Consider the following 57,246-nt stretch of genomic DNA (forward strand, 5'->3'; position numbering starts at 1 on the left):
GTCGACGCGTTGTACCCGGGGCGGATCGATCTGGGTATCGGCCGCAGCGGCCAACGGCGGGTGGAAGCGCTTCGAGCCGTTGCCGCCGGCAAGACCGTGCCTGGTGCACCCAGGGAGACAGTGGTGCGTGAGGGTGTTGTGATCCCGGCGCCGTTCGATATTTCCGGACTGCTCACGTCACCGCGTCTGCAGGCGTCGCTGGAGGCCTTGGCATTTCCCGGCGCACAGGCCCCCGAGTTCGAGGAGCACGTCGGCGAGATCCTGGCCCTGTTGAACGGCACCCACCGCACCCGTGACGGCATCGAATTGCACGCGAGTCCTGGCGAAGGCGCCGACGTCGAGGTGTGGGTGTTCGGCAGCAGTGCCGGGCCGAGTGCGGAGCTCGCGGGAAAGCTCGGGTTGCCGTTCGGTGCGAATTACCATGTGGCGCCGTCGAGCACACTCGAAGCGGTGCAGGCTTACCGCGCCGCGTTCCGTCCCTCGGACACGCTGGCGGAGCCGTATGTCGTGGTCTCTGCGGATGTCGTCGCGGCGGAGGACGACGCCACAGCGCGGGAGTTGGCGTCCACCTTCGGGCATTGGGCGCACAGCATTCGCAGCGGTGCCGGAGCAATTCCGTACCCGGATCCCGCGACTGCGCTCCCGTTGCCCGAGCGCGAGCGCGCCTTGGTGGAGGACAGGCTGATCACTCAGTTCGTCGGCTCGCCCAGCACCGTTGCGGACCGGCTCGAGCGTCTGCAGAAGCTGACCGGTGCAAACGAATTGGTGATCACCGGCGTTACTCATAGGCATGAGGACCGACTGCGCTCGTACCAGTTGTTGGCCAGGGAGTGGGGACTGCCCGCGCTGCTGGCGGCGTGAGTGCGGCGAGTGAGCATAGGTTTCGGCAAGTGAGCAGCCCCTCCTGCAGACGGGAAGGGTTGCTCACTGCGCAGAACCTATGTCAGCTCTTCAGCAAACCCGACTCCTACGCTCCGATCGCCCCCGCGATCATCGGCCAGGACGCGCGCATGTCCGCTTCGAAGAGCCCCCACGTGTGGGTGCCCTCGGGTCGGTAGCTGAATGTGGCCGGTATGCCGAGTTGTGCGAACCGCCCCTGCAGCGCAGCGGTACACAGTTGAGTGATCCCTTCGAGCACGCTGCCGGGAATGACTCCGGCGATCGCGGGGATCGAGTTGATGCCGTCCACCGGTCCGGGGATACCGTTACCCGTGGCGATGAAGAGCTGTGTGCCGCGGAGCTTTTCGGCGTTGACCAACGGGTCGTGGGCAGCCCACTGCGGTCCGCCCGGCCGGCCCCACATGTTGTGGACGTTGCCGCGTCCGAGAACTTCCACCATGGATCGAACCGCCATCTGTCCCAGCCCGTCGACGGTTCGAGGGCAACCACTGTACGAACCGACAGCGCGGTACAGTCCCGGCGCTTGAATGGCGAGGTCCAGTACCGGCCCGCCGGCCATCGACACTCCGCCGAGAGCGTTCACCCCGGTTGTGTTGTAGCGAGAGTTCACCGCCGCGGGGAGTTCCTGCGTCAGGTACGTCTGCCATTTGTTGCGGCCGAGCGCCGGGTCGTCGGCATTCCAGTCGGTGTACATGCTGTACTTGCCGCCGATCGGCATCACCACGTTGACGTGTTTGTCGTCGAAGAAATCGCGAACCCCGGTGTTGTTGAACCACGAGATCCCGTCTTCGCCGCCGCCGACCCCGGTCAAGAGGTAGAACGTGGGCGCTGGGCCCCCGCCGGCGGGGGAGATGACATCGTTGCTGATCCACCGGTCCATGGACGGTGAATAGACGTCGAACCTCGTGACCGTGGACTGTGCCGACGCAGTAGGGGCGGTCAGGCTCAGAAAGCCTGCGACCATTACCGCCGCCATCGTGAGATGATGGATACCGAAGTGTTTCCCGAATCGCGTCACGATCACGTCTCCCCACGTTTGATGCTGACGGTTGCTGCTCGTCCCGGCGAATTGTGTATACCAACAGTGGCACAATGCGAAGCAGAGTAACGAATGTCCGTTATTCAGCTGGATGAGTGGTGGAGGGCGGTCTCGTGGGTGCACAACCGGATCGACCTGCGCCCGATCTTGTGCGTCTGGGCTTCGGATTGGCGTCGATCACGCTTGCCACGGCCCGGCGAGCGGCGACTGCCGTGTTGGACTCCGTTCCGCGGATTCCGATCGTCGGAGAGCCGCTGGACCACGCAATTGTTCAGGTGAGTGCCCTCGGCAACGACGCAATCGCCTCTACCGCCGCGTTTGCCGACACAACCTTGCGGACGGTGATCAAGGCCGTGGTGGCAGCGGCGCTGGACGAAGTCGACATCACCAAGATCGTCATCGACAACGTCGACCTCGACACTATTGCCGAAACCATCGACGTCGACAGGATCGCCGAACGTGTGTCGCTGGAACCGATCATCGATCGCATCGACGTGGACGACATTGCGCGGCGATTGGATGTCGAAGCAGTGATCAATCGGCTCGACCTCGACGGCATCGTCGATTCCGTCGACATCGAACGGCAGATCTACCGGGTTGATCTGGTGAAGATCGCGGACCAGGTCATCGAGGGCGTGGATCTGCCACAGATCATCCGCGAGTCCACTGGGTCGTTGTCCACCGAAGCGGTCCAGGGTGCCCGCGTGCAGGGGATGCAGGCAGACGACGCCGTTGCTGATTTTGTCGGTCGACTCTTCGGACGCGACAAGACCGACAAGACCGACAAGAACAACGAGAACGCAGGGCAGGAGTAGTGGCGACATCCCAGAATTCGGGTCCCGCCGGAATTGTGACCCGCGGTATCGCCGGAGCGATCGACCTGGGTGTTGTACTCGTTCTGATGGGCGGTGGATACCTCGCGGTGGCCTTTGTGCGACTGCTGTTCTCGCCGCAGACGTTCACGTTCTCTCAGCCCGGGATCTTCCTGTCCACGACGGCATTCATCACGGTCTCGACTGTGTATCTGACGGTGTGCTGGGCGACCACCGGCCGAACTGTCGGCAATGTGGTCATGGGCTTGCGGGTCATCACGTCGGGGCATCGGCTGGTTCGCTGGCCGCTGGCACTTGTTCGGGCCGTGCTGTGTGTGCTTTTTGCCTTCGGGCTCGGCTGGGCGGTCATCGATCGGCGTCGACGCTCGTTGCAGGACATCGTGCTGCGGACGGCGGTGGTGTACGACTGGCGTCAAGATCCGGACATCGTCGTTACCCACGGAGTGGAGCACTCGTGACCGAACCCAATAGACCGGACGAACGATTCACCCTCGCCAGCGAGCGAACCTTCCTGGCGTGGATGCGAAGTTCGTTGGCGCTGTTGGCCGGTGGGATCGCGATAGTGCAGTTGGTTCCGGGGTGGAGTACCGGGTGGGTGCGCACCACGCTCGGTCTTGTCCTGATTGTGTTGGCGGCGGCAGCCGCACTGGTGGGGATGCGTCGGTGGTTGCAGGTGAAGAAGGCGCTCGAAGACGGAGCCCCGATGCCGGAACCGCACGCGCTCTGGCTGTTTGCCCTGGCACTGGCCGCCGTGGCGGTTGCGGCCGGAGTGGCAACGGTGGTTACGAGCCTCGCCCGCTGATCCACACGTAGAAGTCCTGGAGTGGCCTGGATAGTGTGCAGAGAAGGCGATTTACACGTCATAGCAAAACAAAGACGAAGAGGAGCACACAGTGGCGCAGGAGCTCAAGCTCGGATACAAGGCCTCGGCGGAGCAGTTCGGGCCTCGGGAGCTGGTGGAGCTGGCAGTTCTCGCCGAACAGCACGGCATGGATTCCGTTGCGGTCAGTGACCATTTCCAGCCGTGGCGACACAACGGCGGCCACGCACCGTTCTCACTGGCCTGGATGACGGCAGTGGGCGAGCGGACCGAGCGCGTGCAGATCGGCACGTCGGTGATGACTCCGACGTTCCGCTACAACCCGGCCGTTATCGCGCAGGCTTTTGCGACCATGGGTTGCCTGTACCCGGGACGCATCATGCTCGGTGTGGGCAGTGGTGAGGCGCTCAACGAGATCGCCACCGGATTCCAGGGCGAGTGGCCGGAGTTCAAGGAACGCTTTGCGCGGCTGCGCGAGTCGGTTCGGCTGATGCGCGAACTGTGGCTCGGTGACCGCGTCGACTTCGAGGGTGAGTACTTCACGACTCGCGGCGCCTCGATCTACGACGTTCCCGAGGGTGGTATCCCCGTGTACATCGCAGCCGGTGGACCGGTTGTGGCTCGGTACGCGGGCCGCGCCGGTGACGGCTTCATCTGCACGTCCGGCAAGGGCATGGATCTCTACACCGAGAAGCTGCTGCCCGCAGTGGCGGAAGGCGCTGCCAAGGCCGAGCGTGACGTCGCCGAGATCGACAAGATGATCGAGATCAAGATCAGCTACGACACCGATCCCGAAGCCGCGCTCGAGAACACCCGATTCTGGGCGCCGCTTTCGCTCACTCCGGAGCAGAAGCACAGCATCGAAGACCCCATCGAAATGGAAGCAGCAGCCGACGCGCTGCCCATCGAGCAGGTCGCGAAGCGCTGGATCGTCGCGTCCGATCCCGACGACGCCGTCGAACAGGTCAAGGCCTATGTCGACGCCGGACTCAACCACCTCGTGTTCCACGCACCCGGACACGATCAGCGCCGGTTCCTCGAACTGTTCGAGCGCGATCTCGCACCGCGGTTGCGCGCACTGGGCTGACGGACAAGCACATCCTTGACGGTGCCTGCCACTCGCCGCGTGGCAGGCACCGTTCGTCTGTCTCGGTGCCACCGGTGGGCTGATTCTCGGTGACGGTCACCACTCATTCGAGCAAGCTGGATAGGTGGCCCCACTAAGCTGTGGGGCATGTCCAGCGCGCCTGCACCCGTGTCGAGTGTCTACATTGCTTCTCCCGAAGGTGATACCGGGAAGTCCACCATTGCATTGGGCGTGATGCAGATGTTGTGCGCGACGGTCGCCCGCGTCGGCGTTTTCCGCCCCATCGCTCGGTCGACTGCCGAGACTGACTACATCCTCGAATTGTTGCTCGAGCACACCACAGCCGATTTGTCGTACGAGGATGCTCTCGGTGTCACGTACGAGCAGGTGCACGAAGATCCGGAGGCGGCGCTCGCGGACATTGTCGCGAAATACCATGAGGTGGCCGAGCGCAGCGACGCCGTGGTGATCATCGGCAGCGATTACACGGATGTCGCGAGTCCCAGCGAGTTGGGTTTCAACGCCCGAATTGCCGCGAATCTGGGTGCCCCGGTGTTGTTGGCGCTGAAGGGCGCTCGTCGCACCACACCGGAAATACTTCAGCTGGCGCAACTGTGCGCGTCCGAATTGTCCTCGAACCACGCGCATTTGCTGGCAGTGGTTGCCAATCGCTGTGATCCAGCCACGCTCGACGACGTGAATGCGGCATTGGCCGGCTTGGGTGTTCCGACCTGGAGCCTGCCGGAGATTCCGCTTCTCATCTCGCCCACGATGGCAGAGTTGATGGAGGCCACCGGTGGCGAATTCTATTCGGGCGATTCCGAATTGCTGCACCGCGAGGCATTGAAGGTGATGGTGGGCGGGATGACCGCCGAGCATATTCTCGAACGGCTCACCGAGGGAATGGTGGTGATCGCTCCCGGTGATCGCTCCGACGTTCTGTTGGCATTGATGAATGCGCATGAAGCAGAAGGGTTTCCCTCGCTGGCCGGCATCATCATGAACGGTGGAATTACCCCGCACCCGGCGATCGCCGCACTGATGGCCGGGCTCAAGCAGCGTCTGCCGATCCTGACGACAAAGCTCGGAACCTTCGACACCGCCAGTGCCGCAGCGCAAACGCGCGGCCGCGTCGCCGTCGGATCGCAGCGTAAGGTCGACACCGCGTTGAGTTTGATGGAACAGCACGTCGACGCCGCAACCTTGTTGGGCCGGATGGCATTACCGATTCCGTCGGTCATGACGCCGCAGATGTTCGAGTACAAGTTGATCGACCGCGCTCGCGAGAACCGCAAGCACATCGTCCTGCCGGAAGGTGGCGACGACCGTATCCTTCGGGCCGCCGGCCGAGTTCTGCAGCGTCAGGTTGCCGATCTGACCATTCTCGGTGACGAGGCAAGCGTGCGCCGACGGGCCGGTGAACTGGGCGTCGACATCAGTGCCGCTCGGATCCTGGCGCCGGCGCAGTCCGAGTACACGGAACGATTTGCGCAGGAGTACGCCGCGATTCGCGCCCACAAGGGCATGACCGTCGAACGGGCCCGCGACGTGATCGCGGACATCTCGTACTTCGGAACCATGATGGTGCACTTGGGAATTGCCGACGGGATGGTCTCCGGTGCCGCGCACACCACCGCGCATACGATCCGGCCGTCGTTCGAGATCATCAAGACGGCGCCGGGTGTGTCGACGGTGTCCAGCATCTTCCTGATGTGCCTGGCGGATCGTGTTCTCGCATACGGCGATTGCGCTGTCGTCCCGGATCCGAGTGCGCAGCAGTTGGCGGACATCGCTATCTCGTCCGCGCAGACTGCGAGCCAGTTCGGTATCGATCCGCGCGTTGCGATGCTCTCGTACTCCACCGGGGATTCGGGCTCCGGCGCCGACGTCGACAAGGTTCGTGCCGCAACCGCCCTGGTGCGCGAGCGACGCCCTGACCTGCTGGTGGAAGGACCCATTCAGTACGACGCCGCGGTCGAGCAAAGCGTCGCCGACCAGAAGTTGCCGGATTCACTGGTGGCAGGCAAGGCGACCGTGTTCATATTCCCCGACCTCAACACGGGCAACAACACGTACAAGGCTGTGCAACGCAGTGCCGGGGCGATTGCCGTCGGCCCCGTTCTGCAGGGGTTGAACAAACCTGTCAACGATCTTTCGCGCGGCGCGCTGGTTCAGGACATTGTCAACACGGTGGCCATCACGGCCATTCAGGCGCAGGGAGCGTAAGCATGAGCGACGGCACCGTACTGGTCATCAATTCCGGCTCCTCGTCCATCAAATTTCAACTCGTACACCCGGATACGGCGGAGTTGGTGGCACACGGACTCATCGAGCGCATCGGTGAATCCGACGGCCACATCGTCTACAACCACCGCACCGGAACCTCGGACCGCAACCTCCTCATTGCCGATCATCGCGCTGGACTGAAGATGGTTCTCGAGATTGTCGCCGAAGTGGGGCGGCCACTGAGCGAGGCCGGCGTCATCGCTGTCGGGCACCGGGTAGTACACGGCGGGAACGTCTTCTACGCGCCGACGCTGATCGACGATTCTGTTGTCAAGGCCATCTCCGACCTGTCGACCCTTGCGCCACTGCACAATCCGGCAAACGTGATCGGCATCGAGGTGGCCCGCGAGGAATTGCCCGACGTACCGCACGTCGCCGTATTCGACACTGCCTTCTTCCACACACTGCCGGCGGCCGCGTCGACGTACGCGATCGATCGGGACGTCGCCGAAGCCAACCAGATTCGTCGATACGGATTCCACGGCACGTCCCACGAGTACGTATCCGGCCGGGTCGCCGCATTCCTGGGCAAGGATCCGGCAGACTTGAATCAGATTGTCCTGCACCTGGGCAACGGTGCGTCGGCGTCGGCGATCAAGGGTGGCAAGGCAATCGACACCACGATGGGCCTCACTCCGCTCGAGGGCCTGGTCATGGGAACCCGCAGCGGAGATATCGACCCCGGCATCATTTTGCACCTCAACCGGAACTCGGGCATGAAGGTAGACGAGATCGACGACCTTCTCAACCGCCGCTCCGGGCTGAAGGGACTCTCGGGTGTCAACGACTTCCGGGCACTGCTCGAGCTGATCGCAGCCGGAGACCAGCACGCGATGCTCGCCTACGACGTCTACATCCACATGCTGCGAAAGTACATCGGCGCCTTCATCGTTCAACTGGGCGGCGTCGACGTCATCACTTTCACCGGAGGAGTTGGGGAGAACAACATCGACGTCCGCCGTGACAGCCTCGCGGGCCTGAGGCGTCTGGGCATCGAGGTCGACGCAGTACTCAACGAGACGAAGAGTCGCGACGAGCGTCGTATCTCTGCATCCTCGTCGGCCGTGGAGGTGCTGGTGATCCCCACCAACGAGGAATTGGCGATCGCGCGCGCGGCGCAGGCGCTGGTTTCCGAACTCCGGTAAATCTCGCACTGCCCGCTTCGTGATCAGAAATTACTGTGCGGCCGAACGCTGTTCGCGAGGTCGACCAGAGCATAGCGATGCGTTCGGGAGACGGTGGTACGGGCCAGCGTCCGAAGACACATTTCGGCACCCGTGCGCAAACCGCGCTCGGTGAAGGGCAGATCGAGGATGGGTTCGAGTTCGTCGTGCGCTCGGTTTCCGGCCCTGATCCAGTCCAGTGCCGTGCCCAGTACCAGGGTCCGCATCTGCAGGCAGCGACCCTCGTCGGCCGGCAGGGCGCGGACGCGTCTGGCAGCCTCTCGGAGAGTTGCCTCGTCGAGGTTTGCTATCTCGGTGCGCGAGAGCATCGTCAGCACGCTGGTCATGCGGGCAACGTTGTAATGGCGTGAGCTGGTGGGGACCTCGTCCAGCGCCGTGACCGCGGCACCGGTGTCGCCGCGTTCGGCAAGTTGGCGTGCCAACCCGAATGCCGCGCTGACGTAGTTGTGGTCGGTCCGCCACACCGTGCGGTAGTACTTACCGGCGAAGCGGCACCATTGATCAGGATCCTCGGAATCCCATTGTTGCAGTACTAATTCGGCGGTTGCGGCCAGCGCGAGTTTAGGCGCCAACTCGCCGGGCAAAGCCGTGAGAACCGATTCGAAATGGGTGAAAGCCGATTCGAATGCGCTCTGCTGCAATCCCACCAGTCCGCGGTACCACTCGATCTTCCAATGGTCGCCGATGGTGGAATGCAGGTCGTCGAGTATCTTCTGCGCGGCTTCGGGATCACTCAGGTCCAGGTGCGCTTTGGCTTCGGCCAGTCGGAACTCCCCGGAAAACGCCGCCTCGGTTGCTGAGGCAACCCGATCGATCCCACCCTCACGGGCGCGGCGGAGTGCGTCGAGGGTCTGGGACGGCTCACTGTGGACGGCCGCGGCCAGCAGTGGCGCACTCGGATCGGTGGGGTCGACCAAGGGGATGGGGAGTGCATGCGCAACCTCGAGTGGATCGAGACCGCTGTCGCGGGAATTGCCGTCGACGTACACGTCGGTCTGCGCAACCAGATCGTCGGTGCCGAAAGAGGTTCGTTGTCTACTGAATACGAGTGAGAGTCCCGGGTTTTCCTGGCCGCTCTGGTGCGCCAGTACCTCGTGGAGAACACCGACAAGTTGGCCGCCGATCTCGTCCGCAGACTGGAATCGTTTCTTCGGATCCGGATCGGTGGCGCGCAGAAGCAACCGGTGGAAGAACTCGTACTCGCTCAGCACCGGCTCGTCGGCGGGGTCGGGAAGACCGTCGAGGTAACGGCCGTGTTTTGAAGGCATGTCGAGAGTGAGCACGGCAAGTGTACGGCCGACGGTGTAGATGTCGGACGCAACCGTCGGCCCGGTCTCGATGATCTCGGGGGCCTGGTAACCCGCTGTGCCGTACAGGTATCCGAAATCTTCGATTCCCGACACGGCGCCAAGGTCGATGAGTTTCAACTGGTCCTCGGTGACCATGACGTTCTCGGGTTTGAGGTCGTTGTACGCCAAGCCGGTGGAGTGCAGATAACTCAGGGCGGGAAGAATTTCCAATACATACCCGATGGCCTGCTCGATCGGCATGTGACGGCCGTCGGGGAACGTAGCGAGTACTTCTCGGAGCGATCGCCCACCGACGTATTCCATGACGATGTAGCCCATGGGGGTGCCGTCGGGGCGAGGGTGCTCGACGAAGTTGAAGATCTTGACGATGCTGGGATGCGCTACTTCTGCGAGGAACTGCCGTTCGGCAACCGCGACGGCCTGTGCCTCGGAATCACCGAAGTGCAAGAGTCCCTTCAGAACTACCCAGCGGTCGCTGACATTGCGGTCGATCGCGAGATAGATCCACCCGAGGCCACCGTGAGCTATCGGCCCCTGCACCTCGTACTGACCGGAAACCAGTTCGCCTTCTTCGAGCAGCGGACGGAAGTCGAAAGTCGAACCGCACTTGGGGCATACACCACTCTGGCGCGCGGACGTGCCTGCCGCTTTGCGGCCCACAGGTTCTCCGCACTTCCAACAGAAACGTTTGCGTTCGGGAACCGTCGCATCGCTCATCACCGCCGACGCCGGGTCTACGTGGGGAACCGGGGGAACCTCGACCAGACCGCCGCCCAGACGGAGTTTGCGCGTCGAGCGTGATCGGCGGGAACGAGTGGACCGGCCCGTCGGCGTCGACACGGAGGAGGGAACGGACTCACGCAACTGCGCGGATGTCTGCTCGGGGCGGGCAGTGGCCGCGGTGAAATCCGGCTCGAATCGTGGCGCTGCCTGTGTGGCAGCATGATCGGGCTCGCCGTTCCGATCCCCGCCGTTCTGATCCTCGTCCTTCGGATCTCGAGATTCTGTCATGACCGCCTCAATCCCGATACGCGGCAGGTGGGGGACCAGGAGTCGGTCCGAGCATGGTGAGCCAACGGTCGTAGAGAGAGTTCCAGGTGCCGTCGGTGCGGATCCGGTCCAGGGTGCCGTTCACGAATCGGACCAGATCGGTGTTGCCCGCGTTGATACCGATCCCGTACGGTTCGGTGCCCAACGAACTTCCGACCATGTCGAGATACGGGTCCTGCGAGGCAAGTCCGGCAAGAATGGTGTCGTCGGTGCTGATGGCGTCGACCTGCCCTTGTTGAAGTACCACAAGGCAATCCGACCACATCGGCACAGTGACAACCGTGGCCGCGGGTTGTAGTTTCTGGATGCGGCTCAGTGACGTCGTCCCGTTCGCGACACAGACCCGTTTATCGGCCAGGTCGTCGATATTGCGAATATCGGATCCCCGGACGACCAGAATGCGTTGGCGCGCAGTGAAGTATTCACTGGAGAACTCGATCTTCTCCCGCCGCTCGCAGGTGATGGACATGGTCTTGACGACGATGTCCACGGTGGAATCCTGCAGGGCTTCGATCCGCTCGTCGGACGTCAGGATTCGGTATTCGATCTTCTCGGGATCGCCGAGGACATCGCGGGCAACTTCACGGGCGATGTCGACGTCGAAACCCTCGAGGCGTCCGGTTGCGGGATCGCGGAAGCTCATGAGGTTGCTGCCGGTATCGAGTCCGACGATGAGGCGGCCACGTTCGCGAATCTTGTCGACACTCGGCTGCGGCGGGCGAGGATTTGCGTCGGCCGGGACCGGACGCAGGCTGGCCGTCGGATCTCCACAGTCGGCCGACGTTGTCGGCGTAGGGGTGGGCGCGATGGTCGCTTCAGCAGGTAGCGGCGGCTGCGTGTATGGCGTGGTGGTGGACGAGATGAGCTCCTCGCCGGGTTGGCCGCCGCACGCAACCAGGAACAGCGCGGCCACACCTGCCGCAACCAGCGCACGCGCTTTTCCTCTGCCGCTCACTGATACTCCCGCAGCCGTGGCCAGAATCCGGCGGCGATACCGACAACGCCAAGTATGGCCAGCATCGTCACTCCCGGAGCCGACGCTGACAACACACGCGAGGCGTGTGAGATGTCGGCGCGAAGGCTCTCACGGGAATCCGTTATCGCTTCCCACAAGGCGTCGTCGAGCGCGCGGTACTCGGCAGCGGAATCTTCCGCACCCGATCCGACGGCGATGTTCGCAGCTCCCGTGAAATCTCCGACGCCGAGGCGCAGAGCCATCCGATCGTGCGCCGCCACCCATTGATCGCGGGCGTCGATCGCCTGCGTGAGCACGGCGGTATCAACTCCCGACCGCCCATTGCCTTGCAGCTCACGGAGAATGGCGTCGACGTTGCTCACCTTGTTGATGAAGATGTCGGTCTCGTCGCCGTCGGAATCACGCTGGGCCAAACCCAGAGTCTCAACTGTTCGCGCTTGCTGGGCCATGATGCGGGCCTCGGTCAACTCGTGCAGCGGACCCGCTCCCGCGTCGAGCGCGCGGGTGGTGGTGATCGCCGAGATCAACCCGACCGTCAACAGCCAGATCAGCGCTGCAGCAACAGATATCGAGGCGAGGATCAATCCGAGATTGAAGCGTCGACGGCTGTGTTGCGCGATGCGGATCTGGACTGCGATGAGCATGGACAATGCCAGTGCAAATGCGATGATCGGCCACCACGGTGGGCGGACAAAATCATTCTGAACCTTGGTGACCTGCGCTTCTTGTGCGGAATGCAGGTGCTGAGCCGTGGGAAGCAAGGACGTTTGCATCAGATTCGACGCCTCGCCGAGATACGCGGCGCCCACGGGGTTTCCGACGCGATTGTTGGCACGCGCCGTCTCGATCAGCCCGGTGTACACAGTGAGGTCGGTCGAGATGGAGGTGAGGGCGGCTTGGCCGGCCATGTCCACAGTGTCGAGTCCGGCGGACGCGTTCACTATTTCTGCCGACGCCTCGCCGATCGACTGTGTATAGCGGTCGCGCACCGCCGGCGGTTCCAGTCCACCCCAGATGAACGCGGTGGCTGCGGCCGCGTCCGCAACCGACAGTGCGCTGTAGAGATTCTGAGCGGAGTTGGCAAGCGGTTCGGTTTCCGTCAGGACGTTGCCCAGGCGCGCTTGACGGTTCTCGATAGTCGCGGCGGCCAGGAATCCCGCCGCCAGGGTGAGCAAGATCAGGACTATCCCGACGGCGGTGAGGCGCCCGGGGGTCGACGTCATGAAATCGCGAAGTTCGCTCTGGATCATCGGCCTGGAGGCGGCTGTATCCACCGGGTCCTCGTCAGGCGGAGCGGGTGCGGTGCGAGGTTCGAGGGAGGGTGTCACGCGGCTGACCATCGAACACCTCTCACTCTCTGCACTCGGGCTGGAGGATCACTGGATTGCGGCCTCTTCGCGAGCATATAAGTATGGTCCGCACCGAGGGCAGATTGAACGGGTTAGTGTGGGGCAGGATAGTGGCGAATTTAAAGGCAGGGCGAGGTAGTCGATGCGTGGTGACGGTGACGGTTGGTCGGTCGGATCGGACGGAACTCGGCATTGGGGGCGTCACGGCGCCGCCGGATTGTTGTTGCGTGCCCCTGACGTAGACGGAACTCCGATGGTGCTGCTCCAGCATCGTGCGGCGTGGAGCCATCAGGGCGGAACCTGGGCTTTGCCGGGTGGCGCGCGTGACTCGCACGAAAACACAACGCATGCGGCAGTTCGAGAAGCACACGAAGAAGCCGGAATCGACGAGTCGTCGGTGCGTGTGCGGGGAGACGTCGTCACGATGCGCGCAGAGAGCGGATGGACCTATACGACGGTGGTTGCAGACGTCGAAAGTCCACTCGAGACGGTCGCGAATGGTGAGAGCACCGAATTGCGGTGGGTGCGCGAGGACGACGTCGAGAGCCTGCCGCTACATCCAGGATTTCATTCGGCCTGGCCGAGTTTGCGAACGTCCGTGGTTCCGGCGGACGAGGGAACGGATCAAGGCGGTGCCCGGACTGTTGTATTGCCGGACGGACGATTCGGTTGGACGTCGGGTAGTGCGGATTCTCTACAAGACGCCTCGGAGGCATCTCGCGCCCAGGCGTAGGACGGCTTCTCGCGCTCAGGCGTAAGACACTCCCGAGAAATACAAGAAGGGTCGGACTCGTCAGAGCCCGACCCTTTTCGTTGTAGTTTCGGCGCGGGCGGCAACGCGAACGAAGGGTCCGCAGCCAGCCGAAACGGCGCTCAGCTGAGCGTGTTCAGCGCGGTGATGAAGGAAACGGCGGTGATGCCGAGCTTGAGCAGTTCGCTGATCTTGCCGAGGTTCAAGTCTTCGAGTGAAGCGGTGCTCAGCGAGGCGGTGTCGATCGATCCCATGAAAACTCCTAAATTCGAATTGTTAGCTGAAGGTAAGCTATATCAGGAGAGTGCTGAACGCGGGACCAATGGACAGATCTGTGACCAAAATCACTAATTGGGATCATTCGGGCTGGTTAACGGACAATCGTGCAGCTTGTTTCTTGTCGAACTGGACAAGTTGACCAGTCCGGAACTTGCAGCTGGACGCGAGCTGAACTGGAAGGTAACTAGAACACCATCATGTCGGCGAGGCGGCGCGCGGCTGCCTGCGGATCCGCGGCTTCCGTGATCGCACGAACGACGACAATTCGGGTGGCTCCGGCTTCGATGACCTCCGGAACGCGCGCCTCGTCGATGCCGCCGATCGCAAACCAGGGACGCGTCGGCGTTGCATCGGCAGTCGAGCGGACCAGATCCAAGCCGGCCGCGCTGCGGTTCGGCTTGGTCGGTGTCGCCCAGACGGGGCCGGTGCAGAAGTAGTCGACGCCCTCTTCGATTGCAGCCAAACTTGCCTGCGCGCGTGAGCTCGTGGAACGGCCGATGACAACGTCGTCGCCGACAACCGTCCGCGCGTAGGGGACGGGGATGTCGTTCTGACCCAGGTGCAACACATCGGCGCCTGACGCCATGGCCAGGTCGGCGCGGTCGTTGACGGCCAGGAGTGCGCCGTGACGCCTCGCGGCAGCCGAGAGAACGCCAAGCGCGATCAGCTCGTCCTTGGCTTCGAGCGGCCCGAACTCGCGCTCGCCCGCGGAGCCCTTGTCTCGGAGCTGAATGATGTCGACGCCACCGGACAGCGCGGCTTCCGCGAACTGTGCAAGGTCGCCTTTGTCGCGACGTGCGTCGGTGCACAGGTACAGCCGTGCTGCTGCCAGGCGCTCGCGCCGGTCGAAGAGGTTACTGGGATGTGTGGGGTGCACGAAGCAAACGGTAGCCTCTAGGAAGCAAGGTTCGACACGGGAGTCCCGAAACTGTGCTGTCGCATTTGTCGCGAAGGCAAAGTTCGTGGGGCTGAGAGGGGATCGCGGCAAAGATCCCGACCGTCAGACCTGACCCGGATCATGCCGGCGCAGGAAGAAAAGGGTGGAATTTGTCATGAGTACGCACGCACGCTCGGTTGCGGTGGTCGGCGGGGGAGTCATCGGACTGTCCATTGCCTGGTACGCAGCGCGCGACGGATGGGCAGTACAGCTGTACGACCCGGCGATCGGAACCGGCGCATCCTGGGTCGCCGGTGGAATGCTCGCCCCGCTGTCCGAAGGATGGCCAGGTGAGGAAACGGCATTGACCGTCGGCGCAGCCTCGTTGGAGCGGTGGCCGGATTTCGGCGCGCACCTGCAGAAGTTCGGACCGTCGGTGTTCACCACCGACAGTTCACTCACCGTCGCTCTCGACAGCGCCGACGCCCAGGACCTGGCGACCATCGCGGAATGGGTCAGCGCGCAGGGGCACGAACTACAGATCCTCGGCCGAGCGCAGATCCGTGAACTCGAACCGATGCTCGGCCGCGGCATTCGCTCGGGGCTCATGGCTGTCGGTGAATCCGCTGTCGACAATCGTGTGTTGCTGGCCGCTCTGCAGGCCGCGTGCGTGGCGTCGGGCGTCGAATTGATCAACCGCGCTGTCCACGATCTCGCGGAACTCGATACCGATCAGATCGTGCTGAGCGCGGGAATCACCTCACCGAAGCTGTGGCCAGGATTACCCGTTCGGCCGGTCAAAGGTGAGATCCTGCGTTTGCGCAGCCGGCCGGGAGTGACGCCGGCGCCCAGTCGAACCATCCGCGGCAGCGTCCACGGCCGACCCGCGTACCTCGTGCCGCGCGGCGACGGAATCGTGGTCGGTGCAACACAATACGAATCGGGCGAGGACACGCAGGTCACTATGGCCGGTGTGCGAGACCTGATCAACGACGCCGAAGCACTCATGCCGGCGATCGGTGAATACGAACTCTACGAGTGCGCGGCCGGCTTGCGTCCGATGACGCCGGATAATCTACCGCTGATCGGCCGGGTCTCGGAGCGTGTTGTCATCTCTACCGGGCACGGCAGGAACGGTGTGCTCCTGACTCCGGTCACCGCAGACGCGACACTCGCGTTGTTGAACGGCACATCATTGGTCGAGGTCAAAGGAACCGAACCCCAGCGGTTCGCAGCAGTGAAGGAAAATTCATGAGTGAGCAGGTCCCGATCGGGATCACCGTCAACGGCGAAGAACTCGAATTCGATCGAGCCGTCACGGTGACCGAACTTCTGACACACCTCGAACTGCCAAGCAAGGGAATTGCCGTCGCCGTCGACGGTGCGCTCTTCCCGCGTGGGCGCTGGGACGAATCCGTCTCGCGTGGTTGGGAAATCGAGATCCTCACGGCGGTGCAGGGTGGCTGAACACGATCTACTGACTATCGCGGGCCGTACGTTCGGCTCGCGGCTCATCACCGGCACCGGCGGCGCTGCCAACCTCGCAGTTCTCGAGGAAGCGCTGGTCGCGTCCGGCACCGAACTGACCACTGTCGCGATGCGACGCGTCGACGCTGCCGGCGGTACCGGCGTGCTGGATCTGCTTCGGCGCCTCGGAATCGAACCACTACCGAACACGGCCGGATGCCGCGGCGCGGCCGAAGCGGTGTTGACGGCGCAGCTGGCACGTGAGGCGCTCGAGACCAGTTGGGTGAAACTCGAAGTCATCGCCGACGAGCGAACCCTGCTGCCCGACGCCATCGAACTTGTCTCCGCTGCAGAACAATTGGTCGACGACGGATTTACCGTGCTGCCGTACACGACGGACGATCCGGTTCTGGCGCTTCGGCTCGAAGAGGTCGGTTGCGCGGCGGTCATGCCGCTCGGTTCGCCCATCGGGACCGGGCTGGGCATCGCGAACCCGCACAACATCGAGATGATCGTCGAACGCGCAGGCGTGCCGGTCATTCTCGACGCCGGAATCGGAACGGCCAGCGACGCAACACTTGCCATGGAGCTGGGCTGCGACGCAGTGCTTCTCGCAACGGCGGTCACCAGGGCCAAGAATCCCGCGCTCATGGCGTCGGCGATGCGTCATGCCGTCGTTGCCGGTTTCGAGGCCAGGCACGCCGGCCGGATCCCGAAACGATTCTGGGCGCAGGCATCCTCCTAGGGGTCTTCTCGGGGTGGTTCCCGGGGTCCACGTCCTACCTGGGTACCACGTCGAACTAGACCTGCGACCGATGTGCAGGCGGTGCCGGATCAGGCAGAGTTCTGCTCATGATTGAACTGAGGGGATTGACCAAGGTTTACGGACCGACCAAGGCGGTGGACGATCTGACGTTCACCGTTCGCCCCGGCATCGTCACCGGGTTCCTCGGACCCAACGGCGCCGGCAAGTCGACGACGATGCGGATGATCCTGGGGCTGGATCGCCCGACGTCGGGTGAGGCGCTGATCGAAGGCAAGTCGTACCGCGAGCTCAAGGATCCGTTGCGTACCGTCGGCGCTTTGCTCGACGCGAAGTGGGTTCATCCGAACCGCAGCGCCAGGGCGCACCTGCAGTGGATGGCCGCGTCGAACGGGATTCCGAAGTCTCGGGTAGACGAGGTTCTCGGCCTCGTGGGGCTGTCCGAGGTTGCGGGCAAGAAGGCCGGCGGGTTCTCGCTCGGTATGTCTCAGCGTCTCGGCCTGGCCGGTGCGCTGCTGGGTGACCCGAAGGTGCTCCTGTTCGACGAGCCCGTCAACGGTCTCGATCCGGAGGGCATCGTCTGGATCCGTAAGTTCATGCAGCGACTGGCTGCCGAGGGACGCACCGTGCTGGTGTCGAGCCACTTGCTGTCGGAAATGGCTTTGACCGCGGAGCAATTGGTTGTCATCGGTCGAGGTCGACTGATCTCGGACTCGACTGTCGCCGAGTTCGTCGATCGTTCGTCCGAGTCGACGGTTCGAGTGCGTAGTCCTCAGCTCGATGCATTGCGCAGCGTGTTGACGTCGCAGGGATTGACGGTGCGCGAAGACGGTTCGAGTGTTGTTCCCGCTCTGGTCGTTGTCGATTCCACCACCGAAATCGTGGGTAACTTGGCTGGTGCGCAGGGAATTGTGCTGCACGAGTTGGCTTCTCAGCGTGGTTCGCTCGAGGATGCCTTCATGAAGCTCACCGGCGACGATGTCCAGTACCACGCGACCGGGGTCACAGGCCCCGCCGTCGCGCAACCGAACGCTCACCAGAATGTCATGGGAGGTGCACTGTAATGGCTGTTCTCAGTGCTGAACGCATCAAGATCACCACGACCAAATCGCCACTCTGGTGCTCGGTCATCATCGTTGTTCTCGCTCTCGGATTTGCCGCCATCATGGGCACGGTAGCCAAGTCTGCGCTGACGTCGGACGCCCAAGGCGCCCCCGAACTCGACGCGGCACTTGCCACCGCCGGAATCTCGGGCTTCGGAATCATGGTCCTCATGATCATGGCGGCACTCGCGATCACCAGTGAGTACCGCTTCGGAACGATTCGCACCACATTCCAGGCAGTGCCCAATCGGGCATCGGTTCTCGCCGCCAAAGCCGGCCTGATCGGTGGATTCGGGGCAGTCCTGACCTTCGTTCTGGCATTCGGTGCCTACGCGATGGCCAAGGTCTTGGCCGGTGCCGACGCCAGCGCCGGCTTGACGCTGTCGAGCAGCTCTGACTGGCGCGCGATGTACGGCATCCCGATCTACGCGTTCTTCTGCGTCGTACTAGCCGTGGGTGTCGGTGCGATCATTCGTCAGTCGGCCGGTGCGATCGCCTTGCTGCTGCTGTGGCCACTGCTCATCGAGAGCCTCTTTTCACTGTTCGGCAGCTTCGGCGAGAAGATCATGCCGTTCCTGCCCTTCAACAACGCAAACCACTTCCTCAGCCCTGAAATGACGACCGGCGATTTCCACTGGGGACCGTGGGGCAGCCTGATCTACTTCGCGGTGTTCGTGCTGGTCATCTTCGGCATCAGCATTGTCCTGGTGAATCGCCGCGACGCCTGACCTCGACGCCTGACCTCGACGCCTGACACTGTGCGCCCTTGTCGACCGCCCGCGGTTGATAAGGGCGCACTGCCGTTTCCTTATCGGCTCCCGCGGTTACTCTTTCGCGCATGAGACTCCATCACGCGTTGGCAATCGGCATAGCCGGGGTTCTGGTGCTTGGTGGATGTTCGGCCGGGGCCAGGCCCGCAGACACGGCACTGATCGAACCGCAGGCCTTCTCGGGGACGGTCACCGTCGACGCGGTCATGGGCCATCTCGATCAGTTCGGCAAGATCGCAGCTGCCAACGGTAATACTCGGTCCACGGAAACCCCGGGGTACGACGCCAGCGTCGACTACGTCGCAAACCTGCTCGAAGACAATGGTTTCGACGTGGAAACCCCGGAGTTCGCGTTCAGCTCCTTCGACCCAGGAACCGAGCTGTTGACCTCCTCAGACGGAGTCGACTTTCCGGTCCGCGCATTGACCTACTCGACGTCCACCGGACCGGACGGGATCACCGCACGCGTCGTGTCGGTACCCGCAGACGAGACACCAGGTTGTGAAGCCTCCGACTACGACGGGCTCGATGCTGCGGGAGCTATCGTCCTCGTCACCCGCGGGGTGTGCCAGTTCGGCGCCAAGCAGACCATCGCAGCAGATCAGGGCGCCGCTGCACTGTTGGTGGTCAACAACGAAGACGCGATGTTGGGCGGCGGAACCCTGGGCGATCCGGATATTGCGCGGATTCCCACGGGAGGCATCAGCCTGTCGTCGGGGCAACAGCTTGCCTCAGAGGGCGGTGACGTCACTCTGGTGCTGGACACGGTCACCACCACAACACGCTCGCGCAACGTCATCGCGCAGACGAAGACCGGATCAAGCAGCGACGTTGTCATGGTGGGCGCTCACCTGGACAGCGTTCCCGAGGGGCCAGGTATCAACGACAACGGCAGTGGCAGCGCGGCCATTCTGGAGACGGCGCTGCAGCTCGGTAGTTCGCCGGACATCACTAACGCGGTGCGGTTTGCGTTCTGGGGCGCCGAGGAACTCGGCCTCGTCGGCTCGACCGAGTACGTTGCCGGGCTCAGCCCGGAGGAACAAGCGGCCATCGCGCTGTATCTGAATTTCGACATGCTCGGCTCGCCCAACCCCGGATATCTGGTGTACGACGGTGACAATTCGGATGGTCTCGGCGAAGGTCCTGGCCCGGAAGGCTCCGCCGGTATCGAACGCACCTTTGTCGACTATCTCGGCGGTCGCGGAATTCCGGCAGAGGGAACCGACTTCGACGGACGATCTGACTACGGCCCGTTCATCGAGATCGGAATTCCGGCAGGCGGCGTGTTCAGCGGAGCCGAGGAGCTGAAAACCGTCGAGCAGGCACTGAAATGGGGCGGCGAGCCCGGCGTGAGTTTCGATCCGAATTATCACACCGCCTTGGACAATCTCGACAACATCGATCGGGACGCACTCGCCGCGAATTCCGCCGCGGTGGCGTTTGCGGTGGCAACGTATGCGCAGGATATCGGGGGCCTCAACGGAGTTCCGGTAGGCGAGGCCAGAACCTTGGCTCGAACCCGGTGATCATGAGGCGCGCGGTGAGCAGCTCTAGGTTACTCTCGAGTAATGAGCGATCCGATCCCGAGCGAAGTACCCGGTGACGTGCGCGATGCCGCTCCTTCCGGCGTCCGCTCGGTCATCGGATCGGTGCTCAACACCGCGTCGGATCTGAACGGACACCAGCAGCTCATCGAGGCGCTACGACGTGTACGTCGGTTGCTTCCGGGCGACCCGGGGTTCGGCGACCCGCTCTCCCTGTCGGGGCCTGGCGGCGCACGGGCGGTGGCACGCGTCGCCGATCGTTTTCTCGACCACAAACCGGCCGCTACCAGGGAAATGAGCCTCGGCGCGTTGCAGGTGTGGCAGGCGGCCCTCGAGAAGATGGGCCGAGGCCGTGGTGATCAGGAACTGACTATCGTCTTCACGGACCTCGTCGGTTTCTCCACGTGGTCGCTCCACGCCGGCGACGGGGCGACGCTCGCGCTCCTGCGGGCGGTCGCGCAAGCTGTCGAAACACCCATCACGGATCGCTACGGTCACGTCGTGAAACGGATGGGCGACGGACTCATGGCAGTGTTCACCAGCCCAGACGCGGCAGTCTCCGCGGTCTTCGCGGCGCAGGAAGCCCTGGCGCAGGTCAACCTCGACGGCTATCGGCCCAAGATGCGCGTCGGCCTCCACACCGGAACACCCCGGCAACTGGGCGACGACTGGTTGGGTGTCGACGTCACCATCGCCGCCCGGATGATGGGATTGGGCGGCGACGGCAACGTCATGATGTCTGCGGCAACTCTCGAAGAACTTGCGCCGGGAACCCTCGAAGAGCTGAACCTGGAGATCCGTCCGTGGCGCCGCGGATTCTTTGCGACGACGCCGAACGGAGTACCGCAGGATCTGGGTATCTGGCGCGTGTGGCAGGCCTGATACTCCTACATTTCGAGCCGCCACAACGGTGACACGGGGCCGTGACCGGCTCCGAGGTCGTACGACGCCTCGAGGCACTTGGTCACCCATTCCTTGCCGAATGCGACGGCGTCGGGAACCGAATAACCGTGTGCCAGAGCGCACGTGATGGCAGCAGCCAGGGTGTCGCCGCCGCCGTGATCGTTGCCGGTCGCGATGCGGGGACTGCTGAACTCGAGGAAAGTGTCACCGTCGAACAACAGGTCGGTGCTCATGTCCGAGGTGCGCAGATGTCCACCCTTCACGATGGACCACTGAGCGCCCAAACCGTGAAGGGCCTCGGCTGCGCGACGTGCGGTGGCGTCGTCTTGGACGTCGATGCCGGTGATCAACCGAATTTCGTCGAGGTTCGGTGTCACAACAGTTGCGGCGGGGATAAGGACGTTGCGGACAGCGTCGAGCGCTTCCGCGTGCAGGAGAGGATCGCCGTGCATCGACGCACACACGGGGTCGACGACAAGCGGGATCGGCCGGTCGCGGCCGATCCCCACCTCCGCGGCAACCGCAGCTACCGCTTCGATGATGGTTGTCGACGCCAGCATGCCGGTCTTGGCGGCGCCGATGCCGATATCCGACACCACCGTCCGCACCTGATCGGCGACAACCTGCGGTGGAATCTCGTGGAAACCGCTGACGCCCACCGAATTCTGCACGGTGACGGCCGCAACGGCCACGCACGCGTGGACGCCGCACATTGCCATCGTGCGGGAGTCGGCTTGGATGCCGGCGCCGCCGCCGGAATCGGTGCCGGCGATGGTGAGGGCACGAATCGGCGTCTGGCCGGAGGGCGTCAGGGGAAGCAGGTTCACGTCGGAGAGCCTACCGATCGGACCTGGGGAAACCCCAGTTCGGTCCGGGCAGGTTCGGTTTCGAGGAGGTCCGCGTACTGACGGACGTCCGCCGAGATCCGCATCGAGCAGAACTTCGGACCGCACATCGAACAGAAATGCGCGGTCTTGGCGGGCTCGGCCGGAAGCGTCTCGTCGTGGAATTCTCGTGCCGTATCCGGATCGAGCGACAACGCGAACTGATCCAGCCAACGAAACTCGAAGCGCGCCTTGGACAGTGCGTCGTCCCGGGCCTGAGCGTTGGGGTGTCCCTTGGCGAGGTCCGCAGCGTGCGCGGCAATCTTGTACGTGATCACCCCGGTTTTCACGTCGTCGCGGTTGGGCAGGCCGAGGTGCTCTTTGGGGGTGACGTAACAGAGCATCGCGGTTCCGGCCCGCGCGATCATCGCTGCTCCGATGGCCGACGTTATGTGGTCATAGGCAGGCGCGATGTCTGTCGCGAGCGGTCCGAGTGTGTAGAACGGCGCCTCGTCGCACAGTTCTTCCTCGAGGCGGACGTTCTCTTCGATCTTGTCCATGGGAACGTGTCCCGGACCCTCGATCATGACCTGGACGCCCGCGGCTTTCGCGATCTGGGTGAGCTCGCCCAGTGTGCGCAACTCCGCGAATTGCGCGGCGTCGTTCGCGTCGGCGATCGAACCGGGGCGAAGACCGTCACCGAGGGAGAACGTGACGTCGTAACGCCGCAGGATCTCGCACAGTTCGTCGAAGTGGGTGTACAGGAACGACTCCTGGCGATGGTGCATGCACCACGCGGCCATGATCGCGCCGCCGCGAGAAACGATTCCCGTCACTCGGTTGGCGGTCAGAGCGATGTAGCCGATTCGCACACCCGCGTGGACGGTCATGTAGTCCACACCCTGCTCACACTGCTCGATTACCGTGTCGCGGTAGATCTCCCACGTCAGGGCGGTGGGGTCACCGTTGACCTTCTCCAGTGCCTGATAGATCGGAACCGTGCCAACCGGAACGGGTGAGTTCCGCAGAATCCACTCACGGGTGAGATGGATGTCCTTGCCGGTCGACAGGTCCATGATGGTGTCGGCGCCCCACCGGATCGCCCACACCATCTTCTCGACTTCCTCTGCCACAGAAGATGTTACGGCGGAGTTGCCGATGTTTGCATTGATCTTCACGGCAAACTTCTTGCCGATGATCATCGGTTCCAGTTCGCCGTGTCGATGGTTGGCCGGGATCACGGCCCGGCCTCTGGCTACCTCGGAACGAATGAGTTCCGCGGTAACACCCTCTCGGACAGCGCAATAGCGCATCTCCGGGGTGATCACGCCGGCTCTGGCGCATTCCAATTGTGTCGAATCTCGTGCACTCCGCTCCCACGCGTCACGCGTTCTGAGGAGGCCGCGGTCGAGATCGATCGTGGCGGCGGTATCGGTGTACGGACCTGACGTGTCGTACAGATCCAGATGCTCACCAGTGGTGAGGGTGACGCGTCGAAGCGGGATCCGGAGCGAATCCGATTCGAGATAGTGCTTGCTGCTGCCCTCGATCGGGCCGGTAGTCACAGCTGCCACGCCGTGGACAGCCTTGTTGGGGACAGTCTTGTTGACAGACTTCTCGTGCATTAATGCGCTCCCTACGCCGGCATTACCCGGTCAGGTTCATCCGGTCGACGGCCCTAGCCGTCCTCTCAGCCCGCTGGTGCGAGCCCCCGTGGTGGTCGTATGAAATTTTGTGCGCGTGCTGTCACAACGGCACCGGGCGACTGTATCTCAGTACCGAAAGAAAATCTCGGGTGCGATTGCGGTGGGGTCGTTTTCGGTGCGAAAATTGGGCGATCCCGGGACAGCGTCGTCGGCAACTGTTTCTATGAGTGTCATGGATCACAGTTTGGGTACCGTGCGTGCAGCAGTGGAGGTTTCCACCATGAACAACTCCGCCATGAATAACACCGACATCACGCTGATCGACAACCCGTCACATGAACGGTTCGAATTGCTCGCGGGCGACGAACTGGTCGGCATCCTCGGCTATCGCGACGAAGACGAGATCCTCGGGTGCGGCGCCGAAGCCGGCGATGTGGTGGCGTACATGCATACCGTCGTCAAGGAAGAGTACGGCGGCCAGGGAATGGCAGCCGTATTGGTGCAGTTCTCGATGGATTGCGCCCGCGAACGTGAGTGGTCGGTTCGCCCGGTGTGCTCGTACGTGCAGCGATACCTCGGCGAGCATCCCGAATATCTCGATCTGCTCGTCGAGGACTGACCGCGCCGCTCCCGCTTTTCAGGAACCCAGCTGTGCGATCACAGGGGCGTGATCGCTGGCGCCCTTGCCTTTACGCTCGTTCCGATCGATTTCGGCTGACTCGACGCGAGCCGCCAGTGCGGGCGAGCCGAGAATGAAGTCGATGCGCATTCCCTGCTTCTTGGGGAAGCGGAGCTGCGTGTAGTCCCAGTACGTGTACACGCCGGGACCGGGAGTGTGGGGGCGGACGACGTCCGTGAAACCGGACGAGATGAACGCGTCGAAAGCAGCGCGCTCGGCCGGCGACGTATGAGTCTTGCCTTCGAAGACAGCGGGATCCCAGACGTCCTCGTCGGTGGGTGCGACATTCCAGTCGCCGACGAGGGCGATCTGCTCGTCCGGGTTCTGCTTCAGCCAGCCTTCGGCGTCGTCGCGCAGCTTGGCGAGCCAATCAAGCTTGTACGCGTAATGGGGATCGTCGAGTTCACGGCCGTTGGGAACATACAGGCTCCACACCCGCACCCCGCCACACGTCGCGCCGATCGCGCGGGCCTCGCGCACCTGCTCCGCTTCGGGGTCCTTGGTGAAGCCCGGCTGATCCTCGAAGCCGATCTGCACGTCGTCGAGACCGACACGAGAGGCGATAGCGACGCCGTTCCACTGGCTGAGTCCGACGTGAGCGACCTTGTAGCCGATCTCCTCGAAACGTTCGTACGGGAACTGCTCGTCCTTGCACTTGGTTTCCTGCATCGCCAGGACATCGACGTCGGATCGGTCGAGCCAATCGATGATCCGGTCGGTACGGGCACGGACGGAGTTGACGTTCCAGGTAGCTATGCGCACGCGGGCAAGCCTAGCGTCAGGCACCGACAGGCGCGGTGGCGTACCGGTAGCGATGATGTTCGACGAAGCCGAGCGAGCGAGCTGTGGCGACTGCCGCGGCGTTGTCTTCGGGAACGGCCAGGTAAGCATGGGTTGCGCCCTGGATTCGACTCCACCCGAGCAAGTCAGTGCAGATCAGAGTGCCGATTCCGTGCCGTCGGTGCGCATCCGCCACCGCGAGATCGAGCAGACCTGCCCACCGACGGCCGTCGGGCGCGTCGCTGACGGCGACTCGTGCCGAAGCCAGGATCATCGTGTCGGCGCTGCCGATCGTTCCGGTGGCCACGCGCGTGAGAGTGTCCCCGGTGCGAGCGTCGTCGATGGTGGTCGTGAACTGTGGCGGCGTCGGGGCTACGTTGTCGAGGTCGGCGGCAAATATGATGCCCTCGCCGCCGGAAATCCACGTGGGCGGGGCAATTCCGAGGCGGTCGGGCAGCATCAGAGTGGTCGGACGTCCCCGACCTGCGAACCAGGAGCGGATGGCCGCCAGCGTTTCCGGGGTTCGCGACGCACTGCCGCCGGGTTCGCCGAGGGGGAGTGCCGAGTCCATGTCATGGGGCGAGTGCCCGATGCGCAGCAGCCAACCGTCGATCCGAGCCTGCTCGGTTCCCGGTGAACCGGCGGCCGCCGCGATCTCGAGGTTGCGGATGTCGCCCACCCGAATGGGCCGCGCTGCAAGAAGTTTGAGCGCGATTACCTGATCCGCCGATACGGTGACAACACGCCCGTCGTTGCCGCGAACCGTGATCGGGTCCGCGGATTCGAGGGTGCCGATCACGTCGGTCATCGGATGCGAGTAGCCGGGTGGGAGCTTGTACCGCAGCACCACCCGGCTACCGATCGAGATGGGCAAATGTCTCAGTCTTCGTCGTCGTGGCCGAACGGATCGTCGACCGTACCCGGAGTCCAGGTCAATCCGGGCTTACCCCAACCGGACTGCTTGATGGCCTTCTTCGCGGCGCGCGCATTCCGGCCGATCAGAACGTCGGTGTACAGGAAGCCGTCGAGGTGGCCGGTTTCGTGCTGGAGCATCCGGGCGAAGAATCCGGTGCCCTCGTACTCGACAGGGTTGCCGTCGGCGTCGGTTCCGGTGACCTTGGCCCAGTCGGCGCGGCCGGTGGGGAACTGCTCGCCGGGAACGGAAAGGCAGCCTTCGAAGTCGTCCTCGGGATCGGGCATCGTCTCGGGGATTTCCGACGTCTCGAGGACGGGGTTGACCACAACTCCGCGTCGGCGGGTGTCGCTACGATCGTCACCTGGGCAGTCGAACACGAAAAGACGCAGCGAAACACCGACCTGATTGGCCGCGAGGCCGACGCCGTTGGCGGCGTCCATCGTCTCGTACATGTCGGCGATCAGTTCGGCGATTTCCGCCGGAGACTGCGTGACCGGCTTTGTGGGCTCGTGCAGTACCGGGTCGCCGACGATTCGGATGGGGAGGATAGCCATGGCGTCAAGGATAGTGCGGCGCGCCCGCGTGGTTATCGCGGCCCGCCCGATACCTCGTGGTTCAATGGTTGCTGAAGAACAACGATGTGATTTGTTGCTCGGTCGGGCCACGCACCCGGGGGAACGCGGGCAACAGGGGGACACAGTCTCACTGACGGCGAATACAGCAGTCGAGGAGTGACATGGACAGCGCAGTTGCGCGTAGTCGAAGCCGGACCGATGGCGCCGAGGTCGAAGATGCTGCGGGCGTCAGCTCTGCCGGAATCAACGATGTCGGCGAAGACGGGCTTACTCGCCGAGAACACGACATTCTTTCCTTCGAACGCCAATGGTGGAAGTACGCCGGCGCGAAGGAAGTAGCGATCAAAGAGTTGTTCGACATGTCGGCAACCCGCTACTACCAGGTGCTCAATGCACTCGTTGATCGCCCCGAATCGTTGGCGGCCGATCCGATGCTGGTCAAACGCCTGCGCCGGTTGCGTGCCAGCCGGCAGAAGGCCCGGGCGGCTCGTCGCCTCGGCTTCGAAGTGACCTGAAGCCGCAAAACCTGCACACAAACCTCTGTCGATGAACGGTCGAACCGCCCACTGGCGATAGGGTCGAGAGTGTGAGTACCCCGAAAGAGCAGCCGTCCGGACCACCCCTACGCGCTATCGCCATGGTGCTGATCGCCCTCGCGATCGTGTTCATCGGGCTCGGTGCGGCGTCACTCGGCGGTTCCGATTCCGACACCACGGCGGCCGAGCAGACCGAGACGAGCGCGCCGGCCGCAACCACAACAGCGGTTGCCCCCGTGACAACAGCACCGGCTGCCAAAACCGGCACCGACTCCGCGGAAACCACGACGACACGCCCGTCCGCGACCACGACATCAGCCGGCGCGTCGGTGAGTGTCGATCCGTCGACTGTCAGTGTCCGGGTGCTCAACAACAGCACGGTATCCGGGCTCGCAGCAGGAACCGCGGAAGAATTGACCGCTGCGGGTTGGAACGTCGAGGAGACGGGTAACTACAGCGAAGGAACGGTGAGCACCACCACGGTGTACTACGGATCTTCCGCGGCCGAGAAGGCAGCGGCGCAGCAGATTGCCGCCGAACTCGGTGTGACCGCAGAGCCACGATTTGCCGGTATCGCAAGCGCGTCGCCCGGTGTGATCGTCATCGTCACGTCCAACTGACCCGTCGGTTCGGACGACCCGTCGGGTCTGTGTACTACTCACGCCGTTATGATCAGTTGCACTTCCTCGCCACCCAAAGGAGCGGTTCGATGGCCCCCAGCAGCACCCGGCGTATGTCCTGGCGCGTCGTTGCCCCCGTAGTCGCACTAGCCGCTTTCGGCTTGACTGCCTGCAGTAACAACGAAGAGCCCAGCAACGTCCCCGGTACAACTCCGCCTGTGTGGACGGGTGCGGCCGACCCGAGCGCACACGAGAGCGAAAGCCACGGAGCGTCGTCGACTGCTCATGCCGGTAGCTCCGCAACCGAGACGGTTACCGCAACGTTGAACGGCGCAGACGGCAGCAAGGTCGGCACTGTCACGTTCACGCAGGAAGGTAGTGACGTCAAGGTCACCCTCGATGCAAAGGGCCTGACGCCGGGCTTCCACGGCTTCCACGTTCACCAGATTGCCAAGTGCGAGACCAACTCGGTTGCGCCCAGCGGCGGCGAGCCGGGCAACTTCCTCTCGGCCGGCGGACACTTCCAGGCAGAGGGCCACACCGGCCATCCCGCCAGCGGCGACCTGACGTCCGTACAGGTTCTCGAGGACGGCTCGGCCACCCTCGTGACCACCACCGACGCGTTCACGGTCGATCAGCTGGTGGCAAACGGCGGCACCTCCGTCATGATCCACGCAGGTGCCGACAACTTCGGCAACATCCCGACGCGTTACGCGCCGGCGCCGGATCAGCAGACCCTCGATACCGGTGACGCCGGCGCACGCGTTGCGTGTGGTGTCATCACCGAGAGCTGATCCTGCTCTGAGTTCTGTATCACTTCGGCAACTACCACGCAGTAGCCAGCACGGTGTTCTCGCGATCATTGTGGTTGGATTCTCTGCGTGGTAGTTCCATTTCCGGGTTCGCCGCGTCCGACGCTGGGCGTGGAGTGGGAGATCGCCTTGGTCGATCGTGTGACCAGAGATCTCTCCAATACAGCTGCCGAGGTGTTTTCGGCGGTCGAGGAGCTTGCGGGCTCCGAGACTCCGCACATCACCAAGGAGTTGCTGCGCAACACCGTCGAGTTGGTGACGGGCATTCACGACACGGTCGGCGAAGCCATGAGCGATCTCGATGCGTCCCTCGACCTGTTGCGCCGGGCCGCGGATCCGCTGGCCGTCGACCTCATCTGTGCGGGTACCCATCCGTTTGCCCAGTGGTCCACTCAGTTGGTCACGCGTACGCCTGATTACGACGAGCTGATCGAGCGCACGCAGTGGTGGGGCCGGCAGATGTTGATCTGGGGTGTGCACGTCCACGTCGGAGTGTCTTCGGCGGATCGGGTGTTCCCCATCATCAATGCGCTGTTGCAGCGGTACCCGCATCTGTTGGCGCTGTCGGCGTCGTCGCCGATGTGGGCCGGCGTCGATACCGGCTATGCGTCCAACCGGGCACTGATGTTCCAGCAGTTGCCGACGGCGGGTCTGCCGTACCAATTCGAGAGCTGGGCCGAGTACGAGTCGTTCATCGACGACCAGATGAAGACCGGCGTGATCACCAAGATCGGTGGCATGCATTGGGACATTCGTCCGGCGCCCAAGTGGGGAACCATCGAAGTCCGGGTGTTCGACGGGGTGTCGACGCGCGCGGAACTGGGCGCGCTGGTCGCATTGGTTCACTGCCTCATCGTTGATCTCGACCGCCGCCTCAGCGCGGGGGAGACGTTGCCGAACATGCAGCCGTGGCATGTGAAGGAAAACAAGTGGCGCGCAGCCAGATACGGTCTCGACGCCGAGATCATTCTGGACTCGGCCGCAAACGAATGTCTGGTCACCGACGATTTGGAGCGACTGCTCGAAGATCTCACGCCGATCGCGGTGTCGCTCGGGTGCGCGGACGAGTTGGCATCCGTCGCCGATATTCCGCGCCGCGGAGCGTCGTACCAGCGTCAACGACGCGTGGCGGAAGCTCACGGTGGAGATCTGGTGGCAGTGGTCGACGCGTTGGTTGCAGAGTTGGGTACGTGACGCGCCGCTGAGCAGTTCGGACAAACAGTCCATTTGTCTAGACGCCGTCCAAGCACCGTTCACACGCCGTTTACTATTATCCGGTGTTGACAGACAGTGTGTCCCGAAGTGGGGCTTCGACGGGACAGACGGGCCAGTCCTGGGCGGCTTCGCACAAGGTCCTGATTCTCGGTAGTGCCGCAGTGCTTGCCCTCGTTCTGGGCGTGCAAGCTTTTGCGTCCTACAAGGGATATCTCGGTCCGGTGGAAAGCCTGTTCGGTGACTACTTCCTGGTTCCTCGTTCGGCAACGATGCCGTGGGTGGGGCTGGCATTGGCCCTGGTCGGGCTCAATACCCGGGAGCGTGTGTACGCGATCTCCGCGGCTGTTGCCATCGACCTGGTGGTCGGAGTTATCCGCTGGTCCGCCGGCGGTCCGATCACGATGGGCACCGGCGGCACCTGGGTGCTCACTGCTATTGCGGTGTACGCGTTCTGGAAACTCACCGGTGAGCGTCGGTCCGGCGTGCTTCGCGGAGTGGTGTTGGGTGCGTTGCTGATCCTCGCCGCGAAGGTGGCCGAGACCTGGCTTTCGATCACCATCCTCCTCGGCACCGACGTGTGGGACGAGTACGTCTTCCTGGCCGATCAGGCGCTGGGCAACCCGTCGTGGGTCATGGGTCAGTTCGTCGACGCGCTCGGCCCGGTGGGAGCGGCGATCCTCGACTGGATCTACGTCGAATTACCGGTCGCGATCATCGTTGTCGCGCTGTACCAATGCCGTAAGGGCTGGCCGTCGCATCACCTTCTCCAGACGTTTCTGCTGATCGGTTTGATCGGGCCGATCTTCTACATCCTGTTCCCCGTGGTGGGTCCGGTATTTGCGTTCGGCCCCCGCGGGTTCGGATTCCAGATCGGCGACTTCTGGCCGAATATCGTTCCGAACGTGGATTTCTCGGCGCCGGCGTCGCTGCCGTTCGACGACGCAGCACCACGTAACTGCATGCCGAGTCTTCATACGGCGTGGGCTGTTGCGCTGTTCACCCACTCGCGCCGCGGCCCGTGGTGGCTGCGGACCTTGGGTACGTTCTGGCTTCTCGCGACGTTGACGGCAACGTTGGGTTTCGGGTTCCACTACGGCGTCGACCTCATCGCCGGCGCGGTTCTGTGCCTGACTCTCGATGCCGCACTGCACGATCCGGAACGTGGTTGGGGTTGGTTCCGCATCAGGCTGGTGCTCGGCGGAAGCGCGATACTCGTCGGACTACTGCTGTCGTACAGGTTCGCGTCCGTGCAGATGGCGGCGTACCCGGAACTGTTCGGGCCGCTGCTCGTCGGAGTTCTGACCGCGATGTCGGTGGCCTTCTTCGCGACGTTCTACGCCAAGCCTGGCACTGCGCTTGCGCAGTGGGGCGGCCGGAGCGAAGACGTCGCGGACCCTACGGATTCAGCTACGGACTCTGCGGCGGGTCTTCCAATTCGTTGATCTTCATGACGGCGTCCTGCTCGCGCTGCTCGCGGTAGGCCACACGGCCGACGCTGTGTGCGATCACCGGCGCCGTCAGCATGGTGAAGATTCCGACCAGGACGAGCATCCAGATGTCGACGCTGCCGCGCAGCAGGAACACCGCGCCCATGAGAACAAGAACAAGTCCGACGACCTGAGGTTTCGTGGCCGCGTGCATCCGGCGCAATGTGTCGGGGAATCGCACGATGCCGACAGCTGCGGTCAGGGCGAGCACCGAGCCGAGGAAGATGGCGAGGACGCCGATGACGTCGAGGACGTTGCCGATCATCGGTCACTCACCCGGAATCGTGCAACTGAGACGGATCCGATGAATCCGACCAGAGCGAGTGCAACGATCGCGGGAACGATCGTGGTGTCTCCGCTGTACGCGGCCCATACTGCGAGTCCACACATGGCAACGGCGACAATCGTGTCCAGCGCGACCAGACGGTCGAGTGAGCTCGGCCCGTCGATGAGCCGGAAAGTGGTCAGGACTGCGGCGACCGCGAGCATCACTCCGGAGATGATCAGGATGGTGGTGATGAATCCGTTCATTATTGATCCTCCGCTCGTGGCGCATCGAATTCGTAGTCACGTTGGTGCCACGGGCTTGGTTGCCAGTCGGAGTCACGCTCGAACGACGCGATGAACAGTCGCTCCAAATCTTCGACCGAGCGATAGAACGCGCTCACCGCTTTCTGTGAACCTACGTCGAGGACGTGAACGTAGACGATCCGGCGGTTCTGGTCGATCTCGAGAACCATCGTTCCCGGGATCAGGTTCAGCACGTCGATGCACAGCGTGAGTACCAGGTCGGACTTGATACCCAGTTGGTAGCGCAGAACACCGGTGACGGGCGGCGGCGACGGCCGGATGGCAAGCCACGCCACCTGGATGCTGGAGACGGCCGCGTAGTACACGATCACGCCGATCAGACGCAGTATCGAGAGCACGTGCACTCGACCTTCCACGGGGACCGGGGGTAGCGGTAGAAGGACCATGATGACCAGGCCGACAGCAAGTCCACCGAAGATATTGCCCCAGCTGACGTTGCCCCACAGCAGAATCCACACGATCATGAGCCACAGGAGGACTCCGATGCGGAGTACGAGTGAGCGTTTCATCGCGGCGCCTCCTCGGTGTCAGTCACAGGCGTGTCAGTCACAGGCGTGTCGGCTACAGGGGCGTCGGCTACAGGTATCGGTCGGTGATCGCCGAGAACCGCGTCGATGTAGATGGACCGATCCTGTAGATCCTTCGCGGCTCGGTCGCTGATGTCGATGATCTGCCCGGCAAACACCGTCAACGCGAGGCCGACGCCTACGAGTGCGACTGTCGGGATCAGCATGAAGGCGGGAATCTTGCCGACGTCCTCGCGGTCGTCGAACGCGATGTCCTCTTCGGATTCGTCGATCAGAGCCGACGGGCTGACATCGGCGAGGTCGCCTTCGGGTGCGTCGGCCCGGGCACGCCAGAAGGCCTTGGTCCACACACGGGCCACGGCGTAGAGCGTCAGGAGGCTGGTGACGGTACCGCCCGCGACGAGTACCCAGGCGAGTGCGCTGGCGTCGGAGGCTCCGGCCTGCAGCAGCGCAACCTTGCCGATGAAGCCGGAGAACGGCGGAATACCACCAAGATTGAGAGCGGGAACGAGGAACACGATAGCCAGAATCGGGCTGGCAGCGGCCAAACCGCCGAGGCGTCGTAGTGACGAGCTTCCGGCTTGTCGTTCGATCAGACCCACGACGAGGAAGAGCGTCGTCTGCACGATGATGTGGTGCGCGACGTAGTAGATGGCGCCCGACAATCCCGAGGTCGTGGAGAGCGCGATACCGAAGATCATGTAGCCGATATGGCTGACCAGGGTGAAGGACAGTAATCGTTTGATGTCGCTCTGGGCGATGGCACCCATGATGCCGACCACCATGGTCAACAGACCGCACACCATCAGGACATTGTCGAGTTCACCTTGCGGGAACAGCAGTGAGTGCGCGCGGATGATCGCATACACACCAACTTTGGTGAGCAGGCCGGCAAAGACGGCGGTGATGGGCGCCGGCGCCGTCGGGTAGGAGTCAGGAAGCCACGCCGACAGTGGGAAGACCGCAGCCTTGATCCCGAACGCCACGAGTAGGACGCCGAAGATCGCGGTGCGGGTGCCGGCGGGGATGTTGTCGAACCGCAGGGCCATGTCGGCCATGTTGAGTGTGCCAGTCGCGGCGTACGCAAAGGCGATGCCGGCCAGGAAGATCAGCGAAGACACCATCGACACCATGACGTACGAGACACCCGCTCGAACGCGGTCGGCACTCGCTCCCAAGGTCAGCAAGACGAAGCTCGCGGACAGCAGCACCTCGAACCCGACGTACAGGTTGAAGAGGTCACCGGCGAGGAAGGCGTTGGAAATACCCGCGGTCAGAGCCAGATATGTCGGCAGGAAGATCGACACCGGCTGCGCTTCGTTACCGTCGCGGATACCCTGACCGATCGCGTACACCATGACGGTGAGCAGGACGATCGAGGAGACGACCAGCATCATCGCCGACAGTCGGTCGACGACGAGAGTGATGCCGATCGGCGAATCCCAGCCGCCCACCTGAACTGCGGTGGTGCCGTCGCGGTCTGCCAGATACAGCAGCATGCCGGACACAGCCACGACGGCGACCAGTGCGATCAGGGTGATGACTCGCTGGAACCGGGGACGTCGGCCGACAACAAGTGTGGCGGCAGCGCCCAGCATCGGAATCAAGACGGGCAGGGGCGCCAGTGCGCCCATGAGGTTGGACGAAATGGTCACGTGCGCGCACCTCCCTTACCGTCTTTCTGGCGCTTCTCAGGTTCTTTCTTGCGGGCGAGGTCAGTGGCCCAGTCGGGCACGGGTTCGTCCTCGAAATCGCCGTCGCGAAGATCTTCGTAGCACTCGATGTCCTCGAGGTTGACCAGTTGTTCCAGAGGGATGGGGTTGCCGTCCTTGTCGAATGCGTCGCCGCCGATGCTGGGCGCACCGGTGACGGGGTCGTCGGATCGGTCGTGGTCGGGAGCGTCGGCGGGCAACCGGCGCAGCAAGACCTTGGTGTCCTCGGGATCGTCTTCCACGGCGTCGGCGGTGTTGATCTTGTAAGACCGGTACGCCAGTGCCAGAACGAAGCCGGCCATGCCCATCGTGATGACGATCGCGGTCAGGATCATGCCCTGCGCCAGAGGATCGGCGATCTCCTCGTGCACGGAGTCGCGGCCGACGATCGGCGGATTGCCGTCACTGCCGCCGACGGTGAGGATCAGCAGGTTGATGCCGTTTCCGAGCAGAAGCATTCCCAGCAACATGCGGGTGATACTGCGCTCGATCAGCAGGTACACGCCCGTCGACGTCAGGACGGCGATCAGGAGGAGCATTCCGATATTTGCGCTCATGATGCTTTCACCTCGATTTCTGCGTCGAGGCGTGCGCCGAGACTTCGGAGTACGTCCAGCACCAGGCCGACCACGATGAGGTAGACGCCCAGGTCGAAGAACAGTGCGGTGACCAGTTTGACGTGGCCGATCAGCGGGAGGGTGAACTCGAAGACCGCCGACGAGAGAGCCGGGGCACCGAGGAACAGCGAGATGATCGCGGTGCCGGCCGAGAGAGCCAAGCCCAGGCCGAGGATCTTTCCGGCGTCGATGGGAACGGCTTCACCGAGTTCGTAGCGTCCACCGGCGAGGTAGCGCAACACGAGCGCAAGCCCGGCCGTCAAGCCGCCGGCAAAGCCGCCACCTGGCGCGTTGTGGCCGGAGAAGAAGAAGTAGATCGACAGCACCATGATCGTCGGGAAGACCAACCGGGTGGTGACCTCGAGGACCAGGGAGCGGTGACGCGGATCGATCAGGTCGCCGCCGCGCAGCCAGGTCGTGTCGGTGCTTGCGGCCGCTTTGTCGACGATCACCGAAGGCGCGTCGGAGACACGGGGCGCGATACCGAAGCGGCGGTTGCGGAACACAAGGCTGGCGACGCCCGTCGCGGCAACCAGCAGCACCGAGATCTCGCCGAGAGTGTCCCAGGCGCGGATATCGACGAGCAAGACGTTGACCACGTTCTTGCCGTTGCCGATGGTGTACGCGGCGTCGGGAAGCAGTTCGTAGATCGGACGCGTATTGCGAGCGTTGACTGCGTACGCCGCGATGGCGGTGATCGTGATTCCGACGGCACCGGCCAGAAGGGCGCGCGGCAACTTGAACCCGATCGCCTTACTCTCGTCGATCTCGGCCGGGAACTTTCGAAGCACGAGCACAAAGATGACCAAAGTCAGTGTTTCGACCAGGAATTGGGTAAGAGCCAGGTCGGGGGCACCATGCAGCGCGAACAACACACCAGAGCCGTAGCCGGTGAGTCCGACCAGGATCACGGCGGCCAGACGGTTGCGCATCACGGTCGCAGCGATGGCTGCGGCGATCATCATCAGCGCGATCGTCAACTGGATGGGGGAATCCCACAACCGGAGATCGACGCCCGTGTCGGTGTCGATGATCAGCAGGACCAGGGGAACGACAACCAGCGTCGCGAGGATGGTCGACTGCGTCCGGGGCAGTGAACCACGCTGCGTGACTCCGGTCAGACGCATGGAGATGGTGTCCATGCCGCGCAGGGTCGCGTCGTAGATACGGTCGGCGTTGCCGAGCGGAGGGTGCTCGAAGTGCAGGCGGCTGATCTGGCGTTGCGCGATGTAGAGCGCAAAACCTCCGGCGATGACCACACAGGTGAGCAGCAGCGGCGTATTGATGCCGTGCCACAACGCCAGGTGATAGTCGGCGTGCGGACCGGCGGGCAGGGTGGTGGAGTACGGCGTCAGTAGCTTCTCGAGCTGCGGCGACAGTATTCCGGCAGCCAGTCCGGCAACGGCGAGCAGACCAGGGGAGAACAAGAACAGAGCGCTGGGCGCATGCATCTTGCTCACGGCGGGACTGGGCTTGCTCAGGGTCTTGCGTCCGAACGCGCCCCAGATGAAGCGAATGCTGTATCCGACGGTCAGAATCGAACCCATCACGATGACAGTGATGACGGCGATGGACGACCAGTGGCCGAGGACGTCGGTTTCGAGCACCGATTCGAGGGCAGCTTCTTTGCCGACAAATCCGAGAAGCGGCGGTAGCCCGGCCATGCTGGCGGCGGCTAGGGCCGCGATGATCGCCAGCGCGGGGGCCGTCTTACCGAGATGGGCAAGTTTGCGCAGGTCACGGGTGCCGGTGGTGTGGTCGATGATACCGACCACCATGAAGAGCGCAGCCTTGAACATGGCGTGCGCCACCACCATCGTCATGCCGGCGAGGGCCGCGTCGCGGGTTCCCAGACCGACCAGAACCATCATGAAACCGAGTTGGCTGACGGTGCCGAACGCAAGGACGAGCTTGAGGTCGTATGCCCGCATGGCTCGCCAACCGGCCAGGATCATCGACAGCAAGCCGAGGCTGATGATGGTGATGCGCCACGGCGGTGAATCCGCGTATCCGGGGGCGAGACGGGCAACGAGGTAAATACCGGCCTTGACCATCGCGGCGGCGTGGAGATAACCGCTGACCGGGGTGGGCGCGGCCATGGCGCCGGGAAGCCAGAAGTGCAGCGGGACAATTGCGGATTTCGACAGTGCGCCGATCAGGATCAGGACAATCGCGACGGACGGCAACCATCCCGTCGGCGGGTTGGCGACCAGGTCGGACAGGTTGTAGCTGCCACCGGCTTGGCCGAGGATGATCATGCCGACCAACATCGCGAGACCACCAGCGGTGGTGACCAACAGTGCCTGGGTTGCGGCGCGGCGACTGGTAGCGCGCTCGGCGTAGTGGCCGACCAACAGGAACGACAGAACCGTGGTCAGTTCCCAGAACATGTAGAGCAGCAACATGTTGTCGCTGGTCACGAGGCCGAACATGGCGCCGGCAAATGCCACCATTTCGGCAGCGAAGATGCCGAGGCGGGGTTCGTCGTCGTTGAAATATCGTGCGCAGTAGATCAGAATCAGCGTGCCGACACCCAGGACCAGGACGGCCATGATCGCGGAGAGCGCGTCGAATCTGAAGTCGATGTCCATCGACAGGCCAGGAGCCCACGTGATGTGGAGTGTCTCGACTGTGCCCCATTTGTCGATGACCCAACCGAGGCTGACCAGCGGAACCAGTGAGAGCGGGAAGAATCCATTTCGCCCGAACCTGCGCACCACAAGCGGAGCCAAGAGGGCGGCAACGGCATGGGCAAGCAGAATACTGAGCAAAAGGCACTCCGTCGTGTTGTGTTCAGCGGGCGGCGGGGTGTCCGAACAAATCGAACCTATCGGTAATTTCGGGACGTAGCCCCTTCACAAGGACACCGTCTGGGTGTATACATTACCGGCCCGTCTTCATTTGCCGTGCAGTGCGTCGCTTCGAACTACAACCGTGTGAACTGATTCACGTATGTTGGACCGGGTGAAAACGCAGATCATCCGCACCGCTGCCCTTGCACATATTCGGGATCGCCGACTGATTCAGACCCGGTCGGTCGGGAAGACAGCGTTCTACATGGCCGGCGGCAAAATCGATCCGGGTGAGACCACCGAACAAGCATTGCACCGCGAGATTCGTGAGGAACTCGATGTCGGACTTGTCCCCGGCACCGTCGAGTTTCTCGACGTGTTCGAAGCTCAGGCGTTCGGGCATTCGGTAGGGACGGCGTTGCACATGAGTTGCTATCGCGCCGAGATGGACGGCGAACCCCGTCCGACGAGCGAGATCGCCGAGTTCCGGTACTTCACGTGCGCAGAGTACGAAGCCATGGACGACGTGGCACCAGGTTCGCTCAAAGTGTTTCGACGCTTGGTGTCGATGGACCTGATTGACTGATCAGACGCAGTCGGCGGCTCGCGTAGGCGCAGACGACCACGATCACGAGGGCTGTGCCGTTGAGGATCAAGACGTCGTCGGACGGTGCGAACCGACTGGCCGTGGTAGCTCCGGTGATGGGCGTGTAGTCGGTCCACCCGTAGGAGAACTGCGGATATACCAGTAAGGCCAATGCCGTGGGTCCGAAGATCACACTGAGACCGACGAGCAGTCGCGACGCCCCGGTCCGCGCCGGTTCGGACTGCATGGCGCTGACAATCGTGTACGCCGCGCCGGCGCCGCAGATGCGGATCAGGACGTCGCTGACCGAAAGCGCGTTCTCCGAAGAGAACGTGGTTGTTGCGACGTAACTCGCAATTCCGGCAACGGACAGGACACCGAGCACGATGTAGCCGCCCACGAGTGAGGGACGAAACGCTGCGAGCGTTGCTGCCGCGATGATGAGGACCGTGAGAAAAATCGCAGTCGGAACGGGCGCCGATGCCCCGGTGCTCACGGACGCCGACAGGCTGTTTGCCACCGCGGATGCCAGCATGGCCGCGGCGGCCGTCGACATCAGCAGGATCTGGCCGCCCTTCTCCAAAACACGCGCGGCGATGACGGTGACCAAAATGGCACAGGCGACGACGGGAATCGCCGCCCACACCGTGTTGATGGTGATCCACCAGTTCACGGCCACGCCCATGAGCGTCAGCACTGCCGAGATCACCACAGGCCGCACTGCCATCCGTTCCGGTGGCTCGTCGCGATGTCGGTCGGCGTTGCTGCGCCACCAAACGAGCGCCGTAAGTGCAGTCAGTCCGAGGGCGATGAGTGTGGCGGCCACGATCGGCGGCTGAAACTGGGTGGTGTCTTGCGCGAGGTAGTCCGCATAGCGACGTGGAACTGCCGTGGGGTCGAGCAGTGCATCCGAAACGAACACGGCAACAAGCACACCCGCTACGGTGGCAGCCCGCACCATGCGGGGAATCGTGACCGTTATTGCTCCGAGCGCCACGCCGGCACCAACCGGGGACAGGGCCTCGAAGGCTTGGTAATACAGACCTGGCAATTCCAGCAGGAGTCCGCCGAATGCAACCAGCGCCGACGTCCGAATGCGAGTTCGAGCCAGACCGGCCGCGGTGCCGACAGCAACAACCGCCAGAACGCCGGCCCCGATCGTGCCGATGGACCAGAATCGATCGCCCGACCAGATCGACCTGGACTGGCTTTCCAGGAAGGGAGCCAAGCCGACCACAGTGACCACGAATGCCGTCACGCCGCCGAGTATCAGACGGGGCGTCCTGCTTATGACGGGCACCACTTCACGGTAGTCAATGAGCGTCGGATACGCCGGATTCTGCTGAATTGGAGTTTTGTGGAACTCGTCTGATGGCGGCGCCGCACACAGCGATGATCGCGACAAAGAGGAGTGCTGATCCGATTGTCTGGGCGTTGACGTAGTCGACTGGAATCTCCGCGGTGTATATCGCAGGCTCCACAGAGGCGAAATTCACCCGCACCGGTGGCCACGAAAGTTGATAGGCCAGAACAGTGATCGAGGTAAACGTCATTGCCGCGAACGGGATCGCGAGTCCGAGGGTGGCGTCGACCAGGCTGGCCGGAGCAAGCGCACCGAGCAACGCCGCTCCGCCGAACCCCAGGGCGGCGATTTTCACCACGATCGAAACGGCTCCGTGTGCAGTGGTGAAAGGGAGAAGCTCGGACAGGGGCACCGCGGCGAGGATGACCACTGCGACGGTGGCAGGGATGCGCTTGCTCAGTCGCAACCCCAGCGCGACCGCCACACCGGAGGCGAGCACCACAACCCAAGGAGATTCCAGCGATGCCCATTGGCCGTATTCACCGTTGACAAGCATCAGGGTCGGGGCCGACGCAGCTGCGAGTGCTGTTGCGGCCCAGAGAAACTTGCCGCCCGCGCCGGACTGCTCGCCGAGTTGGCGGGCAGCGATTGCCGTGAGGGCCAATGCCGCTGCGGCGCAGAGAATCATGACCACCCAGGCGGTGCCTTTACTCGCGAATTCCTGTCGGTCGACGATGGATCCGAGTATCCGGTGCCCGATTGCCAAGGCGATCACGGCAATGAGCGCGACGCGGATTTCGCCGGCGTCGGGGCGTCTGATGCGGAATCCGGACTGAGCGCTTATTGCGCAGGCGACTGCCAGTACAGCAGTTGCCGCCAGCAGAAACCACGCTGGTTCGCCCACAGCGGAGGTGCTCATCCGGCCTGCTCCGGTGCCGAAGGCGCGCGCGGACAGATATCCCGCGATCACACCCAGTAGCACGCCGTTCCTTGCGGCGGTCCGATCCCAGCTTGCGGCAACTGCGCAGCCCAGAATGACGCCTGCCGCAACACTTTTGAGTACCACGAGTGTGATCAGCAGGTCGAGGACGGCAACGTCCGGAACGGCAACCCGGATCAGTGCGATGATCGCTGTTGCCGCGGTGACAACGATCCACGCTGCTCGGCGGGAACCGCTCCGCTGCGACAGCGCGCACGCCAAGACTGCTGCGACAGCGCCCAGTGTGACGGAGGTGGGACCGCTGCTGATCCAGCGATCGATTTCGGACTGCGAGGCGACAATCGCCCAGTCCTGCAGCGGGGGATTGGTCAAGGCGAAGGCGGCAAGTGCCCCCGACGCGAGTGCCGCGAGGGTGGTGAGGATCGCTCGGAAATCGACTGGCATCGAACCAACCTATCGCGGGCTCGCTCTCAGGCCGGTGGGGTCAGCGCGGGAAACCAGATGTCGGTCAGGACGTCGGCGGCCACGTCGGCGCCGGCCGTGATGGCGCCTTGCTCGGCCCAGCGGATGAAAAAACGCTCGATCTGGGTGAGTAGCAGTTCAACTCGGAGTTTTGCCTCGTCGTGGCGTTCTTGCGGCCAGCGGGCAAGGTACGACGTCATCGCATTGGGGAGCGCCGAGATGCCGTCTCGCGCGAGGGTCCGAAATTCGGGTTCGAGAACCATGGCCTCGTCCCACGCGCGCATCAGGTGGTGGTGATCGCGGCACCAGTCGAGTGTCCGGTTGATCCACCCCGCAAATTCTGCGCGTGAACCGGAATCGAGGACGTGGTCGAGGTCCTGGAAGATCGCGAGCGTGCTGATGACGACGGAGTTGGACCCGAGGGCCTTGAGTATGTCGAGTTTGCCGGGGAAGTGGAGATAGAACGTGGCCCGGCTGCACCCGACCGCGGCGGCGATGTCTTCCACGGTGACGGCGGCGTAGCCCCGTTCGGTGAACAGTGCGTCGGCTGCGGCCACCAGGTCGGCACGGGTCTGCTGCTTCTGCTTTTCGCGCAGAGTCGGTTTGGCGGCAGTGTCTGTCATTGGAGGAATCTTACGGCTGTCGACGAATTTGCACGAGACTATCCGTCTGTCACTTGACAGGCCGTTAGTGAAAGCTACTCTGTGGTGCAGGGCACAATCGACCGATCAGAGGACGCCATGACTATCTCGGATACAACGCGCACACCTGACCTGCCAGCCGGATTCGACGTCACGGACCCCGCGATTCTCGGCGAGCGGATTCCGTTCGAGGAATTTGCCGAACTTCGCCGAAGCGCACCGGTGTGGTGGTGCGAGCAGCCCCCTACCGTCGGCGGATTTCAGGACGAGGGTTACTGGGTTGTTTCTCGGCACGCAGATGTCAAAGAGGTCAGCCAGCGCAGCGATATCTTCTCGAGCTGGGAGAACACCGCCATTGCGCGCTTCGCGGACGACATGCCGCGCGAGGCCGTCGAGATGCTGCGGCACCTGCTCCTCAACAAGGATGCGCCGGAGCACACCAAACTTCGCAAGCTGATTTCCAAGCTGTTCACCCCGCGGGCCATCAACGGGATGCGCGACGAGTTGGACCGACGCGCACGCAGCATCGTCGACACCGCCGTCGGTGAAGGCCCGGGCGATTTTGTGAAGCAGATTGCCAGTGAGCTGCCGCTGCAGGCGATCGCAGATCTGATCGGCGTCCCGCAAGACGATCGCGACAAGCTGTTCAAGTGGTCCAACGAGATGATGGGCTACGACGACCCCGAGTACGTGGGTGATCCGGCGGTCGCGTCCACCGAGGTGCTCGGATACGCATACCAAATGGCCGACGCGCGTCGCAGTTGCCCGGCCGACGACATCGTCACCACTCTCGTCCAGGCCGACATCGACGGCGACGCCTTGAGCCCCGAAGAGTTCGGATTCTTCGTGCTGATCCTCGCGGTGGCGGGCAACGAGACAACCCGAAATGCCATCACCCACGGCATGATTGCGTTCCTCGAGAATCCCGAGCAGTGGGAGCTGTACAAGAAGGAACGGCCAAAGACCACGGCCGACGAGATCGTCCGCTGGGCAACACCGGTCACCGCGTTCCAGCGCACCGCCCTCGAAGACACCGAACTGGCCGGCGTCTCCATCAAGAAGGGACAGCGGGTGGTCATGCTCTACAGTTCCGCGAACTTCGACGAGGATGTCTTCGAGGATCCGATGACCTTCGACATCACCCGTAACCCCAATCCGCACTTGGGTTTCGGTGGAACTGGCGCGCACTTCTGCATCGGGGCGAATCTTGCCCGGATGGAGATCGACCTGATGTTCAACGCACTCGCCGACAATGTCCCCGACATCACCAAGATCGGTGATCCTCGTCGTCTGCGCTCGGGTTGGATCAACGGCATCAAGGAGTTCCAGGTTGATTACAAGAGCACAGGCTGCCCGGTAGCTCACTAGAGTCGGTAGGTGAGAGGTTCACGCCCTACAAACTTCAGGAGTCCTCACATGACATCGATCAACGACAAGGCCACCGCTCTACTGGCGCTGCACCAGCCAGGAAACCCCGTCATTCTCCCCACCGTCTGGGATGCCTGGTCCGCAAATCTTGCGGTTGCGGCCGGTTTTGCAGCTCTGACCGTTGGCAGCCACCCGGTATCGGATTCCATCGGAAAGCCCGATAACGAGGGAATCACGTTCGGCGAGTTGGTACGCCGGATCAAGCAGATCACCGGCGCCGTCGACGCTCCGGTTTCCGTGGACATCGAGAGTGGATACGGACTCGAGCCCGCTGTGCTCATCGAAGGGCTGATCGATGCCGGTGCGGTCGGTCTCAACATCGAGGACACCGTGCACAGTGAGGGTGGCCGTCTTAGGGAGGCACAGGAGCACGCCGATTTTGTGGGTGGGCTTCGCCAGGCCGCCGACGCCGCAGGTGTCCACGTTGTTGTCAACGCGCGCACCGACCTGTTCGTGAAGCAGGTGGGCGACGAGGCTGATCGTGTGGACCGCGCCATTGCTCGCCTGAAACTGGCCGCCGACGCGGGAGCCGATGTTCTCTACCCCGTCGGACGGCACGACGACGCGACCCAGCGGCGTCTGACGTCGGAGCTTCCGTTGCCGGTCAATGCAATCGGGATCCCGGATCAGGACGACCCGGCTAGTTTCGGACCGCTCGGCGTCGCCCGCGTGAGCTTCGGGCCGTTCTTCCAGATGGCATTGTCGACTCGGGCAAACGAGATTTTGGGGCGCTGGAAATAACTATGCAGAACGTGATGTCGCCAGGCCCGCTTCTCGATGCGCGTGGGCACCTCGTAGAGGCGGGCTGGGCGCCGTCGGAGGTCAGGACTTATCAGCGGTCGGCAGTCAAGGCGCCGAAGTTCCGGCTCAAGGAGTGGGACTACTACTGCGTGCTCACACCGGAATACGGGATTGCGCTGACCGTCGCGGACAACGGCTACATGGGATTGCTCGGGGTGTCGTGGCTGGATTTCACCACTCCGAGTGAGGTCACGGAAAACGTGATGCTCCCCTTCCCGATGGGCAAACTTGGGTTGCCTTCCAGTGCCGATTCCGGCGACGTCGTTGTGTCGAAAGGTAAGGCGCGCTTCGAGTTCAGGCATGTCGACGGTGGTCGTCGCCTGATCGTGGACTACCCGGCATTCGACCATGGCAAGGGATTGCACGCCGATCTGTTTCTCGAAAGCCCCGCCGATGACCGCATCGCGATCGCCACACCCTTTCCGAAAGCTCCGCGGTCGTTCTACTACAACCAGAAAGTCAACTGCCTGCCCGCTACCGGAACCGTTCGGGTCGGATCGCAGCAGTTCGCGTTTGCTCCGGAAGATGCCTTCGGAGTGCTGGATTGGGGCCGCGGAGTCTGGACCTACGACAACACTTGGTACTGGGGCTCGGCATCGGGATTGGTGAACGGCGAGCGCTTCGGCTTCAACATCGGTTACGGATTCGGAGACACCACAGCGGCCAGCGAGAACATCGTCTTCGTGAACGGTGTTGCGCACAAACTGGATCGCCTGGCGTTCGAGATTCCACGAACCTACGACGGTGCGCCGTGGAACTTCACGAGCAACGACGGCCGGTTCGAGATGAAGTTCGAGCCCATCATCGATCGCGCCGCGAAATTCGACGTGGGTGTCCTGCGGTCCATTCAGCACCAGGTGTTCGGCAGGTTCACCGGCACGGTTGGTCTCGACGACGGCACATCGGTGGAAGTTCGCGACCTCCTCGGGTTTGCGGAGGAAGTTCGGAACCGCTGGTAGGGGTGCTGGCTAGCCGGCGGTGTTCAGGTCTCCGTACACCGTTCGCCCCTCGAGGACGGTGGCGCGCACCTCGATGTCGGCCAAATCGGTGGGCGCCACATCGAAGGGATTGGCCGACAGCACAACAAGATCCGCGTAGGCGCCCGGGAAGATTGCGCCGATGCTCTCCTCGCTGAAGAGCTGCCATGCGGCGTTGACGGTATGAGCGCGCAGCGCAGCGTCGACGGGGATACGTTCCTCCGGCGCACGCACCTGGCCACTCGGCGAGAGTCGGGTGACCGCGTCCTGCATGTTCCGCAGCGGGTTGGCCGGGGTGACCGGGCCGTCGTTGTGGAATGTGAAGCGCTGCCCGGCGGCAAGGGCAGAACCTGCTGCCGCCCATGCTCCGCCGTGCTCGGGGCCGAACAGATCGTCGACCAACACGTCGCCCCAGTAGTGCAGGTGATCGATGAAGATGCTGACGGTGACGCCCAGTTCAGCGGCCCGGCGGAACTGATCTGCGCGCATCGCGCCGACATGTTCGAGGCGCAAGCGGTGATCGGACCGCGGAAACTCCTGCAGCAGTTGCTCCCACGCGTCGAGAACCATCGTGATTGCGTTGTCGCCGTGGGCGTGGCACGCGATCTGCCACCCTTGCTCGAAGTAGGCTGCGCTGATGTCGTGGATCTGCTCACCGGTGTAGTTGGCATGACCGTGGGTGCAGGCGATGCCGAGTCCGCGAGTGGCGGCTGTGTCGAGGTACGGGAAACTGGTCGCGACGTTGCCGACCCACGGTGAACCGTCCGACCACACTTTGATGCCGATCTGCTTGACCAGATCATCGCCCTCGCCGGGGGTGGCGTCCGTGGCGCGTTCCGGTGTCGACATTTCGTAGAGGCGGAACCTGGTGGTGAGCCCGCCCGCGTCGGCAATTGCCTTCAATGCCGGGCGCATTCGTGGGTCGAACGACATTTCGGCGACGGTGGTGATGCCGGCCGCATTGAGCCGGGCGCACTCGGCGGCCAACAGTTGGGGGTAGTCGCTCCCGATGGTCATCGCGTGGCCGGCAACGGCAAACACGGCCGGTGTCTCGTACGCCGCGCCGTCGAGTTCGCCCGAGGAATCGTGGCCGTACGATCCGCCGATCGGATCAGGGGTGTCGCGGGTGGACCCGGCCTGCGCTGCTGCTGCGGAGTTGAAGTATGCGACGTGGCCGGAGTTGTGCATGATCACGAGCGGGTGGTCCGGTGCGATCATGTCGAGCCACTCGAGCGAGGGCTCGGGTAAACCCGTCTGCAGCAGAGGATCCCAACCGTTGAGCGATGCACCGGCCGCGCCGCGTGCTGCAACGGTGTCGATGACCGTGGCAACAACGGTATCTGCGTCGGCGATCGTGACGGGGCGGATGTCGACCACTGCCGGGCCGAGCACGATCGCCTCTTCGAGTGGGTGCCCGTGCGGTTCGATGAATCCGGGGAGCACGCAGGCAGTTCCGACGTCCACCACCCGCGTACCTTCGCCGATGAGCGAGTCGATCTCGGTCCGCTCGCCGACTGCCGTGATCCGGCCACCGGTCACGGCCAGAGCGTTCGCGCGCGGAGCGTCCTCGTGCATCGTGACGATGTCGCCGTACAGAACCAGATCAGCATCCATGACAGTCCTCATCGGTTGTCGGCGTATGCCTGCAGGTGGGCTACCTGCTCGGGATCGAGTGACGGGCGGACCTTGTCGCGCGCGGTGGCAACATCGGCGGCGGTCACGTCGGCGGCGTCCATGCTGCGGCGCATGGCTGCCAGGGCGGCTTCGCGTAACAGAGCTGAGCAGTCGGCTGCCGAGTAACCTTCCAGATCGACTGCCAGCGCGTCGAGGTCGACATCTTCCGCCAGCGGCACAGACTTTCCTGACGCCTTGAGAATTGCCTTGCGCGCGTCCGCATCCGGCGGCGGAACAAATACAAGGCGTTCCAATCTGCCTGGACGCAGCAGTGCCGGGTCGATCAGATCAGGGCGGTTGGTGGCGCCCAACACCACGACGTCACGCAGCGGCTCGACGCCGTCCATCTCCGTCAGCAGGGCTGCGACGACGCGATCCGACACCCCGGAGTCCGAGCTCTGCCCGCGTCGCGGTGCGAGGGCGTCGATTTCGTCGAGGAAGATCAGCGAGGGTGCGGAATCGCGGGCGCGCTGGAACAATTCGCGCACCGCTTTTTCGGATGCGCCCACCCACTTGTCCATCAGCTCGGCGCCCTTGACGGCGTGCACGCTCAGGTGGCCCGAGCTGGCAAGGGCGCGAACAAGATACGTCTTACCGCAGCCGGGAGGGCCGTAGAGGAGGACGCCGCGGGGCGGGTCGACGCCAAGGCGGGCAAAGGAATCGGGGTGCTGCAGTGGCCAGAGCACAGCCTCGGTGAGCGCCTGCTTGGTTTCGACCATGTCGCCGACGTCGTCGAGAGTGACGCTGCCGATGGACAGTTCTTCGGTACTGGACCGGGACAGTGGCCGAATCACCTCGAGCGCTCCGACGAGGTCGTCCTGCGTGATCTCCGGCGCTTCGGCAGATTTGGACGCTCTGGTCGCGGCTCGCAGCGCGGCTTCGCGGCACAACGCGGCGAGGTCGGCAACCACAAAGCCGGGGGCGCGGGAGGCGATGGCGTCGAGTTCGAGTGTGCCGGTGGGAACTCTGCGGAGCAACAGTTCGAGGAGTGCCTTGCGGGTAGCACCGTCGGGCAGGCTCAGGGAGAGTTCACGGTCGCACAGATCTTGACCGCGCAGGCGGGCGTCGACGGCTTCGGGGTGCGCGGACGTGGCGACAAACGCGATGCCGGGGGTGGCGACGGCGCTGCGCAGCTGTTCGAGGATGAGCGCGGAGACGGGTTCGGGTGTGGCGGGCAGTAATGCGTCGATATCGGTGATCAGGAGAACCCCACCGCCGCGCACACCGGCTACGGCGTCGACGATGCGCTGGAGTCGGGTATTCGCTTCGGTTGCACCGACTCCGGGGCCGTCGAGTTCCACCAGCTTTCGCGCCGAGAGAACTGATCGGGCGAGTGTGGCTTTTCCGACGCCTGCCGGTCCGGTGATCAGAACACCGAGGTGCGGGGAGGCGCCGAGTGTGCGCAGCAGTTCCGGTTCGTCGAGCGCCAGGCCGAGCCACTCGGTGAGTTTGGCGGCCTGTGCCTGTGCGCCCACGAGGTGGTCGAGGGGAACGGCAGGGGTGGGCTCGGCAGGGACAGACACAGTGGCACTGGAAACAACACGGGCAACGCCGGCGGGACTGGCTGTTCCCCAGTCCACCGCCGAGTTCGGCTGCACACTCACCGGCCCACCGGCCGGGTCGACGCCGGTGACGGTGAGCAGTTCCGACGTCCAGGCGACACCGAAGGTGCGGGAAAGAGCTTGAGTGGCTTCGGAAGTGCTGGTGCCCGGGCCCAAGTCGCGGGGGAGAAGCGAGACGGTATCGCCGACGCTCACCACCTTGCCGAGCAGGGCTTGGCGCAGGACGGTGGGGCTGATCGAGCGGGTTGCCATGGTGGAACCGGTAACGGAGACGGATCGTGCTCCGTACACCGTCACCGGACCCACCACGACGGACGAGTTCTCGGTGAGCCCCACGTTGGACATCGTGACGTCGTCCAACAAGATCGTGCCCGCCGGTGTGCCGGTGGGGGCCCGCCCCGCCACGGCAGCGGTTCCGCGTGCGCCCATCAAGGCGATGGCATCCCACTCGCGGATACCCAACGCTGCCAAGGCTTCGGGATGCAGGCGCACGACACCGCGTCGTAAATCTGCTGCGGAGGTGTTGAGTCGGACAGTCAGGGCGAGTTCCGGCGAAGTCACTCCCCGAGACTACGTCCTGAGCTAGCGAGGCCGACGCAAGCCGAGGCGCACCATCGAGCGTCGTCCACCCGCTGTGGGTTGACGACGGATCGCCCGGCGCTCCGACGGCTTGATGTCCCACGTTTCCGGCCGCGCCGCCACCCAGCGCTTGGAGCGGACGGCAAAGGGAATGTGAACCAGGTAGATCGCAATGAGAACGATCAACAGCACGTACGGGAAGGTGATCAGTGCGGCCGCGGTCAAGGCCACGAGGACCAGCAGCGCGGCAGCCATGTGCGGCGGCACGGATACCGATTTCATGGCCAGGGTCGGGATGCGGCTGACGATCAGAGCTGCCGAGAACAACATCCAGATGACTACAACTACCTGCGACGACCACCACCCGTCACCCCATTGGATGGTTGCAGCCAGGGGGGTGAGGGCGATCAGGGCGCCTGCGGGCGCTGGCACTCCGACAAAGTACTCGCGGGCATATGCGGGGACGTCGTCTTCGTCGAGCAGGGTATTGAACCGGGCCAGGCGCAACACGATGCTGACGGCGTAGACCAACGCGATGATCCAGCCGAAGTTGGTGTCGTCCAACAACGTCACGTACAGGACCAATGCCGGGGCAACGCCGAACGAGATGGCATCGGACAGCGAATCGAGCTCGGCACCGATCTTGCTGGTCGCGTCGAGAAGGCGGGCGATCCGGCCGTCGAGTGAATCGAGGACCGCCGCAGCACCGACCATCGCGAGCGAGATGCCAGGCTCTCCGTCGAGTGCGAACTTGACGGCGGACAGGCCCGCACACAGAGCGAGGATGGTGATGACGGACGGCAACAGCCGCACGGCTTGGGTGCGTTTTGGCACCTTCATGGCCGGGCTGGTTGTCACCACCGGTCTCTTCACGGCTGGCTTCATTCTCGGTGTCTTCACGGCAGTTGCGCGATGACGGTTTCAGCGCCAATTGTGCGCTGACCTGGTTCGACCAGCAAGGTCGTTCCGGCCGGGAAGTACGTGTCGACGCGCGATCCGAAGCGGATCAGACCGTAGGTGTCACCGATGGGAAGGGCATCGCCGACACCGGCGTAGCAGACGATACGACGCGCGAGCAGACCGGCGATCTGTACGACGGCAACGTCGTGTCCGGTCGCGGTCTCGATGAGCATGCTGTTGCGCTCGTTGACCTCGCTGGCGTCGGCCAGGTCTGCGGAGAGGAACTTGCCCGGCTGGTGAACAACAGTCTTGACGGTGCCTCCGACGGGAGCGCGCTGGACGTGTACGTCCAGAACCGACAGGAAGATGCTCACGCGGGGTCGAGGTTCGCTGCCGAGGTTCAGTTCGGCTGGCGGGACGGCATTGTCGACCAGTGCGACCTCGCCGTCGGCCGGGGCCACGACGACGCCGATGCGGTTGGGCGGTACCCGGTGCGGGTGACGGAAGAAGGTGGCGCAGGCAGCTGCGGACACAAGGCCGGCTCGACGCACCCACTTACGGTTGCGACCCAGGGCTGCAACACCCAGCGGAGCGAGCACAAACGGAAGACCGGCGGGATGAAGCGGCGGAATCGCATGCCGAACCAGATCGACGATATGTCCGATTCCGGTGGGTTGCGGGGTTCCGGGGGGTGTGGGTCGGCGTGCCACAGGCTCCTCTAACTACTCGGTCGGTGTACTGCTGGCCGCACAGACACTACGGGGCGTCGTGCATCACTAGATTACGTGAGGCATCCGTTACTGCGGCATCTGTTGTTGCGGCACCCGGTATCGTCCGCCCCAGATCATGTAGGCGCAGTAGCCGAGCACACCGACCAGATAGAGAACGGTCGGGGCGACGAGGAGCCAGGTATCGACGGAACCATCCGTCGACGTGCCCGCGACCGCTGCGATCCAGGCAAGTAACAGCGCGGTGGCAGCGCCGAGCCATTCGAGGTCTTCGGAAATTCTTCGATCGAACTCGGCGCGATTGACCGGGTCCGTCCAGTATCGATGGTTCGCGATGCTGATAGCGTGCCCAGGAACACGGGGGATCAGGAACCTCGCTGACCCGAACGCGAGAGTGAGACCGAGACAGATTCCGCCGATCGGACCGAGGAACGACCACTTCGAATCCCACCGGGTTACCGCACCGGACGCGTCGAAGTGACCGGGAATCTCGTCACCTGCCGTTGCTGCCACCCACGTCCAGGCGATCGCAAACGCGCCGAACGCGAGCCACAAGACTGTCCGCGACTTTGCCTTCATCGAGGGCAACTCTATTACGTGTGCGCAGCCTGTAGCGGCATCAAGTACGAGAAGTACCCGGCGTAGTCGGTGGTGCGGATAGCAAGAGGCAGTGCCGCGCCGCTCGCCCGAATCACCAGTGCCCGACCGGGTTGCGCTGCCGCGGCCTCGCGAAGTCGCTGCCGATCGACCAGCACTCGGAACCTCTCTGCGGGAACCACGTCAGCCGGATCGATCCGAGCGCTTCCGTTGCCGTCGACGCTCACGATCGCTGTTTCCGTGGCGCCGTTGAGCAGAGCCGCCAGTTGGTCGCCTCTCAGTTCGGTTGCGCCACGGTCTTCGCGCAGGATGCGATGGTCCGGAAATTCACCGTCCTCGATGAGCGGGCTCGACACCGATCCGCCGGGATACGACGCGGTCACCGATCGGGTGGCGAAGGTGAGCGTCACGACTCCGGCGATGTCTCGCATCCTTCGCGCAAAGGCGAGCGGAATGACTGCCGAGACGGTCAAATTGGATCGCACGCTCACTTCTGCGACCGCTAGCCGGTACCGATCAGTGGTGACAAACGCCGCGACGCCGTCGTGAATGTCGATATGTACTCCGCGAAGGATCGGGAACTCCGAATCGGCGTCCACGGCAAACAGCACGGCGTCGAGTGCGCGTCGTACATCCCAGGAATCGAGGGGGACGCCGGTTGCGGTCGGCCGTGAATCGATGAGCCGATGGATTCGATCGAGTTCGGCGCGGGCGTCGGCGAGCCCGTCTTCGAGATTGCGCAAGTGCGCGTCCAATCGGGAGTGTGGGTCCGGCCCGGTCAGGACGGCTGTCATTTCCCGAACCGGGACACCGACGCGCCGCATGCCCGCGATCAGGCGAGCATCGCGGAGTTGGTCGTCGGTGTACCAGCGATAACCGGTGTGAGGGTCGACGGAGTGCGGAACCAGCACGCCTTCCTTGTCGTAGAAGCGCAGCGCACTGATCGGTAGCGCCGACGCCCTTGCCATCTCGCCGATTGTCAGGAGCGCAGGGGTCAGGAGCGCTGGGCTAGTGGTCACGATCGAATTCTGCCCGCAATCGCGCGATGGCGCCCCGAATCATCCGGCCGTATCCGTCGTCGGTCAGTGTTCCGGCCGCGTCTTCGGCCTTGGTCAGATGCTCGTGAGCTTCGGCGACTCGACCGAGTTTGTTGTAGTCGGCGGCCAGGTTGAGATGCAACGACGGGTAGAAGCCGGCAACCTGCAGCGTCGAATGATGTTCTCGAGCTCGGGTATCGGTCAGTGAATCAGCCGCCTGGAGCGCGCGTAGATCCCAGCGGAGTTCGTCGGCGGGATCGTCCTGAACGTCGGCCATGTAGTGCGCGAGGGTGACAACGTGCAGCGGATCAGTGCCGACGTCGCGCCACACGTTTTCGAACGCAGAGCGAGCCCCGGCCCGATCGCCGGAGCTCGCCAATTCTTGTGCCTGCATTATTCGGTTCATCACGGGATCCATGAAAGGAGATCCTGAAGTCTCGACCTGGTTGAGGGTCAAGCGGGAACGCTGGCTGCTTCCGCTTCCTTCTTCACACGCTCGAGAGTCGCGTTCATGCCCTTGACGAGTTCGACCTCGAAGCTGTCGTTGCCACCGAAGACCGTCTTGACCAGGAACTGCGAGACCTGGGACGTTCCGGTGGGAGCTTCGCGACGCTCGGTCAGCTTGGTTCCGGTTTCGGTCGCTTCGATGTTGTACGACCATATGGTTCGGTTCTCGGCGATACGGAACGCGACGGACTTGTTGGGCTCGAACCGAACAACCTTCGCTGTTGTCGGCCAGACGAGAAGGCCCTTGCGGTTGATGTTCAGGGTCTTGGCACCCTCACGGACGGTTCCGCCGATGACCTTCATCTTCTTGCACTGGGGGCTCCATTCGCCCATCCGCTGCAGGTCGGCGACGATGGCCCACACATCCTGCGGGGATGCATTGATGTCGATGCTGGCTTCGAGGGTGTTGGACAATGGTTTCTCCAGTCAATTTGATGATACGGCGAGTTACAAACACTTTTGCCGACGGTACGCGATACGTCAATACCCGATGTGCCTCAGGTCACCTTACGGCCAGGTCGCAGGGGTGGGCGGGAGGCTGGCGGCCGGTAGCGGACAATAGACGGCGCACGCATGCCTGCCATCCGACTGGAGTACCGAGTGAACACCGACGCCTTGCCCGACGAACGGGCCGGACTCAAGAGGGGGCTGACGGCGCGGCACATTCGTTTCATTGCTCTGGGCTCGGCAATCGGAACGGGACTTTTCTACGGCAGTGCCGAAGCGATCAAGCGCGCCGGGCCGTCGGTTCTGCTGGCTTACCTGATCGGTGGCCTCGCGGTGTACCTGGTGCTGCGCGCTCTCGGTGAGATGGCGGTACGCAACCCCGTCTCCGGTTCGTTCAGCGAATACGCCAACCAGCATCTGGGTCCGCTCGCCGGATTCATGACGGGGTGGACGTACACATTCGAGATGGTGATCGTCTGTCTTGCCGACGTCACAGCGTTCGGCCTGTACATGCAGTTCTGGTTCCCGGACGTGCCACGCTGGATCTGGGTTCTGGCCGTCGTCTTCTTCATCGGCGCTCTGAACCTGTTGAGCGTCAAGGTGTTCGGTGAGCTCGAGTTCTGGTTCACGCTCGTCAAGATTACCGCCATCATCGCGATGATCGTGGGTGGCATCGCGATCATCGTGTTCGGATTCGGCGTGCACGACACCGACGCGGGAGTCAGCAACCTGTGGTCGGACGGCGGATTCTTCGCTACGGGAATCGGCGGGTTCCTCGCGTGCTTTGCAATCGTCATGTTTGCGTTCGGCGGCACCGAAATCATCGGAATCACTGCCGGTGAGGCGGAAGACCCGGCGCGGACCATCCGAAAAGCGGTCAACACCGTTCCGGTACGCATCATTCTCTTCTACGTCTGCACCCTCGCAGTCATCATGATCATCATTCCGTGGCAGACCATCACCAGCGACAACAGTCCCTTTGTGCAGATCTTCGAGAACCTCGGATTGGGCACCGCTGCTTCGATACTCAACATCGTGGTCATCACCGCGGCGCTCTCCGCCATCAACAGCGACGTGTTCGGCGCTGGCCGCATGATGTTCGGAATGTCCCACGCCGGTCAAGCACCGCAGGTCATGAAGAAGGTGTCCCGCAACGGAGTTCCGTGGATGACCGTTGTCATCATGACTGTCGCCTTGTTGGTCGGCGTGGTGCTCAACTACCTGATCCCGGACCAGGTTTTCCTCGTGATCGCGTCACTCGCGACCTTCGCCACCATCTTTGTGTGGGTCATGATTCTGCTGTCGCAGTTCCGTTCACGCCGCCAGATGAGTGCCGACGAAACAGCGGCACTGAAGTTTCCAGTGCCGCTGTGGCCGTACGGTCAGATCTTCGCGATCGGTTTCCTGGTGTTTGTCATCATCCTGTTGGGCGTCATTTCCGACACCCGTGTTGCTCTACTGGTGGGCGCCGGATGGCTTGTCCTGCTGGCCGGCGCGTACTACAAATGGGTGAAACCAGCCGTCAGCGCAGCGGATCGAAGTGGCGCATCACAGTAGGCATCGTGCCTGCCGTCATCGACTCCGCCATCATCTTTCCGGTCAACGGACCCAACGCGATTCCCCACATCCCGTGACCACCCGCGACATGGACACGCGGCGACTTCGTAGCACCGATCAACGGCAACCCGTCAGTGGTGCAGGGACGTGATCCGACCCATTCTTCGTCACGCGCAGTCCAGTCGATGCCGCGGAGCATGGGCTTTGCGGCGTCGATGATCGCCTGCACGCGACGCGGATCCAACGGTGCGTCTGGGCTGCGGAATTCCATCATTCCGGCGACTCGGAAGCGGTCGTGCAGCGGCGTGCACGCCACGCGCTGAGTGGGGAAGTACACCGGGTTCTTGGGCAGGTGATCGGGTGTGACGCTGAAGCTGTATCCGCGTCCCGCCTGCACCAGTTTGCGCACACCGAACGGCGCTGCCAGCTTGTTCAAGCGAGCGCCACTGGAAATCACGACGGCATCTGCTGCACGCGAATCACCGTTGGCGGAGCGAACACTCACGCCGTCGGCGCGGTCGTCGATTGACGCCACATCGAAGCCGGTGATGATCTCGGCGCCACGTTCACGGACGGCGTCGGCCAACGAGTTCACAAATTGCGGGGGATCGATGAAACGCTGACCACGCAGCCGGATTCCGGCCTTCACACCGGTGCCGAGGGTTGGCTCGAGCGAGTGGATCGCATCGTGGTCGAGGAGATCGAAGTCGACCTCGCCGCCGGCGGCCTCCACATGACGGAACTCCTCGACCAGGTTCTCGCGATCCTGCTCCGACGCAAACGCCGCGAGGAACGGATCAGCCAAGCGGGTGTGCTCCTTGACGCCACCGTCGGCAAGTTCGTCGAATGCGCCCAGCGCGGTTCGGTTGACCTCCGTGTAGACGGACATCGCTTCCTGCCACTTCGAGGGCGTGCAGTGGCGAGCAAATCCGACCAGGAACCGGATCAGTTTCAGATCGGTTGTCAGCGGAACATACACCGGCGACGACGGACTGAGCATCGCGCGCAGGCCGTACTGAAGGACAGCGGGTTCGGGGAGCGGAAGCGTGAGAGCGGGAGCGAGCCAGCCGGCATTTCCCCAGCTTGCATCAGCGGCGACGCCATCACGATCGACGACGGTGACGTCGACTCCACGTTCCTGGAGGAACCAGGCCGTCGACAATCCGACCATGCCTGCGCCGACCACGACCACACGATCGGGGCTCTGACGAGTTCCCATGACCTGCTCCTTTAGCTCCGTTGACATGCGAGACGCCGGTCACACCGGCTCTGTTTCAAGCATGGGCTGAGGAGTGAGTGAAAGGAGTGGCCGTTCGGCCACAGGTAGAGATCAGGCGTTGTGCATATGCACAACGGGCGTTCAATTCCGCAGTTTGAACTGAAGCATCAGGATCAGTCGAGTGTCCGCGTCGGTCAGGTCAACACCACACATGTCCTTGCAGCGGCGTAGCCGATTGCGCAGGGTGTTGGGGTGAACGTGCAGTGCTGCGGAAGAATTCGCGACATCACCGCCCTTGTCGAGGAAGGTGCGGGCCGTGGCGACAAGTTCGCTGCCGTGCCGACGGTCGTGCTCGTCCAACGCGCCTAGGGGTGTGGCATCGCCCAGTCCGTCGAAGATGTCGGCGACATGCAATGCCAGTACAGACGCCAAGGTGTCGTTCATTCCCGCGACAATCCCGCCGGACCGGTTGTGCCGCAGCGCGCCCAGAACATGGTCGGCGTCGGCGCGCGATAGATGGCATTCGCTGGCGGATTTCACAGTTCGGCCCACCGCCACGGCAAGTTGTGCGCGTTCGCGGGCGCGACCGAGGAAGTCCTCAAGCAACCGGCGGGTGTTCGCTTCGTCAGCGGAGACAACAAGATACGTCGCGTCGATCAACTGCGCGATCACTGCGTCGACGGCCAGTGTGTCGAGATACAGACCCATCGACGCCGCGACGGTGCTCGGCATGAAACCGGCTGTCGCGCCAACCGCTACGACGGTCAGCGGTCCGCGCAGTCGCAAGTCCTCGGCGGCGCGGAATGCTTGCTCACCGCCGCCGATCAGTGCTTTTACTCGCTCGGTCTGGCGTCGTCTGGTGCTGTTGATCCGGTCCCGCTCGGACGCGATGTGCTCCGCAACCACGGGCACAGCAGCGCGAAGTGTCGATTCCTGGGACGGCGTCGGCTCGCCGGCGAGTGCCACCCAGATAGACCCGACGGCAATGTTGTTCTCTCGCACGGCGATGACAAGCCGGGGAGTGATCGCCGGATCGTCGAGGTTGACGTAGATAGGGTCCGTCTCGCGATGGAGGCGTTCGAAAACACCTGCATTCGAGAGTAGTTCGCGAATTCTGCCGGGTACCTGCCGGCCGAGGATGGTTCCGATCCGAGCCTCGTCCACGGCTTGTTCACCACCGGAGTAGGCAAGGACGGTCGAGTTCTCGTCCTCGATGGTGACGGGGGCTCCGAGTAATTCCGCCAAGGATCCCGCGACGCTGAAGAGATCGTCGTCGCGCAGGTCCATGAGGCTGAGCCTACTGAGCCGGTTCGTTTCTTGTGGTGCGACGCGTAGGGGTTGCAACTATAGGCTGGTGCAATGGCTGACATCGAAGGTGTTCTGTTCGACATCGACGGAGTCCTGCTCACGTCATGGCAGCCCATCGAGGGTGCCGGCGAGGCGGTCCGCGATGTGCGTAGTCGGGGCTTGGCGTGTGGGTTTCTCACCAACACCACCTCCCGCAGTTCGACCCTGATTGCGGAGGGACTGTGTGACGCGGGAATTGCCGTCGAGCCCAGCCAGATTGTCACTGCAGCAAGGCTCACCGCAGAGTACGTGCGCGCCACCTATCCCGAAGCGAAGGCCTGGGTGCTCAACAGCGGCGATGTGTCCAGCGACCTCGAGGGAATCGAACTGGTCG

At 63.4% G+C, this 57,246-nt stretch carries 57 protein-coding genes and 2 riboswitches (2 of these 59 running past the window's edge); of the genes, 27 read left to right on the plus strand and 30 right to left on the minus strand.

Features of this window, described 5'->3' with window-relative positions:
- On the plus strand, positions 1-861 hold the 3' portion of the coding sequence (locus R4P64_RS24825) for an LLM class flavin-dependent oxidoreductase (protein ID WP_317823115.1). Its footprint begins 279 nt before the window's first position; the window shows 861 of its 1,140 coding nt (coding positions 280-1,140); its start codon lies beyond the left edge, outside the window; its stop codon occupies positions 859-861.
- A gap of 106 nt (positions 862-967) precedes the next feature.
- Here the strand turns inward: R4P64_RS24825 and R4P64_RS24830 are convergent, their stop codons facing one another.
- Positions 968-1,876, minus strand: coding sequence for an alpha/beta hydrolase (locus R4P64_RS24830; protein WP_045066596.1), 909 nt, complete (start codon positions 1,874-1,876; stop codon positions 968-970).
- 176 nt (positions 1,877-2,052) lie between these two features.
- On the opposite strand from R4P64_RS24830, the gene R4P64_RS24835 reads away from it, so the two are divergent.
- The 6 genes from R4P64_RS24835 to R4P64_RS24860 all read left to right on the plus strand — a co-directional run bounded on the left by R4P64_RS24835 (position 2,053) and on the right by R4P64_RS24860 (position 8,110).
- A complete protein-coding gene (locus tag R4P64_RS24835; RefSeq protein WP_317823116.1) occupies positions 2,053-2,754 on the plus strand; it encodes a hypothetical protein in 702 nt (233 codons plus the stop codon).
- Positions 2,754-3,230 (plus strand): RDD family protein, encoded by a 477-nt coding sequence (locus tag R4P64_RS24840; RefSeq protein ID WP_045064034.1) that lies wholly within the window; start codon positions 2,754-2,756, stop codon positions 3,228-3,230. Before R4P64_RS24835 ends, R4P64_RS24840 begins: the two co-directional genes overlap by 1 nt.
- Positions 3,227-3,574 (plus strand): YidH family protein, encoded by a 348-nt coding sequence (locus R4P64_RS24845; protein ID WP_033235620.1) that lies wholly within the window; start codon positions 3,227-3,229, stop codon positions 3,572-3,574. Before R4P64_RS24840 ends, R4P64_RS24845 begins: the two co-directional genes overlap by 4 nt.
- Positions 3,575-3,665: 91 nt before the next feature.
- Entirely contained in the window at positions 3,666-4,679 is a 1,014-nt protein-coding gene (fgd, locus tag R4P64_RS24850; RefSeq protein WP_033235619.1) for a glucose-6-phosphate dehydrogenase (coenzyme-F420), read from the plus strand.
- 147 nt (positions 4,680-4,826) lie between these two features.
- On the plus strand, positions 4,827-6,905 hold the full coding sequence (pta, locus tag R4P64_RS24855) for a phosphate acetyltransferase (RefSeq protein WP_045064032.1): 2,079 nt from the start codon (positions 4,827-4,829) through the stop codon (positions 6,903-6,905).
- 2 nt (positions 6,906-6,907) lie between these two features.
- Complete coding sequence (locus R4P64_RS24860) at positions 6,908-8,110, plus strand: acetate kinase (RefSeq protein ID WP_033235617.1); 1,203 nt, start codon at positions 6,908-6,910, stop codon at positions 8,108-8,110.
- 23 nt (positions 8,111-8,133) lie between these two features.
- Here R4P64_RS24860 and R4P64_RS24865 read toward each other — a convergent pair whose 3' ends face one another.
- From R4P64_RS24865 to R4P64_RS24875, 3 genes are read right to left on the minus strand one after another with little or no spacing between them, the layout of a single operon-like run.
- Positions 8,134-10,470: a serine/threonine-protein kinase gene (locus R4P64_RS24865; protein WP_172936356.1), complete on the minus strand. Its 2,337-nt coding sequence runs from the start codon at positions 10,468-10,470 to the stop codon at positions 8,134-8,136.
- A 7-nt stretch (positions 10,471-10,477) separates the two neighbouring features.
- Positions 10,478-11,464, minus strand: coding sequence for a glutamate ABC transporter substrate-binding protein (locus tag R4P64_RS24870; protein ID WP_411742705.1), 987 nt, complete (start codon positions 11,462-11,464; stop codon positions 10,478-10,480).
- The gene (locus tag R4P64_RS24875; RefSeq protein ID WP_317542471.1) at positions 11,461-12,813 is read right to left on the minus strand and encodes a hypothetical protein; all 1,353 of its coding nucleotides are present in this window, start codon (positions 12,811-12,813) and stop codon (positions 11,461-11,463) included. The genes R4P64_RS24870 and R4P64_RS24875 overlap by 4 nt, the downstream gene beginning before the upstream one ends.
- Positions 12,814-12,976: 163 nt before the next feature.
- Between R4P64_RS24875 and R4P64_RS24880 the strand changes: the two genes are divergently transcribed.
- Complete coding sequence (locus R4P64_RS24880; RefSeq protein WP_045064023.1) at positions 12,977-13,567, plus strand: NUDIX hydrolase; 591 nt, start codon at positions 12,977-12,979, stop codon at positions 13,565-13,567.
- A 140-nt stretch (positions 13,568-13,707) separates the two neighbouring features.
- On the opposite strand, the gene R4P64_RS24885 is transcribed toward R4P64_RS24880, so the two are convergent.
- Together R4P64_RS24885 and thiE are read right to left on the minus strand one after the other, a co-directional pair.
- Positions 13,708-13,839, minus strand: a complete 132-nt coding sequence (locus R4P64_RS24885) for a hypothetical protein (RefSeq protein ID WP_255285215.1) — start codon at positions 13,837-13,839, stop codon at positions 13,708-13,710.
- A 209-nt stretch (positions 13,840-14,048) separates the two neighbouring features.
- Positions 14,049-14,741, minus strand: a complete 693-nt coding sequence (thiE, locus tag R4P64_RS24890) for a thiamine phosphate synthase (protein ID WP_033235613.1) — start codon at positions 14,739-14,741, stop codon at positions 14,049-14,051.
- Positions 14,742-14,767: 26 nt separating this feature from the next.
- Positions 14,768-14,914, plus strand: a riboswitch (TPP riboswitch).
- Positions 14,915-14,916: 2 nt separating this feature from the next.
- Here thiE and thiO point away from each other — a divergent pair.
- From thiO to R4P64_RS24925, 7 genes are all read left to right on the plus strand, one after another.
- On the plus strand, positions 14,917-15,996 hold the full coding sequence (gene thiO / locus R4P64_RS24895) for a glycine oxidase ThiO (protein ID WP_095887948.1): 1,080 nt from the start codon (positions 14,917-14,919) through the stop codon (positions 15,994-15,996).
- Positions 15,993-16,208 (plus strand): sulfur carrier protein ThiS, encoded by a 216-nt coding sequence (gene thiS / locus R4P64_RS24900; RefSeq protein ID WP_033235612.1) that lies wholly within the window; start codon positions 15,993-15,995, stop codon positions 16,206-16,208. The genes thiO and thiS overlap by 4 nt, the downstream gene beginning before the upstream one ends.
- Positions 16,201-16,953, plus strand: a complete 753-nt coding sequence (locus tag R4P64_RS24905; protein ID WP_033235611.1) for a thiazole synthase — start codon at positions 16,201-16,203, stop codon at positions 16,951-16,953. The genes thiS and R4P64_RS24905 overlap by 8 nt, the downstream gene beginning before the upstream one ends.
- A gap of 107 nt (positions 16,954-17,060) precedes the next feature.
- Positions 17,061-18,035, plus strand: a complete 975-nt coding sequence (locus tag R4P64_RS24910) for an ABC transporter ATP-binding protein (protein ID WP_033235610.1) — start codon at positions 17,061-17,063, stop codon at positions 18,033-18,035.
- The gene (locus R4P64_RS24915; RefSeq protein WP_317823119.1) at positions 18,035-18,802 is read left to right on the plus strand and encodes an ABC transporter permease; all 768 of its coding nucleotides are present in this window, start codon (positions 18,035-18,037) and stop codon (positions 18,800-18,802) included. The genes R4P64_RS24910 and R4P64_RS24915 overlap by 1 nt, the downstream gene beginning before the upstream one ends.
- Positions 18,803-18,912: 110 nt before the next feature.
- A complete protein-coding gene (locus tag R4P64_RS24920; RefSeq protein ID WP_179300743.1) occupies positions 18,913-20,370 on the plus strand; it encodes a M28 family peptidase in 1,458 nt (485 codons plus the stop codon).
- A gap of 42 nt (positions 20,371-20,412) precedes the next feature.
- Positions 20,413-21,270, plus strand: a complete 858-nt coding sequence (locus R4P64_RS24925; RefSeq protein ID WP_317823120.1) for an adenylate/guanylate cyclase domain-containing protein — start codon at positions 20,413-20,415, stop codon at positions 21,268-21,270.
- Between the two features lie 5 nt (positions 21,271-21,275).
- Here R4P64_RS24925 and thiD read toward each other — a convergent pair whose 3' ends face one another.
- Together thiD and thiC are read right to left on the minus strand one after the other, a co-directional pair.
- Positions 21,276-22,118, minus strand: coding sequence for a bifunctional hydroxymethylpyrimidine kinase/phosphomethylpyrimidine kinase (thiD, locus tag R4P64_RS24930; protein ID WP_033235607.1), 843 nt, complete (start codon positions 22,116-22,118; stop codon positions 21,276-21,278).
- Positions 22,115-23,740, minus strand: coding sequence for a phosphomethylpyrimidine synthase ThiC (thiC, locus tag R4P64_RS24935; RefSeq protein WP_317823121.1), 1,626 nt, complete (start codon positions 23,738-23,740; stop codon positions 22,115-22,117). The genes thiD and thiC overlap by 4 nt, the downstream gene beginning before the upstream one ends.
- Positions 23,733-23,840, minus strand: a riboswitch (TPP riboswitch). (Overlaps the previous gene by 8 nt.)
- Before the next feature lie 144 nt (positions 23,841-23,984).
- Here thiC and R4P64_RS24940 point away from each other — a divergent pair.
- On the plus strand, positions 23,985-24,380 hold the full coding sequence (locus tag R4P64_RS24940; protein WP_373557452.1) for a GNAT family N-acetyltransferase: 396 nt from the start codon (positions 23,985-23,987) through the stop codon (positions 24,378-24,380).
- A gap of 18 nt (positions 24,381-24,398) precedes the next feature.
- Here the strand turns inward: R4P64_RS24940 and R4P64_RS24945 are convergent, their stop codons facing one another.
- From R4P64_RS24945 to R4P64_RS24955, 3 genes are read right to left on the minus strand one after another with little or no spacing between them, the layout of a single operon-like run.
- Positions 24,399-25,202, minus strand: coding sequence for an exodeoxyribonuclease III (locus tag R4P64_RS24945; RefSeq protein ID WP_033235606.1), 804 nt, complete (start codon positions 25,200-25,202; stop codon positions 24,399-24,401).
- A 16-nt stretch (positions 25,203-25,218) separates the two neighbouring features.
- The gene (locus R4P64_RS24950; protein WP_317823251.1) at positions 25,219-26,070 is read right to left on the minus strand and encodes a GNAT family N-acetyltransferase; all 852 of its coding nucleotides are present in this window, start codon (positions 26,068-26,070) and stop codon (positions 25,219-25,221) included.
- A gap of 29 nt (positions 26,071-26,099) precedes the next feature.
- A complete protein-coding gene (locus R4P64_RS24955) occupies positions 26,100-26,690 on the minus strand; it encodes a peptide deformylase (protein ID WP_033235604.1) in 591 nt (196 codons plus the stop codon).
- Between the two features lie 182 nt (positions 26,691-26,872).
- On the opposite strand from R4P64_RS24955, the gene R4P64_RS24960 reads away from it, so the two are divergent.
- The 5 genes from R4P64_RS24960 to R4P64_RS24980 all read left to right on the plus strand — a co-directional run bounded on the left by R4P64_RS24960 (position 26,873) and on the right by R4P64_RS24980 (position 31,336).
- Positions 26,873-27,226 (plus strand): DUF3263 domain-containing protein, encoded by a 354-nt coding sequence (locus R4P64_RS24960; protein WP_033235603.1) that lies wholly within the window; start codon positions 26,873-26,875, stop codon positions 27,224-27,226.
- A 71-nt stretch (positions 27,227-27,297) separates the two neighbouring features.
- Positions 27,298-27,867, plus strand: a complete 570-nt coding sequence (locus R4P64_RS24965) for a LytR C-terminal domain-containing protein (RefSeq protein ID WP_033235602.1) — start codon at positions 27,298-27,300, stop codon at positions 27,865-27,867.
- An 89-nt stretch (positions 27,868-27,956) separates the two neighbouring features.
- On the plus strand, positions 27,957-28,661 hold the full coding sequence (gene sodC, locus R4P64_RS24970; RefSeq protein WP_033235601.1) for a superoxide dismutase[Cu-Zn]: 705 nt from the start codon (positions 27,957-27,959) through the stop codon (positions 28,659-28,661).
- 87 nt (positions 28,662-28,748) lie between these two features.
- On the plus strand, positions 28,749-29,873 hold the full coding sequence (locus tag R4P64_RS24975; RefSeq protein ID WP_033235600.1) for a glutamate--cysteine ligase: 1,125 nt from the start codon (positions 28,749-28,751) through the stop codon (positions 29,871-29,873).
- Positions 29,874-29,956: 83 nt separating this feature from the next.
- Positions 29,957-31,336: a phosphatase PAP2 family protein gene (locus R4P64_RS24980; protein WP_033235599.1), complete on the plus strand. Its 1,380-nt coding sequence runs from the start codon at positions 29,957-29,959 to the stop codon at positions 31,334-31,336.
- Here the strand turns inward: R4P64_RS24980 and mnhG are convergent.
- Genes mnhG through R4P64_RS25010 form a run of 6 tightly spaced genes read right to left on the minus strand, consistent with a single transcriptional unit; the run spans position 31,302 to position 37,599 of the window.
- Complete coding sequence (gene mnhG / locus R4P64_RS24985; RefSeq protein WP_411742707.1) at positions 31,302-31,643, minus strand: monovalent cation/H(+) antiporter subunit G; 342 nt, start codon at positions 31,641-31,643, stop codon at positions 31,302-31,304. The genes R4P64_RS24980 and mnhG overlap by 35 nt on opposite strands.
- On the minus strand, positions 31,643-31,912 hold the full coding sequence (locus tag R4P64_RS24990; protein WP_202026106.1) for a monovalent cation/H+ antiporter complex subunit F: 270 nt from the start codon (positions 31,910-31,912) through the stop codon (positions 31,643-31,645). Before R4P64_RS24990 ends, mnhG begins: the two co-directional genes overlap by 1 nt.
- Entirely contained in the window at positions 31,912-32,481 is a 570-nt protein-coding gene (locus R4P64_RS24995) for a Na+/H+ antiporter subunit E (protein WP_033235597.1), read from the minus strand. The genes R4P64_RS24990 and R4P64_RS24995 overlap by 1 nt, the downstream gene beginning before the upstream one ends.
- Complete coding sequence (locus tag R4P64_RS25000) at positions 32,478-34,133, minus strand: Na+/H+ antiporter subunit D (protein ID WP_202026177.1); 1,656 nt, start codon at positions 34,131-34,133, stop codon at positions 32,478-32,480. Before R4P64_RS25000 ends, R4P64_RS24995 begins: the two co-directional genes overlap by 4 nt.
- Positions 34,134-34,150: 17 nt before the next feature.
- The gene (locus R4P64_RS25005; RefSeq protein WP_033235595.1) at positions 34,151-34,768 is read right to left on the minus strand and encodes a Na(+)/H(+) antiporter subunit C; all 618 of its coding nucleotides are present in this window, start codon (positions 34,766-34,768) and stop codon (positions 34,151-34,153) included.
- Positions 34,765-37,599, minus strand: a complete 2,835-nt coding sequence (locus R4P64_RS25010) for a Na+/H+ antiporter subunit A (protein WP_317823128.1) — start codon at positions 37,597-37,599, stop codon at positions 34,765-34,767. The genes R4P64_RS25005 and R4P64_RS25010 overlap by 4 nt, the downstream gene beginning before the upstream one ends.
- A 193-nt stretch (positions 37,600-37,792) precedes the next feature.
- Here R4P64_RS25010 and R4P64_RS25015 point away from each other — a divergent pair, with 193 nt between their 5' ends.
- On the plus strand, positions 37,793-38,206 hold the full coding sequence (locus R4P64_RS25015) for an NUDIX hydrolase (RefSeq protein WP_230590259.1): 414 nt from the start codon (positions 37,793-37,795) through the stop codon (positions 38,204-38,206).
- Here the strand turns inward: R4P64_RS25015 and R4P64_RS25020 are convergent.
- Genes R4P64_RS25020 through R4P64_RS25030 form a run of 3 tightly spaced genes read right to left on the minus strand, consistent with a single transcriptional unit; the run spans position 38,163 to position 41,534 of the window.
- Positions 38,163-39,506, minus strand: coding sequence for a hypothetical protein (locus tag R4P64_RS25020; protein WP_317542467.1), 1,344 nt, complete (start codon positions 39,504-39,506; stop codon positions 38,163-38,165). The genes R4P64_RS25015 and R4P64_RS25020 overlap by 44 nt on opposite strands.
- Before the next feature lie 13 nt (positions 39,507-39,519).
- Complete coding sequence (locus tag R4P64_RS25025) at positions 39,520-40,893, minus strand: hypothetical protein (protein ID WP_317823131.1); 1,374 nt, start codon at positions 40,891-40,893, stop codon at positions 39,520-39,522.
- Between the two features lie 26 nt (positions 40,894-40,919).
- Positions 40,920-41,534 carry a TetR/AcrR family transcriptional regulator gene (locus tag R4P64_RS25030; RefSeq protein WP_033235591.1) on the minus strand — a complete coding sequence of 205 codons (615 nt, stop codon included), beginning with the start codon at positions 41,532-41,534 and terminating at the stop codon, positions 40,920-40,922.
- A gap of 117 nt (positions 41,535-41,651) precedes the next feature.
- Here R4P64_RS25030 and R4P64_RS25035 point away from each other — a divergent pair, with 117 nt between their 5' ends.
- Genes R4P64_RS25035 through R4P64_RS25045 form a run of 3 tightly spaced genes read left to right on the plus strand, consistent with a single transcriptional unit; the run spans position 41,652 to position 44,740 of the window.
- Entirely contained in the window at positions 41,652-42,920 is a 1,269-nt protein-coding gene (locus R4P64_RS25035; protein WP_116102023.1) for a cytochrome P450, read from the plus strand.
- Between the two features lie 48 nt (positions 42,921-42,968).
- On the plus strand, positions 42,969-43,721 hold the full coding sequence (locus R4P64_RS25040) for an isocitrate lyase/phosphoenolpyruvate mutase family protein (RefSeq protein WP_317542464.1): 753 nt from the start codon (positions 42,969-42,971) through the stop codon (positions 43,719-43,721).
- Between the two features lie 2 nt (positions 43,722-43,723).
- Positions 43,724-44,740: a DUF2804 domain-containing protein gene (locus tag R4P64_RS25045; protein WP_317823133.1), complete on the plus strand. Its 1,017-nt coding sequence runs from the start codon at positions 43,724-43,726 to the stop codon at positions 44,738-44,740.
- Between the two features lie 9 nt (positions 44,741-44,749).
- On the opposite strand, the gene R4P64_RS25050 is transcribed toward R4P64_RS25045, so the two are convergent.
- The 8 genes from R4P64_RS25050 to R4P64_RS25085 form a co-directional block, all read right to left on the minus strand.
- Complete coding sequence (locus R4P64_RS25050) at positions 44,750-46,372, minus strand: amidohydrolase (protein WP_317823134.1); 1,623 nt, start codon at positions 46,370-46,372, stop codon at positions 44,750-44,752.
- Positions 46,373-46,380: 8 nt separating this feature from the next.
- Complete coding sequence (locus R4P64_RS25055; protein ID WP_141484864.1) at positions 46,381-48,555, minus strand: AAA family ATPase; 2,175 nt, start codon at positions 48,553-48,555, stop codon at positions 46,381-46,383.
- Positions 48,556-48,576: 21 nt separating this feature from the next.
- Positions 48,577-49,413 carry a CDP-alcohol phosphatidyltransferase family protein gene (locus R4P64_RS25060; RefSeq protein WP_033235794.1) on the minus strand — a complete coding sequence of 279 codons (837 nt, stop codon included), beginning with the start codon at positions 49,411-49,413 and terminating at the stop codon, positions 48,577-48,579.
- A 56-nt stretch (positions 49,414-49,469) separates the two neighbouring features.
- The gene (locus R4P64_RS25065) at positions 49,470-50,183 is read right to left on the minus strand and encodes a phosphatidylserine decarboxylase (protein ID WP_317823135.1); all 714 of its coding nucleotides are present in this window, start codon (positions 50,181-50,183) and stop codon (positions 49,470-49,472) included.
- 87 nt (positions 50,184-50,270) lie between these two features.
- On the minus strand, positions 50,271-50,780 hold the full coding sequence (locus R4P64_RS25070) for a hypothetical protein (protein WP_317823137.1): 510 nt from the start codon (positions 50,778-50,780) through the stop codon (positions 50,271-50,273).
- A 14-nt stretch (positions 50,781-50,794) separates the two neighbouring features.
- Positions 50,795-51,817 carry a MerR family DNA-binding transcriptional regulator gene (locus tag R4P64_RS25075; protein WP_317823138.1) on the minus strand — a complete coding sequence of 341 codons (1,023 nt, stop codon included), beginning with the start codon at positions 51,815-51,817 and terminating at the stop codon, positions 50,795-50,797.
- On the minus strand, positions 51,807-52,253 hold the full coding sequence (locus tag R4P64_RS25080) for a hypothetical protein (protein WP_317823139.1): 447 nt from the start codon (positions 52,251-52,253) through the stop codon (positions 51,807-51,809). Before R4P64_RS25080 ends, R4P64_RS25075 begins: the two co-directional genes overlap by 11 nt.
- Before the next feature lie 35 nt (positions 52,254-52,288).
- Positions 52,289-52,756 carry an SRPBCC family protein gene (locus R4P64_RS25085; RefSeq protein ID WP_095886778.1) on the minus strand — a complete coding sequence of 156 codons (468 nt, stop codon included), beginning with the start codon at positions 52,754-52,756 and terminating at the stop codon, positions 52,289-52,291.
- Positions 52,757-52,915: 159 nt separating this feature from the next.
- Between R4P64_RS25085 and R4P64_RS25090 the strand changes: the two genes are divergently transcribed.
- On the plus strand, positions 52,916-54,346 hold the full coding sequence (locus R4P64_RS25090) for an amino acid permease (protein ID WP_371851293.1): 1,431 nt from the start codon (positions 52,916-52,918) through the stop codon (positions 54,344-54,346).
- On the opposite strand, the gene R4P64_RS25095 is transcribed toward R4P64_RS25090, so the two are convergent.
- Positions 54,312-55,565 carry an NAD(P)/FAD-dependent oxidoreductase gene (locus R4P64_RS25095; protein ID WP_045063993.1) on the minus strand — a complete coding sequence of 418 codons (1,254 nt, stop codon included), beginning with the start codon at positions 55,563-55,565 and terminating at the stop codon, positions 54,312-54,314. The two genes, R4P64_RS25090 and R4P64_RS25095, sit on opposite strands and share 35 nt — an antisense overlap.
- Before the next feature lie 141 nt (positions 55,566-55,706).
- On the minus strand, positions 55,707-56,852 hold the full coding sequence (locus tag R4P64_RS25100; protein WP_317823140.1) for a helix-turn-helix domain-containing protein: 1,146 nt from the start codon (positions 56,850-56,852) through the stop codon (positions 55,707-55,709).
- Positions 56,853-56,924: 72 nt separating this feature from the next.
- Between R4P64_RS25100 and R4P64_RS25105 the strand changes: the two genes are divergently transcribed.
- On the plus strand, positions 56,925-57,246 hold the 5' end (the start) of the coding sequence (locus R4P64_RS25105; RefSeq protein WP_045063991.1) for an HAD-IIA family hydrolase. It continues 464 nt past the right edge of the window; 322 of the gene's 786 nt are visible here — the first part of the coding sequence; it begins with the start codon at positions 56,925-56,927; its stop codon lies off the right edge, out of view.

The organism is Rhodococcus sp. IEGM 1366 (assembly GCF_033142425.1).
GTDB classification, from domain to species: Bacteria; Actinomycetota; Actinomycetes; order Mycobacteriales; family Mycobacteriaceae; genus Rhodococcus_F; species Rhodococcus_F globerula.

Bases quoted from the DNA above. Each gene is read 5' to 3' on its own strand.
- R4P64_RS24830 (WP_045066596.1), bottom strand. From the start codon at position 1,876: ATGGCGGCGGTAATGGTCGCAGGCTTTCTGAGCCTGACCGCCCCTACT.
- pta (WP_045064032.1), top strand. From the start codon at position 4,827: ATGTCCAGCGCGCCTGCACCCGTGTCGAGTGTCTACATTGCTTCTCCC.
- R4P64_RS24860 (WP_033235617.1), top strand. From the start codon at position 6,908: ATGAGCGACGGCACCGTACTGGTCATCAATTCCGGCTCCTCGTCCATC.
- R4P64_RS24865 (WP_172936356.1), bottom strand. From the start codon at position 10,470: ATGACAGAATCTCGAGATCCGAAGGACGAGGATCAGAACGGCGGGGAT.
- R4P64_RS24880 (WP_045064023.1), top strand. From the start codon at position 12,977: ATGCGTGGTGACGGTGACGGTTGGTCGGTCGGATCGGACGGAACTCGG.
- R4P64_RS24885 (WP_255285215.1), bottom strand. From the start codon at position 13,839: ATGGGATCGATCGACACCGCCTCGCTGAGCACCGCTTCACTCGAAGAC.
- thiO (WP_095887948.1), top strand. From the start codon at position 14,917: ATGAGTACGCACGCACGCTCGGTTGCGGTGGTCGGCGGGGGAGTCATC.
- thiS (WP_033235612.1), top strand. From the start codon at position 15,993: ATGAGTGAGCAGGTCCCGATCGGGATCACCGTCAACGGCGAAGAACTC.
- R4P64_RS24910 (WP_033235610.1), top strand. From the start codon at position 17,061: ATGATTGAACTGAGGGGATTGACCAAGGTTTACGGACCGACCAAGGCG.
- R4P64_RS24915 (WP_317823119.1), top strand. From the start codon at position 18,035: ATGGCTGTTCTCAGTGCTGAACGCATCAAGATCACCACGACCAAATCG.
- R4P64_RS24920 (WP_179300743.1), top strand. From the start codon at position 18,913: ATGAGACTCCATCACGCGTTGGCAATCGGCATAGCCGGGGTTCTGGTG.
- R4P64_RS24925 (WP_317823120.1), top strand. From the start codon at position 20,413: ATGAGCGATCCGATCCCGAGCGAAGTACCCGGTGACGTGCGCGATGCC.
- thiC (WP_317823121.1), bottom strand. From the start codon at position 23,740: ATGCACGAGAAGTCTGTCAACAAGACTGTCCCCAACAAGGCTGTCCAC.
- R4P64_RS24940 (WP_373557452.1), top strand. From the start codon at position 23,985: ATGAGTGTCATGGATCACAGTTTGGGTACCGTGCGTGCAGCAGTGGAG.
- R4P64_RS24955 (WP_033235604.1), bottom strand. From the start codon at position 26,690: ATGGCTATCCTCCCCATCCGAATCGTCGGCGACCCGGTACTGCACGAG.
- R4P64_RS24960 (WP_033235603.1), top strand. From the start codon at position 26,873: ATGGACAGCGCAGTTGCGCGTAGTCGAAGCCGGACCGATGGCGCCGAG.
- sodC (WP_033235601.1), top strand. From the start codon at position 27,957: ATGGCCCCCAGCAGCACCCGGCGTATGTCCTGGCGCGTCGTTGCCCCC.
- R4P64_RS24990 (WP_202026106.1), bottom strand. From the start codon at position 31,912: ATGAACGGATTCATCACCACCATCCTGATCATCTCCGGAGTGATGCTC.
- R4P64_RS24995 (WP_033235597.1), bottom strand. From the start codon at position 32,481: ATGAAACGCTCACTCGTACTCCGCATCGGAGTCCTCCTGTGGCTCATG.
- R4P64_RS25000 (WP_202026177.1), bottom strand. From the start codon at position 34,133: ATGGGCGCACTGGCGCCCCTGCCCGTCTTGATTCCGATGCTGGGCGCT.
- R4P64_RS25005 (WP_033235595.1), bottom strand. From the start codon at position 34,768: ATGAGCGCAAATATCGGAATGCTCCTCCTGATCGCCGTCCTGACGTCG.
- R4P64_RS25025 (WP_317823131.1), bottom strand. From the start codon at position 40,893: ATGCCAGTCGATTTCCGAGCGATCCTCACCACCCTCGCGGCACTCGCG.
- R4P64_RS25030 (WP_033235591.1), bottom strand. From the start codon at position 41,534: ATGACAGACACTGCCGCCAAACCGACTCTGCGCGAAAAGCAGAAGCAG.
- R4P64_RS25035 (WP_116102023.1), top strand. From the start codon at position 41,652: ATGACTATCTCGGATACAACGCGCACACCTGACCTGCCAGCCGGATTC.
- R4P64_RS25040 (WP_317542464.1), top strand. From the start codon at position 42,969: ATGACATCGATCAACGACAAGGCCACCGCTCTACTGGCGCTGCACCAG.
- R4P64_RS25045 (WP_317823133.1), top strand. From the start codon at position 43,724: ATGCAGAACGTGATGTCGCCAGGCCCGCTTCTCGATGCGCGTGGGCAC.
- R4P64_RS25050 (WP_317823134.1), bottom strand. From the start codon at position 46,372: ATGGATGCTGATCTGGTTCTGTACGGCGACATCGTCACGATGCACGAG.
- R4P64_RS25060 (WP_033235794.1), bottom strand. From the start codon at position 49,413: ATGAAGGTGCCAAAACGCACCCAAGCCGTGCGGCTGTTGCCGTCCGTC.
- R4P64_RS25070 (WP_317823137.1), bottom strand. From the start codon at position 50,780: ATGAAGGCAAAGTCGCGGACAGTCTTGTGGCTCGCGTTCGGCGCGTTT.
- R4P64_RS25080 (WP_317823139.1), bottom strand. From the start codon at position 52,253: ATGGATCCCGTGATGAACCGAATAATGCAGGCACAAGAATTGGCGAGC.
- R4P64_RS25090 (WP_371851293.1), top strand. From the start codon at position 52,916: ATGCCTGCCATCCGACTGGAGTACCGAGTGAACACCGACGCCTTGCCC.
- R4P64_RS25095 (WP_045063993.1), bottom strand. From the start codon at position 55,565: ATGGGAACTCGTCAGAGCCCCGATCGTGTGGTCGTGGTCGGCGCAGGC.
- R4P64_RS25100 (WP_317823140.1), bottom strand. From the start codon at position 56,852: ATGGACCTGCGCGACGACGATCTCTTCAGCGTCGCGGGATCCTTGGCG.